Below are 56,009 nucleotides of genomic sequence, written 5' to 3'. Positions count from 1 at the left end.
ATCAGCCGTACTTCACGTTGGTGTTCTGGAGGAACAACATGGCAAGCATCCGTACCGCCCGCGTCATCGCCGCCGTCTCCGCCCTTCCGCTGGCAGCCGCACTCTTCACCGGCGTCGCGGCGGCGGGCAACGGTGCCATCGCGGACAACGGATCGAACGCGGGTGTCGCAAGCGTCGTCGGCGGCGGTGTCGGACACAACAACACCGGCAACTCCTCGACCACGCAGCAGAACGCGGTCGGCTCCGGCGCCTCGAACCAGAGCAACACCGCCCAGGTCAAGGGCTCCGCGTTCACGGCCGTCAACCAGGGGAACAAGAACGTGGCCATCAACTTCACCGAGCTCTGGTGAGCCGAGTGCCCTGACTCAAGCGGGTCGGGGTGTGCTGCATGGGGTGCAAGGGCGTCTGCGCGGCGGTACTTCGGTGCCGCCGCGCAGGCGTTTTCGCTTGCGGACCGCCGACCTTGACAGCCCACTTTATCTGACGGACAGTCAGAAACTCTGACGGGGGACGAGGGAACCCGCTCGGCTGCCGCGGTGTACCAGAAGTGTCAGTGCGATGTGCGATGTGCGATGGGCGATGTGCGACGAGCGACGGGTGATGAGCGATGCAGGAGACGGCAAGGGGGCGACGTTGAGCGAGGACGAGCTGGGGGCACGGCTGAAGGCCTACGAGGGGCGGCGCGCCACCGTTTCCGGCAGAGGCAGGGACCCCGTCAACACGCCCATGATCCGGCACTGGTGCGAGGCGATGGGAGACACCAATCCCGCCTATGCGGGCCCCGACGCCATCGCCCCTCCCACCATGCTCCAGGCATGGACCATGGGCGGCCTCTCCGGCCACGAGGGACGCACGGGGGACTACGACGAACTGCTCACCCTGCTCGACGAGGCGGGCTGCACCTCGGTCGTCGCCACCGACTGCGAGCAGGAGTACGTGCGACCACTGCGCCCCGGGGACGAGATCACCTTCGACACGGTGATCGAGTCGGTGTCCGAGCGGAAGACGACGAAGCTGGGCACGGGGTACTTCGTCACGACACGGACGGACGTCCGGGCTGGCCGGGCCCTCGTGGGCACACACCGCTTCCGCATCCTCAAGTACGCCCCTGTGCGCCGGAGGAAGCCGGAGCAGGCCGCCAGGCGCCCGCGCCCCGTCGTCAACCGTGACAACGCCGGCTTCTGGGAAGGTGTCGAGCGCCACCGACTGCTCATCCAGCGCTGCACCGACTGCGCGACCCTCCGCTTCCCCTGGCTGCCGGGCTGCAACAAGTGCGGTAGCCCGGACTGGGACACGGTCGAGGCGAGCGGCGAGGGGACGGTGTACTCGTACGTCGTCATGCACCACCCGCCCTTCCCGGCCTTCTCCCCTCCCTACGCGGTCGCCCTCATAGAACTCGCCGAAGGCGTGCGGATGATCAGCGATGTGGTCGGAGTGCCGTGCGACAAGGTGCGGATCGGGATGCCCGTTCGGCTCGAATTCCAGGTGTACGACGATGAGTTGGTGCTTCCGGTGTTCCGCGCCCGGGAGGAGGAGACCGTATGAGGGCCGGTGAGAAGCTACCGCCGCTGGAGATCCCGATCACCCGCACCCTGATCGTGGCCGGCGCCATCGCCTCCCGCGACTACCAGGACGTGCACCACGACGCCGAGCTGGCCCGGCAGAAGGGCTCCCCGGACATCTTCATGAACATCCTGACGACGAACGGCCTGGTCGGCCGCTACATCACCGACCACTTCGGCCCGACCGCAGAACTGCGCAAAGTCGCCATACGGCTGGGCGCGCCCAACTATCCGGGGGACACAATGGTGCTGACGGGCACGGTGGAGAAGGTCGTCGAGCAGGCCGACGGCGATACGGCGACGGTCCGGGTCGTGGGCGCGAACGCCATCGGCAGCCATGTCACGGGTACGGTGACGGTCACCGTCCCCGCGGAAGGCCCCGGGGGTGCCGGATGAGCGTCCGCACCCGGGACGGACTCGGCGGGCGGGCCGCGGTCGCCGGCATCGGGGCCACCGAGTTCTCCAAGGATTCCGGGCGCAGCGAGCTGCGGCTGGCCGTGGAAGCGGTACGGGCCGCGCTGGACGACGCCGGTCTGACACCGGGGGACGTGGACGGGCTGGTCACGTTCACGATGGACACCAGCCCGGAGATCACCGTGGCCCAGGCCTGCGGGATCGGTGAACTGTCCTTCTTCTCCCGCATCCACTACGGCGGCGGCGCGGCCTGCGCGACGGTCCAGCAGGCGGCGCTCGCGGTGGCGACGGGGATCGCGGAGGTCGTGGTCTGCTACCGGGCGTTCAACGAGAGGTCGGGCCGCCGCTTCGGCACCGGGGTGCAGCACCGGGAGCCGTCGGCGGAGGGCGCGGCACTCGGCTGGTCGCTGCCGTTCGGGCTGCTGACCCCGGCGTCCTGGGTGGCGATGGCCGCGCAGCGGTATCTGCACACATACGGCCTGACCCCGGAGGCGTTCGGGCATGTGGCGGTGGTCGACCGGAAGTACGCGGCGACGAACCCTGCGGCGTACTTCCACGGCCGCCCGATCACCCTCGCCGATCACGCCGCCTCGCGCTGGATAGTCGAGCCGCTGAGACTCCTGGACTGCTGCCAGGAGACGGACGGCGGCCAGGCGATCGTCGTCACCTCGGTGGAGCGGGCCCGCGATCTGCCCCACCCGCCCGCCGTCATAGCGGCGGCGGCACAGGGCGCGGGCCGGGCGCAGGAACAGATGACGAGCTTCTACCGCGACGACCTGACAGGACTGCCGGAGATGTCGGTGGTCGCCCGCCAGCTGTGGCGCACCTCCGGGCTGACGCCGGCCGACATGGACGTGGCGATCCTGTACGACCACTTCACTCCGTTTGTGCTGATGCAGCTGGAGGAGTTCGGTTTCTGCGGGAAAGGGGAGGCGGCGGACTTCGTGGCAGGGGAGTCGTTGCCGATCAATACGCACGGAGGGCAGCTCGGGGAGGCATACCTCCATGGGATGAACGGGATTGCGGAGGGGGCACGGCAGCTGCGCGGGACGGCCGTGAACCGAATACCGGGGGCCGCACGGGTTCTGGTCACCGCAGGAACCGGCGTGCCCACATCCGGCCTGGTCCTGACCGCGGACGGCTGAGCGGCTGGGCCCGGGAGCCCTGGTGGCAGGGCGGCCCCCAGGGGTCATCCCGCAGTACCCCGGGGCCGCTCGTCCACCTACAGGAGGTGCAGCTACCTCCACCCCTACAACCTGAGGGGGACTCGGCTTCGGGACCTGCGGCCGATGAGCGGGAGGTGCCCCCGCTCATAGCGTGGAGCCATGACCACACCCGTCTGCACCAGCGCGTCGACCGCTGCAGAGCCAGCGGCGCTGACCCTCCCGTATCCGTCGTTCGCGTCGTACGTGAGGGCCCGGCAGCCGGTGCTGCTGCGTACCGCCCGGTCGCTGACCGCGAACCCGAGCGACGCGGAGGACCTGCTGCAGACCGCGCTCACCAAGACGTATGTCGCCTGGGAGCGGATCGAGGACCACCGTGCGCTCGACGGCTATGTGCGCCGTGCGCTGCTGAACACGCGTACCTCGCAGTGGCGCAAGCGCAGGGTCGACGAGTTCGTGTGCGAGGAGCTGCCCGAGCCGGAGCCCGTGCGGGGCGGGAACGACCCGGCCGAGCACCAGGCGCTGCACGACGCGATGTGGCGGGCGATCATGAAGCTGCCGGCCCGGCAGCGGGCGATGGTCGTCCTCAGGTACTACGAGGACCTCAGCGAGGTCCAGACGGCCGAGGTGCTCGGTGTGTCGGTGGGTACGGTGAAGTCGGCGGTGTCGCGTGCGCTGGGCAAGCTGCGCGAGGATCCTGAGCTGGGACTTGTGCGGTAATGCGGCTACCTGGTGCCCGTCGAGGGCCGACCTGGTGGCTATTGGGGGCCGACGTGATGCGATCGATCATCGGCACCTAGTGACATACCAAGCGGTATGTGCGCAGAATCAGCGCAACCCTTGCCGCCGCGTAGGCAATGTCGCCCCGGGAGGACACCGTGCTGAGCACGATGCAGGACGTACCGCTGCTGATCTCGAGGATCCTGACCCACGGGTCGACGGTCCACGGGACATCGCAGGTGACCACCTGGACCGGTGAGGGCGAGCCGCACCGCCGCTCCTTCGCCGAGATCGGAGCCCGCGCGGCCCAGCTCGCGCACGCGCTGCGCGAGGAACTCGGCGTCGCGGACGCCGACCGCGTGGCGACCCTCGCCTGGAACAACGCCGAGCATGTCGAGGCGTACTTCGCGATCCCCTCCATGGGCGCGGTGCTGCACACCCTCAACCTCCGTCTGCCGGCCGAGCAGTTGGTCTGGATCGTCAACCACGCGGACGACAAGGTCGTCATCGTCAACGGCTCGCTGCTCCCGCTGCTCGCCCCGCTGCTGCCGAAGCTGCCCGCGATCGAGCACATCGTCGTCACCGGCCCAGGCGACCGTTCCCTCCTCGACGGTGCCCGCCCCCGGGTGCACGAGTACGAGGAGCTGATCGCGGACAGGCCGACCGCCTACGACTGGCCGGAGCTGGACGAACGCCAGGCCGCCGCCATGTGCTACACCTCCGGCACCACGGGCGACCCCAAGGGCGTGGTGTACAGCCACCGTTCGATCTATCTGCACTCCATGCAGGTCAACATGACCCAGTCGATGGGCCTGACCGACCAGGACACCTCGCTCGTCGTGGTCCCCCAGTTCCACGTCAACGCCTGGGGCCTGCCGCATGCCACCTTCATGACCGGCGTCAACCTGCTGATGCCGGACCGCTTCCTGCAGCCGGCGCCGCTCGCCGAGATGATCGAGTCCGAGCGCCCGACCCATGCGGCGGCCGTCCCCACCATCTGGCAGGGCCTGCTCGCCGAGCTGACCGCCAAGCCGCGGGACGTCTCCTCCCTCACCCAGGTCACCATCGGCGGCTCGGCCTGTCCGCCCTCCCTCATGGAGGCCTTCGACAAGCTGGGCATGCGGGTCTGTCACGCCTGGGGCATGACGGAGACCTCCCCGCTCGGCACGGTGGCCCGCCCGCCGGCCCACGCGGTCGGCACCGAGGAGGAGTTCGCGTATCGCCTGACCCAGGGCCGTTTCCCGGCCGGCGTCGAGGCCCGCCTCAGCGGCCCCGGCGGCGAGCGCCTCCCCTGGGACGGCGAGTCCGCCGGTGAGCTGGAGGTCCGCGGCAACTGGATCGCGGGCGCCTACTACAACGGCCCCGGCGCCGAACCCCTGCGCCCGGCCGACAAGTTCAGCGAGGACGGCTGGCTCAAGACGGGGGACGTCGGGACGATCTCCCCCGAGGGCTTCCTCACCCTCACCGACCGCGCCAAGGACGTGATCAAGTCCGGCGGCGAGTGGATCTCCTCCGTCGATCTCGAGAACGCCCTGATGTCCCACCCGGATGTCGCCGAGGCCGCCGTGGTCGCCGTCCCCGACGAGAAGTGGGGCGAGCGCCCGCTGGCCACGGTCGTGTTGAAGGAGGGCTCCACCGCCGACTTCGAGACCCTGCGCGCCTTCCTTGCCGACGAGGGCCACATCGCCAGATGGCAGCTCCCGGAGCGCTGGACGATCATCGAGTCGGTGCCGAAGACGAGCGTGGGCAAGTTCGACAAGAAGGTCCTGCGCAAGAAGTACGCGGAGGGGGAGCTGGACGTAACCAAGCTCTGAGAGACGGCCCCGGCACCCCTTGCCAGGGGCCGGGGCCACTGTCCCTTGGGCCGTCACCGTCGTACGGCGGCGGTCATCGCCGTGCGTCAGCGGTCACAGTCGTACAGCAGCAGCAGCAGCCGTCACCGCCGTGCGTCAGCGGTCACCGTCGTACAGCAGCAGCCGTCACCGTCGTGCGTCAGCGGTCACCGTCGTACAGCAGCAGCCGTCACCACCGTGCGTCAGCGGTCACCGTCGTACGACAGTGGTCACCGCCGTACGGCGGCAGCAGCCGTCACCGCCGAGCTCAGCCGCGCCGCCGTACGGCGGTGGTCCCCCACCCCAGCACCAGCCACAGCCCCGCCACCGCGCACACTCCGCCCCAGCCCCAGTGGCCGAAGGCGAGGCCGGCCAGGGCCGAGGCGCTGGCGCCGCCTGCGAAACCCGCGACGACGTAGGCGCTGTTGGCGGTGGCCGGGGTCGAGGTCGTGGTGAGGGCGAGGGTCTGGTTGGCGACGTGCGAGGCGACGAGGGCCGCGTGGACCGCGATCGCGGCGGCGAACAGGGCGGCGATCATGTGCCCGCCCAGCCAGAAGAGCGGCACGGACACGGCGGCGAGCAGATACGCGGACCGTACGACCTTGGCGGCGCCGAAGCGGTCGACCAGTTGGCCGGCCAGCGGCGCCACCGCGCTCGCCGTGAGTCCGAAGAGGCCGAACAGACCGGCGGTCGCGGTGGACAGGCCGTAGGACTCGCCGGTCAGCAGCAGGGCGAGCGAGGTCCACAGGGCGCTCCAGGCGCCGTACATCCCCGCCTGGCGTACGCACGCGCGCCACAGGTCGGGCGAGTGGCGCACGACGGACGGCATGGCGGCGAGGCCCGAGAAGAGCGAGCCCTGGCGACGGGGCGTCTCCGCGGGGAGGACGAGCGCCGTCGCGAGCCCCAGTACGGCGGTCAGCGCCGCCGCGCCCACGAAGGCCGTACGCCAGCCGAAGGCCTGGCCGACCAGGCCGCCGAGCACCCGAGCGGCCACGATGCCGGTGAACAGGCCGGAGATGACGGCGGCGACATGGCGGGCGCGGCGGTCGGCGGGGGCGCGGGCGGCGACCAGCGGGACGAGGAGCTGGGGGACCACCGTGGCCGCGGAGGCGACCAGCACGGCGGCCGCGAGCGCGATGGTCCCGGCGGCCGTGGCACCGACGGCCAGGGCCGCCGCGGTGACCAGGGACAGGACGGCGACCAGGCGGCGCCGGTTCACACTGTCGCCGAGCGGGGCGAAGAAGAGCAGCCCGGCGGCGTAGCCGAACTGCGCGACCGAGGCGATCCAGGCGACCGCCGAGGGAGTCGAGCCGAAGTCGTGGGCGATGAGGGGGAGCAGCGGCGCCGCGAGATAGATGTTGGCTGCCGTGACGGCGGTGCACAGGGCGATGAGGGGCAGGAGCAGGCGGGACGCGACTGGCGGCTCCGGGGTGGCGGTCCGGACCGGTTGCGCTGCGGTTGTGGACGGCATGAGCGGACGGACTCCTTCGAATTCCTTCGGGTTCCTTCGAGCCAGCTCTAACAACTAACTGGTTGGTTGGAAGGAGAACACCGTGCATCACCCGCCGATTCCCTGTCAACCAAATAGTTGGTTACCTGACCCGGAGCGGTACCCTGCCCCCATGGCAGTCAGAGACCCCGAGGCCACCAGGGCCCGGATCTTCGAGGCGGCGGTCGCCGAGTTCGCCGCCCACGGCATCGCGGGCGCCCGCATCGACCGCATCGCCGCCGCGGCCAGGGCCAACAAGCAGCTGATCTACGCCTACTTCGGCAACAAGGCGGACCTGTTCACCAAGGTCCTGGGGAAGGTCATGCTCGACCTGGCCGCGGCCGTCCCCGTAGACCCGGACGACATCGAGGGCTGGATCGACCGCCTGATGGACTACCACGAGGCCCACCCGGAGGTGCTGCGCCTGCTCTTCTGGGAGGGCCTGGAGTACGGCACCACCGACCTGCCGGACGAGGCCGAGCGCCAGGAGCACTACCGCCGCAAGGTGGCGACTCTGCAGGACGGCCAGGCCCGCGGTGTCATCTCCGACGCCATCCCGCCCCGCGACCTGCTCCTTCTGCTGACCGCGCTGGCCAACTGGGCCGTCGTCGTCCCGCAGATGCGCCGCATCCTCGCGGGCACCGACGACACCGACCGCGACCGACTGCGCACCTCGATCAAGGAGGCGGCACGCAGACTCGTCGCGAAATAGCCCTCACCGACGGCTAGTTGGTCCCGATCCGCGACAGCAGGTCCACGATCCGGCTCTGCACCTCGTCGTTCGTGGAGCGCTCCGCGAGGAACAGGACGGTCTCGCCGGAGGCCAGCCGCGGCAGGTCGGCCTGGTCGACGGCGGCGGTGTAGACGACGAGCGGGGTGCGGTTGAGCTGCCCGTTCGCCCGCAGCCAGTCGATGATCCCGGCCTGGCGCCGGTGTACCTGCATCAGGTCCATCACCACCAGGTTGGGCCTGAGCTGCCCCGCCAGCGTCACCGCGTCCGCGTCACTCGCGGCCCGCGCCACCTGCATCCCGCGCCGCTCCAGCGTCGCGGTCAGCGCCAGCGCGATCTCCGCGTGCTCCTCGATCAAGAGCACCCGCGGCGGATGCTGCTCGCTGTCCCGCGGCGCGAGCGCCTTCAGGAGTACGGCAGGGTCGGCGCCGTACGCAGCCTCGCGCGTCGCCTGCCCGAGCCCCGCGGTCACCATGATCGGCACCTCGGACGCCACCGCCGCCTGCCGCAGCGACTGCAGCGCAGTCCGCGTGATCGGTCCGGTCAGCGGGTCCACGAACAACGCGGCGGGGAAAGCCGCGATCTGCGCGTCGACCTCCTCGCGCGACTGAACGATCACGGGCCGGTAGCCACGATCGCTCAGCGCCTGCTGGGTCGTCACGTCCGGCGCGGGCCACACCAGCAGCCGCCGCGGGTTGTCGAGCGGCTCCGGCGGCAGCTCGTCGTCCATCGGCTGCGGCCGGGGGGTGTCCGCGATCTCCACGGCCCCACCGGGACCGTCCAGCGGCTCCGGCCCCTCGGCGGCGTTCTCGTCGGGCGCCCCTATGGCGTACGACCGCCCGGAGCCCTCGGTCACCTGCGCCAGCCGCGACTGCCCGGCCATGGACGGTTGCGGCTGCGCCGGTACGGAGGCCTGGTCGGCCGCCGGGTGCGGACGGGCCGCCTGCTCCAGGGCCGGGACGGCGGCGTCGGTCCGCGTACCCAGCTTGCGACGCCGGCCGGAACCGTTCGGGTTGTTCGGCGCGGGCGTGGCCGAAGGCTGCTGCACCTGCGCGGCCTGCCGCGTGAACGGCACTCCCTGCCCCAGGGTCCGCACGCTGATCGCCTGGCTCTGCGTGGAGTTCGGGTCGACGAGGTCGGCCGGAGCGGCGGCTGCTTCCGCGGGCAGAGGCTGGGCGGGACGTGCCGGGGTCTGACCCTGTGCCGCGGAGGCCTCCGGAGGGCGCGGGGTGCCGGGGGCCGGGGTGGACTGACCGGCGCCCGCCTCCACCGGAGCCACGGGAAGCGCCTGAGCGGCGGCGGCCGGTGCGACCTGGCCGGCCCCGTTCTGCGCGGGAGCCGGCTGTGCGGGAGCCGCCTGTGCGGGAACGGGCGCGGGCTGCTGCACCGGCACCCCCTGCCCGGCGGTCTGAACGCCGGCCTCCTGCACACCCGGATGCGCCACGGCACGGCGACGACGGCCCGTGGGCGCGCTCGTGGGGTGCGGCTGCGGCGGAGTGTGATCGCCGGACTGGTCGTGCGGAACGGCGTCATGCCGACCGTCGTCGATCAGGGCGTCCCCGGAAGCATCCTGGCCACCCTGCCCGGGAACCTGCGCCTGTCCGGGAACCTGCGGCTGCCCGGCAAGCTGCGGCTGACCAGGAACCTGGGGCTGGCCGGGAACGTGCGGCTGCGCGGCAACCTGGGGCTGGCCGGGAACCTGCGGCTGCCCAGTAACCTGCGGCTGCCCGGCAACCGGAACCGGGGACTGCCCCTGCGCCGGTACGGGCGCTTGCCCAGGCACCGGTGCTTGCCCAGGCACCGGTGCTTGCCCAGGCACCGGCGTCTGCCCCTGCATACCCGCGGCGGGGGCCCGGTCCGCCTCCGCCGGAGGCAGGGCGAACACGGAACGGGGAGCCGCCTCCTGCGCGGCGGCACGGTCGTTCGCGGCGGCCAGGGCACGGCGACGGCGCCCGGTCGGCTCGGCGTTCTCGGCGTTCTGCGGGTGCGCGGCCCCGTCGGCCGGGACCGGCTCTTCGGCCGACACGGGGCCCGCGGGAAGCGCCGCAGGCAGGGCCCGCTGCTCACCGCCGTCACGTCGCGCGCGCCGCCCGCCGGGCGCGGGCACGCCCTGCGGAGGAACGGTCCCGCCCAGCCCCGTACCGACGGCCGCGGTCCCGGCGCCATGCTCACCGGCCATGACGACGGCACCCTCGGAGACACCGTCACCGGCGCCCTCGGCCGCCCGCCCGCGCCGCCGCCCGGTACCGCCGGAAAGCTCCAGGGCACCCGCGGCCGAGGCCGCGGCGGCCGCCGACTCCTCGACCGCCCGCCTGCGACGCCGCCCGGTGGGCACGCCGCCCTCCGCGTCACCGGCCTCCGCCGGGTCACCGGACTCGCCCGGCACCTCGCTGTCCAGGAACGCGTCGACGGAGGACCGCCGTCCATGCCGCCGTCCGCCACCGGAGGTCTGATCGGAGCCGGCACCCTCGTGGGGCTCGGCACCCGGGATCTCGATCGGGACGTCGGCCGCGACGGCTCCGGCCCCGCCCCCGATGGGCACCTCCAGCACATACGAGCTGCCGCTCATCCCGGGCACTTCGTGCGTCTGCAGCACCCCGCCATGTGCCCGCACGATCCCGCGCACGATCGGCTCGTGCACCGGGTCTCCCCCGGCATACGGCCCGCGCACCTCGATCCGTACGACCTCACCGCGCTGGGCGGCGGCCACGACGACCGTGTTGTCCATGTAACCGCCCGTCGACACGGGCGCGTTGCCGGTCGCGTCGACACCGGCGACGTCCGCGACCAGGTGGGCGAGCGCGCTCGCCAGGCGCTGGGGGTCGACCTCGGCCTCGATGGGCGGCGCGTGCACGGCGAACTGCACCCGGCCTGGCCCGATCAGCTCGACGGCCCCGTCGACACCGGCGGCGACGACGGCGTCGAGCATGACCTTCGTACGAGTGATCTGCTCGCTCCCGGCGTCGATCAGCTGATAGCCGAGGACGTTGTCGATGAGGGTGGTGATCCGTGAGTAGCCCGCCGACAGGTGGTGCAGCACCTGATTGGCCTCGGGCCACAGCTGCCCGGCGTCGTCGGCGGCGAGGGCGGCCAGCTCGCGCCGCAGCTCGTCCAGGGGTCCGCGGAGCGACCGCCCCAGCAGCGTCAGCAGCTGATCGTGCCGCGCGGCAAGCGCCTCGTACCGGTCCTTCTCCCGCTCACCGAGCGCGGCATACCGGTCCTCGCCCGCCGCGAGCTCCTCGTCGTGCTGCTCCCGCAGCTCCTCGACCTCGGTGACGTGCTTCTGGCGCAGAGCGGTGAGCTCGGAGGCATGCTCCTCCTCGATCCGCTCCAATTCCTCCGCCTGCCGCTTCTCGACCGCGGCCTTCTCCTCGGCGAGCGAGTCGTACGGCCGCCGGTCGGCGAAGGTCATCACGGCGCCGACGAGCTGGTCCCCGTCGCGCACCGGCGCGGTGGTCAGATCGACGGAGACCTTGTCCCCGCCCTTGGAGAACAGCACCTGCCCGCGCACCCGGTGCTTGCGCCCGGAGCGCAGGGTGTCGGCGAGCGGCGACTCCTCGTACGGGAACGGGGAACCGTCGGCACGCGAATGCAGCACGAGCCCGTGCAGCTCCTTGCCACCCAGATCACTGGCCCGATAACCCAGTATCTGAGCGGCGGCCGGATTGACGAGCACGATCCGCCCGTCCGTGTCCGTCCCCACCACACCCTCGGACGCGGCCCGAAGGATCATCTCGGTCTGCCGCTGCGAACGCGCCAGCTCGGCCTCGGTGTCCACCGTCCCGGTCAGGTCGCGTACGACGAGCATCAGCAGCTCGTCGCCGCTGTAGCCGTAACCGTCGTAGGCCTGCTGCCCGTTCTCGAGGTTGGCGCTGGTGACCTCGACGGGGAACTCGACCCCGTCGGTCCGCCGCGCGATCATCCGGGTGGGTTTGGTCCGCCCTGCGGGGTCCATGTGATCGGGCCGCCGCATGGACCCCGGGATCAGCTTGGAGTCGAACTGCGGCAGCAGATCGAGGAGCCCCCGACCCACCAGCGCGGTCCCGGGCGCTTCAAAGGCCTCGAGCGCGATCGTGTTCGCGTTGACGACGGTCCCATTGGCGTTGACCAGCACCAACGCATCGGGAAGCGCGTCGAGTATGGCTGCGAGGCGAGCAGCGCCTCGGGATGGCCTGCTGCTCACGAGACGCTTCCTCCCTGTTACCGCACCTTGCCGACCGCTCGGGCCATCTTGCCAACCGGCCCGCGACGTGTCACGCGAGGGAGTCTACGGGCAGTGGTTGCGCTCGCGACGCCGGATGAGAGGGAGGTCGCACGACGAGTTGAAGTAGAACGTGTGCCCGCATCCTCTGGCCTGCGCAGGGCTTCGCGAGACCTTCGCCGGACCCTTACGGAGTTCTGGGTTTCCCCGGGAGAAACCCTGTGCGAGTCCCTACGTCCCTACGGCTGCCCCTGGGGCCGCAGATCGGGCAGCAACGGCACAAGCCGGTCCCACCGGCCGATCTGACACCCGTCACTGCGGTCGTACGACGCGTCGACGGGTCGCCCGGCCCACCTCCCGGTGACATGCGCGGTGGCGGGCCCGCCGTACTGCATGGTGCAGACGCTGCCCTCGGGGACGGGGGCGAAGGTGTCCCTGCCCCACCGGGCGACACGATCGAGCGTCTCGCACGCACCGCTGACATCGGGATGGTCGCCGCCTCCGGGATGGCATTGGAGCTCGAACGTCCCGTCCGTACCGTCGCCCGCGTGCCGGACGGTGACGGTGAGGTGGTCGCCGGCCCGGTCCTCGTCCTGTACGGGCGGCGGGGCAGGGGCGGGGCGGCCGACATCGGCGTGGGCGGCGGCGGGCGCGACGGAGGCGACGGCGGTGGTGGCGACCACGAGAATCCGAGCGAACATGCCCTGTCTAACGCCCCACCCTCCGGCTCGGCACGGACGGGTCGGCACGGACCGAAAGGACTTTGCTCTGCGGCCCGCCTGCCTAGTACCGTGGGAGTCGATTGGTGACACCACGCTCGACTGTGTCATCATCTGCACGCACCACTCGCGCTCGCGCGGGCGGCTGTGCTGGAGGCGTCGCCTAGTCCGGTCTATGGCGCCGCACTGCTAATGCGGTTTGGGACTTCAATCCCATCGAGGGTTCAAATCCCTCCGCCTCCGCTTTCCACTCAGGGAGTCCATGCCGATCGGCATGGACTCCCTGAGTCGTTTTCACGGTGTTACCGGATCTGTGTGTGGCTCGTGGTGAAAACGGGGAAACCGGTTGTCATACAAGGTGATTGATGCAGTCTGGGGCATCACACAGATATGTGACGGATGCGCATGCCGGGGGGAGTGTGCCATGCCGGAGTGGCCCGGGCGGTCCGCCCGAGACCAGGCGATACGCCGCTACGTCGACGAGCAGGTGGACTGGGAACCGGGGCCGCGCCTGGCCACCCCGCCCGCTCTGCTGCTGCTCGGTCCGCACGGCAGCGGGAAGAGCTCCCTGCTGCGCCATCTCGAACACTGGGGACAGCGGCTCCCTCTGGCTTCGGCCGACCTGGCCGCCGCCACGCCCGAGGGCCAGAGCAAGTCCTTCTTCGACGCCCTGACCGAGCTGGTCTTCAAGCTCCAGGAGGTCAAGGACGACTATCCCCCGCTGGTGTTCCCCTCCTTCAGCGTGCTGCTCATGGCCGTCGTCACCGGCGTCAGTACGCAGTCCCGGGAGCGGGCCGTGCAGGAGATGCGCGCGGCCTTCGAGCCCAACGGGCAGCAGGAGTACGCGTACGAGAAACTCCAGCCGCTGATCCAGGGGGTCGCCACGGCGATCGGCGGGGTGCCGGCCTGGGTCACCCAGGTCATCCCGGTCATCCGCGGCGGCCAGCGCATCCGCGCGGCGGTCGAGATCCGCCGCAGGGTCTCCCACGCCGCCCGCGAAGCGGGTCACAACCACGCGGCCATGGACTTCCTGGTGCGGGTCAACCGGCTTTTCAACGGCCCGTCCGTGCAGCGGGACGAGGCGGAGGCGCTGCTGATGCGAGCCTTCCTGGCCGATCTGCGCGCGGCGTACACAGACAGACGTGGCCGAAGACGCCGTACCGCGCACTGCCTGCTGCTGCTCGACAACGTCGATCACGAGGCGGGCAACCGGCTGCTGAGGCTGCTGCTCGAGTCCCGTGCCGCCCGGGAGCACACCGATCCGCTGCTCGTCGTGGCCGGCGCCCGCACCCGGCCGGAGACACTGGCCCGACGGGAGGAGGGGACACAGTCCGCGGTGCTGGACTACCGCACCGGGAGCTGGCCGGATGAAACGGTTTTCCAGCCGGTCCGGGTACGGGGCCTGCACGTCGGCTGGTTGCGGGACCTGAACCGCGACGAGGTGCTGCACCACGCGGGCGCGGTGCTCAAGGCGCTGCCCGAGAGGGCGCGGCAGCCCGAGACACCCGACCAGGCGGAGTGGCTGGGGTGGGTGGTCCACGGGGCCACCCGCGGCCAGCCCGCGGCCACCGGCGTGGTGCTGGAGGCGCTGGGCCGCTTCCCCGCCGACACGGACTGGGAGACCAGGGTCCGGCAGTGCCTGGCCCTGCCGGGGACGGTGCCCGGCCTCGACCTCGCGCTGACCGCCGCGGACCAGGTCCTCGACCGGCTGCTGCCCCACCTCGAGACCGCGCTGTGGCGGGCCCTGCCGAGCACCGCCGCCGCCCTGACACCCGACCAGGCGGAGGCCGCGCCGGGACTGCTGCCGAGCCTCGCGGCGCGCAACTGGTACGAGGCGGTCGCCACGGACGTGGCCCAGCCGGTCGTGCGCTTTCTGCTGCTGCGTCTGCTCGACGCGGCGCCCGGGGACCCCGGGGCGGGGCCGTGGGAGAACGCGTGCCACACCCTCCGGGCCGCGGCCCGCGACGAGCGTACGCGGGCCTATTACGACCTGGCGTGCGAGGACGTCGCCGGCGCGGTCGACTACCTGCGGCGGCGGTTCGGCACCGTACCGGCCGACGAGTGGTGCGCGGACCTGTCCTGGCTGCAGCGCGCGCCCGCGCGCTGGCGGGGCGGCCTGCCCGAGCCGGCCCGGGCGAGATACGAGCGGCTGGTGGGCGGGGCGGTGGGCGACGAGGCCCGCCAGGTGATCACCAGGCTGCTGGTGGCCGGCTGGATCACCACGCATCCGCGCACCGATCCGTGCGTCGAGCTGTACGAGGACCCGTTCGGCGACCCCTACGCCGAGTTGTACGGCGACATCGCCGAGGACTTCAGAGCGCTGCGGAGGCTGGCCCGGGACGCGAACGACCTGTTCGTCTTCCGTGAGCGGGCCAAACAGTACGAGAGGAAACCCTGGTGAGCGGCAGCAACCCGGACGACATCCGCCGGCCGACCCGGCCGCCACGCCGCAAGTGGCCCTGGGGGGCCGGCCTACTGGTGCTCGTCGTGATCGGCGTCTTCGTGTTCCAGAAGGTCACCCACGAGATGGACGAGTGCGGACCGGGAGTGAAAAAAACCGGTCCCCGCGACGAGTGCATCGGGGTGAGCGACGGGTCGTACGCCTTCCGCGACTCGCTGAAGCCCGTCATGGACAAGATCAGGGACGAGAACCGGCGAGTCGCGAAGTCCGGCCGCAAGTGGGTCAGCGTCGCCTACGTCGAACCGCTCTCCTCCGACCCGAGCGACGAGTCGGCCAAGTACCAGGTCCTCGAGGAGCTGAAGGGGGCCTACCTGGCCCAGCGGCAGCTGAACGACAACCAGCTCGGCGGAGTCGGCGACCTCCCCCAGATCCGGCTGCTCGTGGCCAACATCGGGGAGCGCTCGGAGCAGTGGAAGCCGCTGACCGACCAGCTGATCGCCATGGCCCACGGGGGCAAGGACCATCTCGTGGCGGTCGCGGGCTTCGGCACGAGCCGGGGCGGGACGCTGAAGGCGGTGGACGCGCTGCGCCTGGCGAACGTCCCGATGATGGGCGCGACGGTGACGGCGGACGGCCTGAGCTCGTCGAGCAAGGTGGGCTTCTTCCGTGTCTCCGCGCCCAACAGCGACCAGGCGAGCGGGGCGGCGGCCTATCTGGCCGGCCGGCAGAAGGCGAAGCACGGCTACAAGGTGCTGGTCATACGGGACCGCAACGAGGACGACATCTACAACACCTCCCTCTACAAGGACTTCATGACGGCGGCCCGGACGAAAGGGCTCGCTCTCATGGACAGCGAGGTGCAGTACGCCTCCGGGATCGACGGCATCAGCAACGCCTTCTCGGCGGTCGCCCAGCAGGTCTGCTACCAGAAGCCCGACGCGATCTTCTTCGCGGGGCGAGGGGCCAACCTCCGCGGCTTCATCATCGCCATGTCGGCGGCCGGCCGCCGCTGCCCCGTGACGGTCCTGACCGGCGACGACGCGGTGGGCGTGTACTACGGCGCCGAAACCGGCGACGCGACGGTCAAGCAGTTCCAGCGGGACTGGGCGGTGAGCCGGGTGACGGCGTTCTACACGGCTCTCGGACATCCCGAACTGGCCGACAAGCTGTACCGCAAGGCCGACAATCCCTACCCCGGCTTCCTCGACCTCTACCGCCGGACCTTCGGCGGCACCGGCGAGGACGAGCTCCAGGACGGCCAGGCGACCCTCGGCCACGACGCCGTCTGGACCCTCGGCGTCGCCATCCACCAGGCGGCCGGCGACGACGGCTCCGCCACGGTGAACGCCGAGAGCGCCCTGAGCCAGCTGGTCACCGGAGTGACGGCATCCGGAGTCACCGGCCCGATCCAGCTCGATTCCGACGGCAACCCGCACAACAAGCCGATGGCACTCGTCCGACTGCAGCCGGAGGGCCGCTATGACTTCGAGCAGGTGATCAAGCCCTAGCCCTGAAACGTCGTTTCCGCAGGTCACAAGGGGTAGACCAAACGGATTTCACATGGCGGCGGCAGTCATGTAATGTTCTTCCTGTCGCCGCGAGCGGGCCGAAAGGACCAGGACCGGCAGAAAAACAAAACAAGCACTCGTAGCTTAACGGATAGAGCATCTGACTACGGATCAGAAGGTTGCAGGTTCGAATCCTGCCGAGTGCACAGCAGGCCGGAGGCCCCGTCGAGAGATCGACGGGGCCTCTGGTTTTTGGGCTGACGGCAATGTCTGACGGCAACCGCTGCTGGCTTGCGGCGGCCACTCCGGCTGAACCGTCATCGTCGTCACGTTCGTTGCCGTCATTGCCTGCCGAGGCGTCGCCGACCCGATCTAAGGCGGCGCGCTGTGTGCCCAGGCGGACGAACGTGTGGGCCCCACCCGGACCTGGACGCCGGGCGTCTGCTCCATGTCGGCATAGCCCCGCGGTACATGGCGAACCGGACCAGCACTCACAACCTGCGCAAGCGGGTGCGTTACCACTACAGGGGCAACGCGCCCGACTCGACCTCTCGCTGAACCTCGGCCAAAACCCGCCGCAACGCGTTCCACGACAGCCTGAAGGAGCTGCGGGCCCAAGTACGTAGACGAAGCACGTGAGTTGCCCGGCAGCCCCTCGAAAGTCGACGGGCCAGTGGCTGGGGCGTCTCACGAGGGGCTGCCGGGGCGGACGGTGAGATAGGTCCACTGGCTCCATACGCTGCCGGTCTGTGCGCCCTCGGCCGGCGGTGTGCTGTGGCCGCGGATGCGGTAGTGGCCGTTGTCCGCGAAGAGCTTCAGAGCCCGGCTGTAGCCGTACCAGCCGTCGGAGTACAAGGGCACGCAGCTCTGCGAGGTGACGTGGTGCCAGGTTCCGGAGTAGTAGTGCTCGACGTACACCGACATACAGTCGCCGGACTGACGGGGAGTGACCTGCAGGTTGAAGCCCATGTTGACTTCGGACTTGTAGAAGACCTGGTAGGTGGTGGATCCGATGCGGGTGGTCGAGAGCGGCCACTGCACCTGCGTCCGGACCGTCGGCGTGAGTGTCGCACGGGTGGTCACCGTGCGCGGCGCGTAGCGGTAGTCCCCCGCGAAGGCCGCGCTGAGAACGGTGTTGCGGGTGATCTTGTAGTACGCGACGAGGTTCCCGTGCGCGTCGACCGTGCCGCTCTTGAGCGGCGTCCGCGACTTGCCCGCGGGCTGGTCGTACAGCGTCACGGAGCGGGAGTTGTACGTGGTCCCCAGATGTGCCGTGACCTTGACGGTCGCGCCGGAGTGATACGACTTCGCGTCGGTCGCCACACTCAGGGTCGGAGTCGCCCGGGACACCTGCGCCTTCGCCGACGCCGTGACCGGGAGGTAGGAGGTGCCACCGTCGTACGTGAAGGCGTACGTGTTCGCGCCGCCGGCCTGCGGGGTGTCGTGGAAGGCGAAGCTGCCGTCGGCGGCGACGGGCACGGTGCCCACCGAGTAGCCGGAGGGGTGCGCCAGGTCGGTCTTGACGACGTGGACCGCGCCGGTTGTCACATGCGCGTGCGGCCAGGTGAGGTGACCGGTGACGGTCAGCGGTGCGGCACGCTCGGCGGAGGAGGGGGCGGCCAGCGCCACGGTGGGCGCGTACTTGGCCACCGGAATGTCGAAGGTGCGGCCGGCCGGTCCGTAGTGGCCACTTCCGGAGTAGTCGACGCGGAAGCTTAGTTGACCGGTGAGGGGAGCCGTGCCGTCGACGCGGTAGGAGCCGAAGAAGCTGACCGGGATCCTTGCCGGGCTGACTGTCGGGTCCGGGACGAGCACGCCGTCCGGATCGGCGTCGTCGTAGCGCGTGATGTGCACGGTGCCGGGAAGCAGGGATTCTCCGGCGCCGAGGCTGAGGGTCGAATCGGGCGACACCACGAACGAGTAGGCCTCGCCGGGGGCAAGCGGAATGGTCCAGCTTTCGTAGAGCGTGACCGGCGCGATTTCCGGGTTACGAGAGATGTGGAGCGTCGGTGATCCCCCGGAGGCGTCTACGGCCACGCCGTAGACCCGGCTCTCGTCCGGTGCCCAGGCGAGGTCGTGTGCGGCGGAGTTCAGCTCCCGGGCGTAGGAGTACTCGGTGTAGTAGCCCTCCCCCGTTTCTGGAAACGTCACGAATCCGCGGTCGCCACTGGCCATGGTCCCGTCCGGGGCCACGGCGACAGCCTTGCCGTACACCCCCATGGCGAACTGCCCGTCAACCGCCAGATCCGAAGTGCGGTACCGATTGGCGGTCGCGCCCTGAAATGACGGGACCGCCAGATGCAGCCCGTCCGCCGTGACCGCGAAGTCGCTCAGGTCGGGGACGGGCAGCGCCTTCGCGGCCTGCCGGGTCAGCGCACCGCCCTCGGCCCGGTACGTGACGAAGGCGGAGGTGTCGCCCGTCTGCACGGCGGCCGCGAGTACGCCGGAGGGCGTCGGGGTCGTCGCCAGCATGGGCGCTGCCGCCCAACTTCCGGAATCCTGACGCAAAGTGACCGTACCGGCTCCGTCGACGGATCCGATGCCGCCGGCGTCTGCTGTGCCGTAGCCGAACCAGAGGGTGCCCCCGGCGACGGCCAGTGAGTCCGGATGGGTGCCCGCGCCCGTGCCGTAACGGGCCGACTCGGTCAGCTTCTCCGTGTTGATCGCCGCGATCGCGTCCTGGTCCGGGAGGGCCGCGTACAGCGCGGAGCCGTCGTCGGAGAGGGCGAGACCGGTGGCACCCGGCTCACCACTGATCACCGTCGGGTTCCCGCCGTCGAGGTCGGTGACGAGAATGCCGTCCGTGCCGGCGCCGCCGCTGATGAACAGGTGTCCGTGCGGCTCGTCCACGACCATGTGCGCGAAGTGCGCGATCGGCAGCGGTATGTCCGACGCTGCCGCGTACGAGCCGACCGCGCCGGGGCCGATGACAGTCGTCAGTCCCCCGAGCAGCGCTGCAACGATCGGCGGCGAGAATCGCGCCAGCTTCATGAAAGGCCCCCCACACAACCTTCACGATCAAGGGGCGCAACGTAGCACGGGCAAGGCAGGGGCATGACAGCGGGCGGGCCGGATGAACGGCGTCGACACCGACGTCCGGCTGTGGATCCGGAACGCAACAAGGTGTCTTTCCGTCTTGGAGTCAGCCGAACGGTGAGTGATGCCGAGCATGGTGCGTGATGCCGGGCCTCGTTCGACCGTACGCAAGTTCGACAATCAAGGCGGCCGGCATGCTGACCCCGCGGTGCTGTCCGGCACAACGTCAAAAGACAGGACAGGCAGCGGTGATGGACAGATTCCGTACCGCCGCGTGGGCGGCGCTCCCGCTTCTGCTGCCCCTTCTGGCGGCCGGACCGGCTGCGGCCTCGGGCTCAGCCTCGGTCTCGCTCTCGGGCTCAGCCTCGGTCTCGCTCTCGGTCTCAGCCTCGGTCTCGCAGCCCACGGCATCGCTCAGGTACGGAAGCGTCAGGTCGGTGCGGCCCGGGGATTCGCTGTCCGTCGATGCCGAGCGGGGCGAGGCGCAGTACGGCGACACCATGCGCTCGTCCGTGTTCCTCGCGACAGGCAAGTTGCGCATGATGGATCCGCTGCTGACCACCACCGTCACCATCGCCTGCGAGGCCAGGCCCGGCACCTATCCGGTCCTGCGGCGCGGCGCCGGAGACGTGGGCCCGGACGAGCATCCGTTCCGCTGGGCGCGGGTGCGCGTCGAGCCGGCCGACGAGGCCGCCCGCCGGGCCTGCCACGACAAGGTGAAGAAGCTGCCCCGGCCCGGCCTTGAGGAGCGCTGGGCCCCGGACGCCACCTGGCCCCAGTCGGAGTGGGACGTGCGGACCTTCCTGGCCGGCAAGCGCATCACGATCACCGACAACGACGACGAGGGGGCGGACGGGGACATCGGCCTCAGCTCCCGCGCCTTCACCGACCGCCCCGTCCTGCGCGGCGCCAAGGCCGTCCTGACCGCCACCACGACCCTCAGGTGCGACGCCGCGCCCGGCCTCTACGTCGTCTACCGGCACGACGTCGGCCAGAGCGGCCACGACAAGCCATGGGCCCGGCTGCGCATCGCCGGCGCAGCCCGGGGAAAGGCATGCTCCACGGAGCAGGCCTTTCCCTTCGGGTCGTCGCGCCTCAGCGTGGCGGCCTGGACCGTGGGCGGCACGCTCCTCGCCGCGGCGGCGGGGGCGCTGTTCCTGCGGGCCAGGTCCCGCCGGGGGAACTCGGCTTGAAACGACGCCGACGGCGGCAAGGCCGTGCGCCCCGCCCTCGCGGTGCCCTCCGCCGAGGTCATCGGCGCCGCACCCGAGGTCGGCATCCCCGGCGCCGTCGCCGTCGAACGCCGCGCGGTATCTGGAACCGACTGCTGGTCTGCGGTCTGCTGGTCTGCGGTCTTCTGCGCACGGTCTTCTGCGCACGGTCTTCTGCGCACGGTCTTCTGCGCACGGCCTTCTGCGCAAGGCCTTCTGCCCAAGGTCGGTACGGGACTTGAGCCCGCCGGGACCAGGGGCATCTGTTTGACGACAGTCCCGGCGGCGACGACGGCACAAAGGCAAGAGGCCCCGGATCTTTCCGGGGCCTCTTGCGTTTCAGGGGGGCGGTGACCCGTGGGCGGAGAAAGCGCTCGGCGCCCGGAGCTGTGCTCCGGGCGCCGAGACCCAAGTCGGTCAGCTACGTGACGCGATCGGTGGCCACCTATTCGCAGGTACTGGAGCCGACGTGGTTGTTCTGGCCGCCCGCGTTGCCCTCGCCATTGAGCGCATTGCCCAGCAGGCCGTTGAGCAGCCCGACCTGGCCAAGGATGTCGACGTTCAGGTCGTGGGACCTGCATCCGCCGCCTTCATGCATGAGGATCGCGGGCTGGGCGGTGGCGGTGCCGGTGGCTATGAAGGTGAAGCTACCGAGGATGGCGGCCGCGACAGCGGCCTTGTGAAGCTTGCGCATGACTCCTCCTTGGGTGAATGGAGCGCACATCAAAGATCCACTGGGCGCTCATTTGGGAGGCTAATCCGATATGTGCCGCCGCGCTCTTCGGAGCTGGCATACGGGGGCAATGACGCTCAACCGGGGGAACCGGGCATCGTTGCTCCGGCCCGTAGCAGGCCCGAATCCTGTTGATTTCACACGCATTTGAGGCCCCGAAGGATTCCTCCGGGGCCTCGTGCTTTTCGGGATCTGACACCGACACAGATGGCGGACACAGCTGGACGAGTTCAAGCGGCGGCCGCCGGGCAGTGGAACCCCTGGGTGGTGCGGGGGTGGGCGATCTCGTCCAGCAGATGCCGCCACTCGGGGTCGGCGAGGGCCGGGTGTGCAGCAGGGTCTGCCAGGTCCCAGGCGGCGAGCAGCGGGGCGAGGTCGTTCGTCCATGGTGGTGCTCCTCGGCGAGGTTGTTCGTCCGTGGTGGTGCTCGGCTGGGAGGGCAGGAGCGGCTTCATGGCGGTTTCCTTGAGTGTGTCCAGGCGGGCGTAGTACGGCTCGTAGACCTCGTAGACCTCGTAGACCTCGTAGGCGCGGACCTCCGCGTCTGACAGGGCGGTCACGCGGACCCGGCGTCGGTCCGCCGGGTCGGGACGGCGGGTGACGTGGCCGGCGCGTTCCAGGCGGTTGAGGATTCCGGTGACCGCGCCTGTGGTGACGTGGGCGGTATCCCCTTCCCGCCGCGCCAGGCCGTTGTCAGTGCCCCCGCTTACGCTCGTGAGCGATGGCACAGTCATGGAAATGCACGGGACTGCGGTGGTCGGGGGACGGCCCCGTGCTGGTGTGGGACGGCGGGCGGGTGAGCTCGCTGCCGTGGGGGAAACGGGTGGCCTTCGGGGTCGCGGACGGGGGTGTGCGGACGTGTGTGGGAGCGCGGGGACATGCGTGTCCGGTGCGGGCGGTCGTGCCGGGGCGGAGTACGGGGGCGCGGTGCGAGGAGTGTGCGCGGCTGGACCGGGCGCACTCGGTGGCCGCCGACACGATCGCGGACGACCCGCGGCCGTACCACGTGTATCTGGCGTGGTTCGGACCCGGCATGGTCAAGGTCGGGATCACCGCCGAAGAGCGGGGCTCCGCCCGGCTGCTTGAGCAGGGTGCGGTGTGCTTCAGCTGGCTGGGGGTGGGGCCGCTGATGGCGGCGCGGCGCACCGAGGAGTTGCTGCGGGCCGCGCTCCGGGTGCCCGACCGGATTCCGTACGCCGAGAAGCGGGCGGTGCGGTCCGGGTTGCCGGGGGCCGCTGCGGAGCGGGCGGCTGAGGTCGAGGAGTTGCACGGGCGGGCGCTCGCACTGGACGGCTGGCCGGAGTCACTCGCCCGTGAGCCCTGCCAACCGGTCGATCACGCGGGTGTTTTCGGGCTCACGAATGTCCCGGTCGCCGTGGGGGAGGTGACCGAGCTTGTCGCAGGTGGGACGGTGAGCGGGCGGTTGGTTGCGGCGGCCGGGCCGGATCTGCATCTGGTGGCCGGGCGTGGGGTCGTTGTGCTGGATACGCGATTGATGCGGGGGTGGGAGCTGCTTCCTGTCGAGGGACCTGCAGGAGAGGGCGAACTCACCCTTCCGATAAAGGAGTTCAAGCGTGGACCCAGCGCGCAGGACGGCTTGTTCTGAGTTGTCGGTCGAATCTCGACGGGCCGGCGCGCGGCGCCTCGGCCATGGGGTTCAGGTTGGGAGCCGGTCAGTAAGGCGGAGGAAGGCTGTCCAGACCCCGGCTGCGGCGGCACCGTCGGCGCCACCCCCCTGGCGCGACCTGGAGTATTGGCCCGTCCGCGTCCTTCGGGTCTCGGACGGCGACGGTGCCGGGGGTGTTGCGGGCGACCCCGCTGACGCGGCGATCGGCGCCCCCAAACGGGCTCTGCTGGAGATGGCCCGCAAGCAGGGCCGGATCGTGCACCTGGTGCAGCCGGCCCACACCACCATGGACTGCGCGCTCCCCACTGCTCTTAAGGGCGCGGGGGGACCCCCAGCGGAGCGAGAGCGAGAGCCAAGCACGCCCTGCCGCTGTCCGAACGAACGTATACCTGCACCGCCTGCGGAACGGCGTCCCCCCGGGACAAGAACTCCGCCCGCGTGATGCTCGTCCGGGCTGGTCTCAGCCGGCCGGTGCCGACAGCGTAAGGCCCCCGGGAGCGCCGCTCCCGGAGGCTGTCTGAGCCAGGTATCCCCCTCGTTTGCGAGGGGGAGGAGTCAAGATGCACGCTGCCCAGTGCTACGACGTGCGATCGCCGGGCGTGCCGCCGCGGTCGCCCTGTCTGGTTGGCCACTGGGAAACAGCGCCCGACCCCAACGGGGCCGCTAGGGCCATGGTGAGGGCTCGGCCCGCGCGTTGGTGCTCGGCTCGGTCATCCATGTCCCGCCAAGCCGGGCCGGCCGCGGGGTCGTTGAATCAGGCAACTTCGAAGGACGCTGGCCATGAGCGGCGACCAAACGTTTCAATAACCAAGATGTGCAGTGAATTGGCAAACCGACTGACCTCTGGGCTGCTCCGGCTGTAGCAGGCCGGCTCCTGGATCCGGGGCTATGGCGAGGCCGACACCGACCACGGCATATTCGTAGAGTGTGAGTGTCGCGCGTTAGGGAGGCAGAGGAGGAAATGACAGGCATAAAGCCCTCCTCCTCTGCCTGCCCCTATCTCACGCGGGGATAGGTGTCATGCGCACTGGTTGCCGACGCCGTCGCAGTCGCCATCATCATCGTGGTGATAGGCGAGCGGGCTGGACTGGACCGTTGTGGCCTTTGTGGCGGTGTGAAGGGCTGACGGCGCGGCCATCGCGGATCCGGCCGTGGCAGACGCGGTTGCGAGAGCGATGCCAAGGACGGCGCCGATCGCGAGTATTCGTGACATGGATATCTCCAGGCGTGTTGGTTGTGTTGCCCCCGTGTCCATCACTCTGCCTACTCCTGCGGCAGGCTTCATCTCGGGCGCGGCCAATCGTGTGACCTCGCGGAATCGTCCCGCCATGTCTCTGGCGAGCGGGAATACCTGCGTTTCTGCTCCCGATATCCCCGATAGTCGCTTTCTGGCAGGGCGCGATGCAGTAGAGATGTGCGGCGAACCCAAATCCGCCGGGACACGGATTCGGCTCGTCAGTTCGCCCCAGGCGAGCGGTGATCCGCTCCAGGTGCCCGACCGGATTCCGTACGCCGAGAAGCGTGCGGTGCGGTCAGCATTGCCCGGAGGTGGCCGCGGCGCGGGCGGCCGGGGTCGAGGCGCTGCACGGGCGGGCTGTGGGGTTGGCCGACTGGCCCGAGTCATTGGTGAGGGAGCCCTGCCAAGTCGTCGATCACGTGGAGGTGTTCGGGCTCGCCGGGTTGCTGTCAGCGGTCGGTGAGGTGCGCGAGCTGGTCGCCGGCGGATCAGTCGGCGGCGAACTGGGGGCGGCCGCCGGTCCGGACCTGCATCTCGCGACCGGACGCGGGGTCGTGGTGCTCGACACCCGGCTGATGACCGGGTGGGAGGTCGTGCCGGTTGCAGGTGAGAGTGGATTCACGGTTCCTGTACGGGAGTTCAAGGAGGCTGCGGGAGTGCGGGGCGGGTTGTTCTGACGGCATGACGAGAACGTGGGGCGGTGCGGCGCGGAAGGCGCGGTGTGGAACGGTCAAGAGCCGGATCCCTTGTGGATCCCTTTCGGCAAGGAGGGTGGACGGGGGGCGGGCCGGGGGCGATCGTGAAGGACATGATCGATCAACGCGTTGTCCCTGTCCCCGCCCATGAGCCGCCCTATTACGCCGTTGTCTTCACCTCCGTGCACGTCGAGGAGGACGGCGGGTACGGCGAGACCGCCGAGCGCCTGAGCGAGCTGGTGAAGGAGATTCCGGGGTTCCTCGGTGAGGATTACGCCGGCACGCCCGGCGGGCTCTCCGTCACCGTCGCCTACTTCCGGGATCTGGCCGGGATCGAGGCATGGCGCAACCACACCGAGCACCGGGTCGCCAAGGCATACGGGCGGGAGCACTGGTACGAGCGTTACTCCCTGCACATCGCCAAGGTCGAGCACAGCCACGGGTTCGAGCGGACCGGCGCATGACCGAGGGAAGCGAGGCGGACGAGGTCCGGCGGTTCTGGAAGCGGCTCGGGCTGCCCGGGCTGGTCGACGTGCACACCCACTTCATGCCCGAGCGGGTGCTGCACAAGGTGTGGAGCTACTTCGACTCGCTGGGGCCGCTGACCGGCGGCGTCGAATGGCCGATCACCTACCGGAAGGAGGAAGCGGAACGGGTCGCGCTGATAAGGGAGTTGGGCGTGCGCCGCTTCACCGCCATGCTCTACCCGCACAAGCCCGGCATGGCGCAGTGGCTCAACAGCTGGGCTGTGGACTTCGCCGCCCGCACCCCCGACTGTCTGCACACCTCAACCCTCTTTCCGGAGGCCGGCGTCGAGGCCTACGTCCAGGAAGCCCTCGACGCGGGGGCGCGGGTCTTCAAGGCGCACGTTCAGGTGGGGGCGTACGACCCGGCGAGTGAACTCCTGGACCCTGCCTGGGGGTTGCTGGCCGAGGCGGGAGTTCCGGTGGTGATGCACTGCGGTTCGGGTCCCGCGCCCGGCAAGCACACCGGGCCCGAGCCGGTCGGGCGGGTGCTCGCCCGGCATCCCGGGCTGCGGCTGGTCGTCGCGCACATGGGGATGCCGGAGTACGAGGACTTCCTCGACCTTGCCGAGCGGTACCGGGAGGTGCGGCTGGACACGACGATGGCGTTCACGGACTTCGGCGAGCGGTTCGCGCCGTTCCCGCGGCGGGCGCTGCCACGGCTCGCCGGCCTCGGCGACCGGATCCTGCTGGGCAGCGACTTTCCCAACCTCCCGTATCCGTACGTCCATCAGCTGCACGCGCTGGAGCGGCTGGGCATGGGGGAGGAGTGGCTGCGGGCCGTGTGCCATGACAACGGGGCACGGCTGTTCGGGCTGTGAGAGTCCACAGGCAGGCTTTACGCCCTGATCAACACCGTCCCACCGTTGATGGAGCCCGGGCCACGCGCAGCGCCGCAGGTCAGGGGCTTCCCAGGAGTTGCCTGAGAGGCGCCTGTGCGTTTCTCAGGGAAATCACAGGTTGCCGAAAGGGTGCTCTCAGAGGATCCAGACAGTGTGTCCACCATGACCACGACCTCGCCCCAGGGGCGCACCGAACTGCTGAGGCCGGACGGGAGCCCCGTCCGAGTGCTTGTGGTGGACGACGAGCTGTCGATCACCGAGCTGCTGTCCATGGCCCTTCGCTATGAGGGATGGCAGATCCGGAGTGCGGGGGATGGCACGGGTGCCCTCCAGACCGCGCGGGAGTTCCGGCCCGACGCCGTCGTCCTCGACATGATGCTGCCGGACATGGACGGGCTGACCGTCCTGGGGCGTCTGCGCCGTGAACTGCCGGACGTTCCCGTCCTCTTCCTCACCGCAAAGGACGCGGTGGAGGACCGGATCGCGGGTCTCACCGCCGGTGGCGACGACTACGTCACCAAGCCGTTCAGCCTGGAAGAGGTCGTTGCTCGGCTGCGGGGGCTGATCCGGCGCTCCGGTGCGGCAGACCGGCGCTCGGACTCCGTGCTCGTCGTGGGTGACCTGACGCTGGACGAGGACAGTCACGAGGTCAGCCGGGCGGGCGAGGGCATACACCTCACCGCCACCGAGTTCGAGCTGCTGCGCTTCCTGATGCGCAACCCGCGGCGCGTACTCAGCAAGGCGCAGATACTCGACCGGGTGTGGTCGTACGACTTCGGCGGGCAGGCCAATGTGGTCGAGCTCTACATCTCCTATCTGCGGCGCAAGATCGACGCCGGTCGTGAGCCGATGATCCACACCCGGCGTGGGGCCGGTTATCTGATCAAGCCTGCCGTGTCATGAGCGGACGACGACGACCGCCTACGCAGAAGCGACGAGCGGGACAGCCGCGCACCCTGCGGGCGCGGCTCGTCGTCGCGTCGGTGGTGCTGATCGCCGTTGTGTGTGCGGTGATCGGGACGGTAACGACCCTTGCTCTCAGATCCCACCTGTACCAGCAGCTCGACCTTAAGGTGAAGGATGTCGCCATGCGCGCGGTCGGCGGCCGCATGGACGGCAAGCAGCCGCCCGTCGGCCGGGGCGAGAACCCGAACGGCCCTGCCAACTCGGACGACAAGGCGCCCTGGAATGACAACACGCCGGCGAGCGCCAAGGCCGCGAAATTCGTCAAGCTTCCCCCGACGCAGCCCAAGACCATCGCCGCGTACCTCCAGAATGGCAAGATCGCGAGTGCCGCCATCGCCGAGCAGACGAAGGACAGCAACGGTGCGTTCAAGGACATGAGCGCGGGCGGCCTCGATTCGGCGCAGAAGGCGGCCATCTCCTCCGTCGCGAAGGACTACAAGGCGCACTCCGTGAACGTTCCGGGGCTTGGGGAATACCGCGTCCAGTACGTCACGAGCGAGGACGGCAGCGACTCGTACTACGTCGCCCTCCCCACCGCCGAGGACGACGGCACCATCAACACCCTCATCCTCGTCGAGGTATGCGTCACCGCCGCCGGTCTCGGTGCCGCCGTAATCGCCGGCTACGTCCTCGTAGGCGTAGCCACCCGCCCTCTGCGCCGCGTCGCCGCCACCGCCACCCGGGTCTCCGAACTCCCCCTCCACACCGGCGAGGTGAACCTCAGCGAGCGTGTCGCCGAGTCCGAGACCGATCCGCGCACCGAGGTGGGGCAGGTCGGGGCCGCGCTCAACCGGATGCTGGACCACGTTCACGGTGCGCTGCACTCGCGGCAGCAGAGTGAGATGCGGGTGCGGCAGTTCGTCGCCGACGCCAGCCACGAACTGCGTACTCCCCTCGCCTCCATCCGCGGCTACGCCGAGCTGACCAGACGCGGCAGAGAGCAGGTCGGCCCCGACACCCGGCACGCCCTCGGCCGTATCGAGTCCGAGGCGGGCCGGATGACACTGCTCGTGGAAGACCTCCTCCTCCTGGCCCGACTCGACGCCGGACGGCCGCTGCAGTTCGAGCAGACCGACCTGATCCCGCTGGTCGTCGACACGGTCAGCGACTCCCGCGCGGCGGGCATGGACCACAACTGGCGGCTCGACCTGCCGGACGAGCCCGCCCTGGTGTCCGCGGACGCCGCCAGGATCCAGCAGGTGCTCGTCAACCTCCTCGGCAACGCCCGCAAGCACACCCCGCCCGGTACGACGGTCACCGCACGCGTGCAACGCCGCGGCCCGTGGATGTGCGTGGACGTCGAGGACAACGGGCAGGGGATTCCGGCGGAGTTGCTGCCGCACGTCTTCGAGCGGTTCGCGCGCGGTGATTCGTCGCGCTCCCGCGCCTCCGGGTCGACCGGCCTCGGTCTGGCGATCGTGCAGGCCGTGGCGACCGCGCACGGCGGTGCCGTGACCGTGGACAGCGTTCCGGGGCGCACGGTGTTCACCGTGCATCTGCCGGCCCTTGCCCCGGTGCTGCCCCGACCGGCCCCCGAAACGAACTGGCAATCGCACTCACAGGCAGACCACAGTGCCACCACATGGGTGCAACAGGGCACTTGACCAGAGTCGTTCCCATGCGAACCGACTCTTCTCCCGGCACTCTGCCGGCGCGGGAGCACCTCCCGGCCGGCGACGCCGGTACGCCTGTCCTGGACGTAGTGATCCCCGTCTACAACGAGGAGAAGGACCTCCAGCCGTGTGTGCAGAGACTGCACGACCACCTCAAGCGCACGTTCCCGTACGCGTTCCGCATCACGATCGCGGACAACGCGTCCACGGACACCACCCCGCTGGTGGCGGCGCGGCTGGAGGCGGAGATCGCCGAGGTCTCCAACTTCCGACTGGAGCAGAAGGGCCGGGGTCGCGCCCTGCGGACGGTGTGGTCCGCTTCCGAGGCGCCGATCCTCGCCTACATGGACGTGGACCTCTCCACCGACCTCAACGCCCTGCTGCCGCTGGTGGCGCCGCTGATCTCCGGTCACTCGGACCTGGCGATCGGCTCCCGGCTGGCCCGCTCCTCCCGCGTGGTGCGCGGTCCCAAGCGGGAGTTCATCAGCCGGGCGTACAACCTGATCCTGCGTGGCTCGCTGCAGGCCCGCTTCTCCGACGCGCAGTGCGGCTTCAAGGCGATCCGGCGTGACGTCGCGCAGGTGCTGCTGCCGATGGTCGAGGACACCGGCTGGTTCTTCGACACGGAGATGCTGGTGCTCGCCGAACGCGCCGGCCTGCGGATCCACGAAGTTCCCGTCGACTGGGTCGACGACCCGGACTCGACCGTCCACATCGTGAAGACGGCGACCGAGGACCTCAAGGGGGTGTGGCGCGTGGGCAAGGCCCTGGCCACCGGGTCGCTGCCGCTGGACCGGATCACCCGGCCCTTCGGCGACGACCCGCGCGACCGCGACATCCAGGACGTACCGAAGGGGCTGGCCCGCCAGCTCGTCGGGTTCTGTGTCGTCGGCGGACTGTCGACCCTGTTCTATCTCGTCCTCTACAGCCTCTTCCGCCAGTTCGGCGGCTCGCAGGTCGCCAACGCGCTGGCTCTGCTGGTCTCCGCGGTCGCCAACACGGCGGCCAACCGGCGCCTCACCTTCGGAGTGCGCGGCAGCGGCGGCGCCGTCCGTCACCAGGCGCAGGGCCTGGTCGTCTTCGGCATCGGCCTCGCCCTGACCAGCGGTTCGCTCGCCGCCCTGAACGCGGCGACGTCCGAACCCGGGCACTCCACCGAGCTGGCGGTGCTGGTCGCCGCCAACCTCGCGGCGACCGTGCTGCGCTTCCTGCTCTTCCGCGCGTGGGTCTTCCCCGACAAGGGCGACAGCGGGCACTCCACGGTGGTGGCCTCGCACACCCCGTCCTCGCCGACCGATGCGACGGCCCCGCACCCGCAGCAGTACCAGCAGCAGGCGTACCAGCCGCTGCCCCCGCTGCCGCAGCGCCCGGGTCCGCACCCGGGCGTGCCGTCCCCGAACGTGCCGTCCCCGAACGTGCCGTCCCAGAACGTGCGCAACCAGAACGTGCGCAACCAGAACCATCACACGACCCAGTTCCGCGCCGGTGAAGTCGCGGACCAGCGCTGGGAGGACGCCACCATGCATCTGCAGCCGGTGCGTCCGACCGACACCGATCGTAGGGACTGACGACGATGACCACCCACTACGACCAGACGACCCAGCCGGGTCCCTCCGCGTGGGGGCCGCCGCAGACGGCGACGACGGACCTGCCGGAGCCCGTTGCTCCGCCGGCCGCCCCGGCTCCGGAATCCGGTGAACCCCAGCAGCCCTTCGTCCGCAGACTCTGGCGCGGCCGGCCGGAGGATCCCCGCTGGGTACGCCCGGCCTTCCTCGGCCTGCTGCTCGCCACCGGCCTGCTCTACCTCTACAACCTGAGCGCCTCCGGCTACGCCAACTCGTTCTACTCGGCGGCCGCCCAGGCCGGCAGCAAGAGCTGGAAGGCGTTCTTCTTCGGCTCGCTGGACGCGGGCAACGCCATCACCGTCGACAAGCCCCCCGCCTCCCTGTGGCCGATGGAGCTGGCGGTCCGGATCTTCGGCCTCAACTCGTGGGCGATCCTCGTCCCCGAGGTCCTGATGGGCCTCGCGACGGTCGCCGTCGTCTACGCGTCCGTGCGCCGCCGGTTCAGCCCCGCGGCCGGACTGATCGCGGGCGCGGTGCTCGCGCTCACTCCCGTCGCGGCGCTGATGTTCCGGTTCAACAACCCGGACGCCATGCTGGCGCTGCTGATGTCGGCCGCCTGCTACTTCGTGGTCCGCGCCCTGGAGGACGGCCGTACGAAGTGGCTGGTGTGGGCCGGTGTCGCGATCGGTTTCGCGTTCCTCGGCAAGACGCTGCAGGCCTTCCTGATCCTGCCGGCGCTCGCGATCGTCTACGCGGTCTGCGCGCCCGTGTCGCTGAAGAAGCGCTTCGGGCAGCTGGCCGCGGCGACGGGCGCGCTGGTGGTGGCCGGCGGCTGGTGGGTCGCGATCGTCGAGCTGTGGCCCGCCTCCTCCCGCCCGTACATCGGCGGTTCGCAGGACAACAGCTTCCTTTCGCTGACCTTCGGCTACAACGGCTTCGGCCGTCTCAGCGGCAACGAGACCGGCAGCGTCGGCGGCGGTGGCGGAGGCGGCGGCACCGGCATGTGGGGGGCGACCGGCTGGAACCGGATGTTCAACTCCGAGGTCGGCAGCCAGATCTCCTGGCTGCTGCCGGCCGCGCTGATCCTGTTCGTCGCGGGCCTGGTGGCCACGCGCAAGTACCGGCGGACGTCCGTGACCCGCGGTTCGTTCCTGGTCTGGGGCGGCTCGCTGCTCCTGACCATGGTCGTCTTCAGCTACATGGCGGGCATCTTCCACCAGTACTACACGGTGGCCCTCGCCCCCTACCTCGCCGCCGTGGTCGGCATGGGTTCCGCGCTCCTGTGGGAGAAGCGGCGCGAGACCTGGGCCTCTCTCACCCTCGCGGCCGCGGTGGTGGCGAGCGCCGCCTGGGGCTACGTACTCCTCAACCGCACCTCGGACTATCTGCCCTGGCTGAAGTACCTGGTCCTGGTCGGCGGACTGGTCGCCGCCCTCGGCCTGATCTTCGCGGGCCGGATCAACCGGCAGCTCGCCCTCGGGGCGGCGGCCGTGGGCATCGTCGCCTCGCTGGCCGGGCCGACCGCGTACACCCTGTCCACCGTGAACAGCGCGCACACCGGCTCCATCGTCACGGCCGGTCCGGCCGGCGCGAGCATGATGGGCGGCGGCCGGGGCGGTCCCGGCGGCGGCATGCGGGGCGGCTTCGGCGGCGGTGGCATGCCGGGCCAGCAGAACGGGAACGGGAACACGCAGAACGGGAACGGGAACACGCAGAACGGGAACGGGAACACGCAGAACGGGAACGGGAACACGCAGAACGGGAACGGGAACACGCAGAACGGCAACGGCTTCCCGGGTGGCGGCATGCCAGGTCAGCAGAACGGCAACGGCACCACCCGGAACCAGCAGGGCGGTATGCCCGGCGGCCGGACGGGCGGCGGCATGGGCGGCGGCGGTGGCGTCGGCGGCCTGCTGAACGGCGCGTCCGTCAGCTCCGAGGCCAAGAAGCTGCTGGAGACCGACTCCTCCCAGTACACCTGGGTCGCGGCGGCCATCGGCGCCCAGAACGCGGCGAGCTACCAGCTCTCCACCGGCGACCCGGTGATGGCGATCGGCGGCTTCAACGGCACCGACCCGTCCCCGACCCTCGCACAGTTCAAGAAGTACGTGGCGGACGGCAGGGTCCACTACTTCATCTCGTCCGGCACCGGCGGCGGCATGATGCGCGGCAGCAGCAGCGGCACGTCCTCGCAGATCACGTCATGGGTCGAGAAGAACTTCAAGAAGGTGACGGTCGGTTCGTCGACCTTCTACGACCTGACCCAGAAGGCGAGCAGCTGACCCACAAGGCGAGCAGCTGACGCCGAAGGCAAGTACCTGACGGAAAACTCGTTATACACCGTATAGCAGCTAGCTATACGGTGTATGGCATGTCTACGTCCCCTCAGAGCCGGCCTCAGGGCCACCCCCGGCGCTGGCCGATCCTCGGTGTCATCTGTCTCGCCCAGCTCACCGTGCTGCTCGACAACACCGTCCTGAACGTGGCGATCCCCTCCCTCACCAGGGAGTTGGGCGCGGCCACCTCCGACATCCAGTGGATGATCAACGCGTACTCGCTCGTCCAGTCCGGGCTGCTGCTCACGGCGGGCAGCGCGGCCGACCGCTACGGCCGCAAGAAGATGCTGATCGCGGGCCTGGCTCTGTTCGGCGTCGGTTCGCTGACGGCCGGGCTGGCGGGCAGCACAGGTCAGTTGATCGCGGCGCGGGCCGGTATGGGCGTGGGCGGCGCACTGCTGCTGACCACCACCCTCGCGGTGGCGATGCAGATCTTCACGCCCGAGGAGCAGCCGAAGGCCATCGGCGTCTGGGCGGCGGTCAACGCGCTGGGTTTCGCGGCAGGTCCGCTGCTCGGCGGGTTCATGCTGAACCACTTCTGGTGGGGAGCGATCTTCCTGGTCAACCTGCCGGTGGTGGCGCTGGGGCTGGTGGCCGTCGCGGCCCTGGTCCCGGAGTCGAAAAACCCGCGCGGTGACCGCCCCGACCTCTTCGGCGCACTGCTCTCCACGATCGGCATGGCCTCGCTGGTGTTCGCGATCATCTCCGGGCCGGAGCACGGGTGGACGTCGGGGCGGGTGCTCGGGACGGCGGCGGTCGCCGTACTGGTCCTGGGCGCTTTCGCGTACTGGGAGACCCGGATCCCGTACCCCATGCTCGACCTGCACTTCTTCAGGGACCGCCGGTTCACCGGGGCGGTTGCCGGTGCGGTGCTGATCACCTTCGGCATGGGCGGGGCGCTGTTCCTGCTCACCCAGCATCTGCAACTCGTGCTCCGTTACGGCCCCTTGGAGGCCGGTCTGAGGACGGCGCCGCTCGCGTTGACGGTCGTCGTGCTGAACTTCTCGGGGCTGTCGGCGAAGTGGGCGGCCAGGCTCGGTACGCCGGTGTCCATCGCGCTCGGGATGGTGCTGATGTCGGGCGGGCTGGTGTCCATAGCGCTGCTGGACGCCGGGGGTTATGCCGGGACGCTGGTCGGGCTGTTGCTGATCGGCGGGGGGTGTGCGATCGCCAACCCGGCGATGGCGCACGCCATCATGAGCGCGATTCCCCCGGAGAAGGCCGGGGTCGGCGCAGGGATCAACGGGACGCTCGCGGAGTTCGGGAACGGGTTGGGGGTCGCCGTACTGGGAGCGGTACTCAGCTCTCGGGTGCCGTCGGCCGGATTGGCCGCGGGGTTGGAGACGGGGCAGTTGGTGGGGGCGGTGGCCGTACTGCTCGGTGGGTTCGTGGCCGCGGCGTTGCTGCGGAGGGCTGAGCGGGCAGACTCGGGGGTGGTGGTCGCCTAGGAGCTCGGGTGGCCCGGTTGTCGGGCGGCTGCGGATTGTCTGTGGTTGTTCGCGCAGTTCCCCGCGCTCCTTCAGGGCGCTGCCGTCTGGCATCGTGATCAGTGAAACGTGGGTCGAGGAAGGTGCGCCAATGGTGAGGGCAGCCGAGCGGGCGGCGCGGACCAGTGTGTGGCTGGGCGGCAAGCCACGGCGGGGCGGGCGCGGCGGCGGACAGCCGTCCGGCCTGGACCGTGACCGGATCACCGAGGTGACCGTCCGCCTCCTGGACGCGGAGGGGCTGGCCAAGTTCTCCATGCGCCGGCTGGCCGCCGAGCTGAACGTCACCGCGATGTCCGTCTACTGGTACGTCGACACCAAGGACGACCTCCTCGAACTGGCCCTGGACGCGGCCTTCGGCGAGATCGGCCTGCCGGACCCGGACGCCGACGAGGACTGGCGCGACCAACTGCGCGCGCTGGCCAGGGAGTACCGCTCCCTGCTGGTCCGCCATCCCTGGCTCTCCCCGCTGGGCGGCACCTTCCTCAACATCGGTCCGAACAACCTGGCCTTCGCCCGCGTCGTGCAACGGGTCATCCGCCGTACCGGCCTGCCGACGCACGGCCTGTCGGCCGCCATCTCCTCGGTCTTCCAGTTCGTGTACGGCTTCGGCACGATCGAGGGCCACTTCAACGCCCGCAGCGCCGACTTCGGCATGACCGCGGACGAGTACTTCGAGCACGCCATGACCGCGGTGACGCAGGACCCGCAGGCCGCCGAGGTCGTCAGGGAGTCCGAGGACATCATGGCGGCCCGTGGCGGCGACACCGTGCACGAGATGTGGGAGCGGGACTTCGACTTCGCCCTGGACCTGCTGGTGGCGGGCATCGAGACGATGGTGGCCCGGGGCTGAGACGGGGCCTGCCCCTGCACTCCGGAGAGCCGGCCGCCTACTCCCCGGGGGCCAGCCGTGCGGGGAAGCCGCCGGTGGCCACCGGTCCCCACTTCTCCGGCGTCACCCGGATGATCGACTTGCCCTGCTTCACCATCGCCGCCCTGGCCCCTTCCTTTTGCGCCCCTCGCGCTGCTTCGCAGGCTTCGGAGCGCTGTGCCGGACTCCGTCCGGCGGGTGGTGCTGGGTTGGCGGTGCCTACTCCCCGGGGGCCAGCCGTGCGGGGAAGCCGCCGGTGGCCACCGGTCCCCACTTCTCCGGCGTCACCCGGATGATCGACTTGCCCTGCTTCACCATCGCCGCCCTGTACTCGTCCCAGTCCGGGTGCTCGCCCGCGATGTTCCGGTAGTACTCCACGAGCGGTTCCACGGACTCCGGGGAGTCGATGACCTCCGCCGTGCCGTCCACCTGCACCCACGGCCCGTTCCAGTCGTCGCTCAGGACGACGAGGCTGACGTGCTCGTCCCGCTTGGCGTTGCGGGTCTTGGCGCGGTCGGGGTAGGTGGAGACGACGATCCGCCCGGAGTCGTCGACCCCGCAGGTCAGCGGCGAGGCCTGCGGGCCGCCGTCGGCACGGCGCGTGAGCAGGATGGCGCGATGACGAGGTCGTACGAAGTCCAGCAGTTCGTCGAGGGAGACGCGGGTGTTGGTCGCGATGTTCGGTGCCATGGCGCCAGCCTAGGCGCTGGGGCGCTGCTCGGCCCGTCCCTGCTGGGCCTGTGCCCGGCCCGGCGGTACGGCTTCTAGCAGTACGCCCCGCAGGCCCCGCGGTCGTAGATGTGCGTCATGCTGCCCAAGCCGTTGTGGCTGCTCTTGTAGCCCGGCGGTATGGAGGCGTCGTACTCCAGGTCGTGGTTCCACGTGATCTCTATGACGTGGGTGGTCTTGCAGGTGTTGTGGAAGTACACCGTCGTACTGTCCCACCCGTCCGCCCATGACCAGTTGAAGCAGCCTGCCGTGCCGGTGTGCTTGCTCATGGGCTGCATCTCCGCCGCGGACGCCGGACCCGCGGTCGCGCTGACTGCGAGCAGTGCGGCAGCGCTTGCCAGCGCAGCACGGAACTTCCTGTTCATGAACATCAACCCCCTGGCAGGGCGGAGCCATGTGATGACCAGGCTCCGCGTCGGCTTCTGAGAAGCGGGGAAGAGGCGGATCGAGCCGAGAGGCGGATCGAGCCGTCCACCAACCCGGCGGGCCCGAGTCCCGTTCCCCCGCTGGTCACCGTTCTCGAACCTGTCGGCAGGGGGGTCAGCCCGGCACGATCAGCGGCACTGTCCGATGACCGCCTGTACTATCCCGACGAAATCGCGCCCCTGTCAACGACTTGATCAAGGTTTGACCTGGGAGTTCGTTCATTTCCCGGCGTCTTTACGCCTGAGGCAGCGCCTCTCCCTGCACCGCCTGGATGTCCAGCTCCACCTTCAGCGTCGTACCGATCGCGGCGATACCCGCCTGGAGCACCTGGTTGTAGTTCATGGCGAAGTCCTCGCGGCGGAGTTCGGTCGTCGCGCGGAAGGCGGCGCGTGTGCCGCCCCACGGGTCGGCGCCCGTCCCGAGGTACGCGAGGTCCAGGTCCACCTGCCGTACGACGCCGTGCAGTGTCAGCTCGCCGTGCACCGTCCAGCGGTCCGCCCCGGCCGCCGTGAGACCGGTGGACCGGTACGTGATCTCCGGGTACTTCTCGGCGTCCAGGAAGTCGGGCGAACGCAGATGGTCGTCGCGCATGCCGTTGCCCGTGTCGATGGACGCGGCCCGGATCACCGCGTCCACCCGCGACTTCTCGACCTCGTCCGGTGCGATCTCGACGCGTCCGGCGAACTCCGTGAACCGCCCGTGCACGCTGGAGATCCCCAGGTGCTGGGCGACCGCGCCCACGGAGGAGTGCGCGGGGTCGATGGTCCACGGCCCGGGCGGCGGCAGCTCGGTGCCGCCCTGCCGGGCCAGCGTCACCGCGCCCAGCTCGGCCCGTCCGCTCGCCGTGACGAGCGCGCTCGAGGCCACGGGCGCGTACCCGACGGCCGTGACGATGACGGTGTACGGCCCCGGGGCGAGCTCGGTGGTGTCCCGTACGGCCCCCTCGGCGTCCGCCTCCGCGCGCAGCACCTGAGTGCCGGCCATGTCGGTCACCGTGACGACCGCGTGCGACACGGCCCATCCGTCCCGCGTACGGATCTTCGCGGTCAGTCCCATCCCGTTTCTCCCTGCAGTGAAACCGGTCGTAAAGCTGGTCGTGGTAGGTGGTCGTAAAGCTGGTCGTAGTAGCTGGTCGTAAGTGGTCGTAAAGCTGGTCGTAAAGAGACCGGCCCGTGGCACCGGGCGTGCGCCTCCGCTCAGAGCGCGCGCGCCGTCCGCCACGGGCCGGAGTATCGGACTACTCGCCCGGATGGGCCAGTTCGATGTCGTGGCCGTCGACTCCGCGGCCGTTCACCGTGAGGGCGGTCGCCACCGGCGGGTAGCCCGTCGCGATGACCGTGTAGTCGCCGCCGTTCAGGTCGGTGAAGGCGTACGCCCCGTCCGCGCCGGTGGTGGCCGTCCCGACCACGTTGCCCGCCGCGTCGACCAGGGTGACCCGTGCGTCGGCCAGCGGACCGTGCGGGGCGCGTATGACGCCCTGCAGCTCGGCGCCCGAGTCGAGGTCGATCTCGATACGGGTGAGTCCGGCGCCGCCCACCTCGACGGGCAGGGCACGCGGCCGGTACCCGGCGGCGTTCACCGCGACGGTCACGGCACCCGGCACCAGCTCCGCGAAGGAGAACTCGCCCTGCTCACCGGTGGCGGCGGTGGCCAGCAGCTCCCCGCGCACATCGGTCACGATGACCATGGCGTCCTTGACGGGCAGCGTGGTCTCGGCGGCCCGCACCACACCGCTCAGGCCGCTGGTGCCGCTGAGGAGGATGTCGTACGAGACAGGCTCACCGTTCACCACGACGGTGGACGCCTGCGGCTGGAACCCGTCGGCGGCGGCGATCAGGACGTAGGAGCCCACGCTCGGCGCCTCGACGCCGTACGAGCCGTCGGCCTGCGCGACTGACCGGCCCAGCTGCCGTCCCGCCAGCGAGATCAGCGTGACGGCGGCCTGCGGCACGGGCGCGCCCTCGTTGCCGCGGACGAAGCCGCGCACCGGGATCCCGCCGGAACCGGCCGACTCCTCGGGCCGGGCGAGGGTCGCCACGGCGGCGAGCCGCTGCGTGCCGTCGACGGCGGTCTCCGTGTCCGAGACGGCCCAGCTCGGGACGTTCTCGGCGATCGGAGCCGAGGTCGGGACCGTGGCCTCGACGGTGGCCGGAGCGGCTTCCGACCCGGCCGGGGGCTCCTCCGCGGCAGCGGCCTGTGCCAGCGCGCCCTTGGTCTTCAGCGGGACCTCCTTGATGAACAGGGTGATCAGGAACGCGAGGGCCGCGAGGGCGCCGGCGATCAGGAAGACATCGGCGATGCCGTGGCCGTAGGCGCTCTCCATGAGGGTGCGCAGCGGCGCCGGGAGCTTGCTCAGGTCCGGGATGCTGTCGGTGGAGGAGCTGGAACCGGCCAGCGCCGCCCGGTACTGCGGGTCGAGGGCGGCGATGCCGTCCTTGACGTAGTGCGTGATCCGGTGGGCCATGACCGCGCCGAGCGCGGAGACGCCGACCGCACCACCGAGGGACCGGAAGAAGGTGACCGTGGAGCTGGCGGAGCCGAGGTCGCTCGGGTCGACCTGGTTCTGCGTGCACAGCACGAGGTTCTGCATCATCATGCCGATGCCGAGACCCAGCAGCGCCATGAAGATCGACATCTTCCAGTACGCCGTGTCGTAGCGGATGGTGCCGAGCAGGCCGAGGCCCGCCGTCACCAGCACGCCACCGCTGACCAGCCAGGCCTTCCAGCGGCCGGTGCGGGTGATGAACTGCCCGGAGACGGTGGAGGAGATGAAGAGCCCGCCGATCATCGGGATCGTCATCACACCGGACATCGTGGGGGACTTGTCGCGGGCCAGCTGGAAGTACTGGCTGAAGAAGACCGTGCCGGTGAACATCGCGACACCGACGAACAGCGAGGCCAGCGACGCGAGCGTGATGGTGCGGTTGCGGAACAGCCGCAGCGGGATGATCGGCTCGCGCACCTTGGACTCGACCAGCACGAAGATCAGACCGAGCACGATCGAACCGCCGACCATGCTGTACGTCTGCCAGGACAGCCAGTCGTACTTGTCACCGGCGAAGGTGACCCAGACCAGCAGCAGCGAGACGGCGGCGGCGATGAAGAACGCACCGCCCCAGTCGACCTTCACGTCCCGCTTCACGGTGGGCAGGTGCAGGGTCTTCTGCAGCACGATCAGTGCGATGACGGCGAAGGGGACACCGACATAGAAGCACCAGCGCCAGCCGAGCCACGACGTGTCGGTGATGACACCGCCGAGCAGCGGGCCGCCGACGGTGGCGACGGCGAAGGTCGCGCCGAGGTAGCCGGAGTAACGGCCGCGCTCGCGCGGCGAGATCATCGCGGCCATGACGATCTGGGCGAGGGCGGACAGACCGCCGACGCCGATGCCCTGGACGACACGGCAGGCGATCAGCATGCCGGCGTTCTGCGAGAGACCCGCGGCCGCGGACCCCAGGACGTAGATGACCAGGGCTATCTGGACGAGCGCCTTCTTGCTGTACAGGTCGGCGAGCTTGCCCCACAGGGGGGTGGCCGCGGTCATCGACAGCAGGGCGGCGGTGACGACCCAGGTGTAGGCGGACTGGCCGCCGCCGAGGTCGCTGATGATGTGCGGCAGGGCGTTGGTGACGATCGTGGAGGACAGGATCGCCACGAACATGCCGAGCAGCAGACCGGAGATCGCCTCCATGATCTGCCGGTGCGTCATCGGGGCGTACTCGGAGGAGCCTCCCCCGTGCTTGGCATGAGCCCGCACACCGGCTGGTGTGGTCGTTGCCATGGGCTTCCTTCTCTTAAGTGCTTGCGGGTGTACGGGTGGTCGGTTCGAGTTCGAATGCGGGGGGCGGGAGCCGGGGCGGCAGGGCGCGGCAGTCGTCGAAGCTGGCCCGCAGGCGTTCCATGAGCCGGCTGAGCTGGGCGACCTCCTCGTCGCTCCAGTCGGCGAGCCGCTCGGCCAGCAGCTGGGTGGTCCGCTCGGACAGCGCCTCCAGCTGGGCCAGGCCCGTGGGTGTGAGGTGGAGGATCCGCGACCGTTTGTCCGCCGGGTCGGGGGACCGGTCGATCCAGCCGCGCTCGGCGAGGTGCGTGACATGGCGGCTGGTGACCGACATGTCCACGGCGAGCAGCTCCGCGAGCCTGCTCATGCGCATGTCGCCGTAGCGTCCGAGAAGGATCAGCACCGCGGCGCTGCCGCTCGTGCAGTCGGACGGCATGATCCGTCCGAGCTCCCGCTTCACGGCGCCGAAGGCGCTGAACTGCCGGAGCAGCTCCTCGTACTGTGCCCGCTCGGCCATCACACACCTCCCACATTCGTTGCTTGGGGCAACCATAGAAGTCATTGGTTGCTACAGGCAAACAAAATGACCCGGATGCGGGACAAAAACTTGGCAAAGGCAAGTATTGCGAGAGTAAACATGCAGGTGAGGTGGGTTGCGGCTGCGAACCGCCCCCCACTTGGGCCACAACCACTGATTCGCTAGGGTCTCGGGCTATGGCTAACCCCCAGGGCCCCCAGGGCAACCACGACCCCGCAGGCAACACCCAGATGTTCCGCGCTTTCGTCGACGAGGGCCCGCAGGGCCGCCGTCAGCAGCAGGCGCCCGCGTCGGCCGGTCCGCGCGTCGGCCTGATCGTCGGCATCGTCGTGGCCGTGGCGGTCGTGGCGGCCGTCGCCTGGCTGGCACTCAAGTAGGGCGTACCGCTACTTCCACTGGACGGTGACGTCCCGCGTCTCGATGTGCATGCCCAGCGGCACCCGCCACGCGTCGACGCACACCGTCCAGGTCTTCTCCTTCCGCGCTCCGGCACCGATCGGCGCCGGAAGGCCGACGGTCGACACGACCGTCCCCCAGTCGATGCCGAGCGCCCCGATGATGTGCGTCCCGAAGGTCACACTGCCGGAACGCACCGCGGTGCCCCCGGAGTTGCTGAAGCCGAGGCCCACGTCCTCGCACCAGCGCTTGTCCGTGGCCTTGCGGACCGGGTCGCCCCAGGTCAGGGCGGCGGGGCCGGTGGGCGCCGTACGACTGGGAGTTGACGTCGGGAGCGGTGAATCTGGTGCCGTACGACCGGACTTGGTTCCGCCGACGGACGGCACCGCGTCGGGCGGTGTCGGTACGGCCGTCTCCGGTACGCCGTCCGAACTGCCGCCCGGTGCAGGGGAGCCGCCCTTCGCCGGGCTGCCGTCCAGCGGTACGAGCGTCACGCCGCCCGTCGGAGCCGCCGCCGTACCGGAGGCCTGAGGTGCGCCGCCGATCACCCCGGTCGCCACATACCCCTCGCCCCGGCCACCGCCCCCGCACGCGGCCAGTGCGGCGCCCAGGCAGACGACGGCCGCCGACGCGCCGATCACGGCGCCTCGACGGCCATGTGTCCATGTCGTCCGGGGAATCCCACGCAGCATCGCGCCATGGTGGCTGACGCTCCGTCAAATAGGAACCCTCAGGATGCTCTGAGGAGGATCAGTCGGAGATGAGCCCCTCCCGCAGCTGCGCCAGCGTCCGGGTCAGCAGCCGGGAGACGTGCATCTGGGAGATGCCGACCTCCTCGCCGATCTGCGACTGGGTCATGTTGGCGAAGAAGCGGAGCATGATGATCTGCCGCTCGCGGGGCGGGAGTTTGGCCAGCAGGGGCTTGAGGGACTCGCGGTACTCGACGCCCTCCAGCGCGGTGTCCTCGTAGCCGAGGCGGTCCGCGAGGGAGCCCTCGCCGCCGTCGTCCTCGGGCGCCGGGGAGTCGAGCGAGGAGGCCGTGTACGCGTTGCCGACCGCGAGGCCGTCGACCACGTCCTCCTCGGAGACGCCGAGCACGGCGGCGAGCTCGGGGACGGTCGGGGAGCGGTCCAGCTTCTGGGAGAGCTCGTCGCTGGCCTTGGTGAGGGCCAGGCGCAGCTCCTGCAGCCGGCGCGGGACCCGTACCGACCACGAGGTGTCGCGGAAGAACCGCTTGATCTCGCCGACGACGGTCGGCATCGCGAAGGTCGGGAACTCCACGCCCCGTTCGCAGTCGAAGCGGTCGATCGCCTTGATCAGGCCGATGGTGCCGACCTGGACGATGTCCTCCATCGGCTCGTTGCGCGAGCGGAAGCGGGCCGCCGCGTACCGCACCAGCGGGAGGTTGAGTTCGATGAGGGTGTCCCGGACGTACGCACGCTCGGGGCTGTTCTCGTCGAGTGCGGCGAGCCGCAGGAAAAGGGAGCGGGACAGGGTGCGTGTGTCGATGGCATCCGAGGCCGGCGGGGCCGGGATGTCAGCGGCTGTAAGGGCCGGGGCCGGTGCGGTGTCGACGGCCGCCATCTCGTCGATGGAGCCGAGCACGGCGTCGGCGGGCGCGGACTCGCTCTTCGTGAGCGTGAGCACCTTCGAGCTGCCCTGGTCTGCGGACATGCCACCCCCTCTGGGTCGCGGGACGGTCGTGGCCGGAGCTCCCCTGGCGAGGAGTTCAGCCTTCACCTGAATACCGGAGCCGAAGCCACGGCAAACGCGCTTGGGGAAGAATGTCACATGTCGGCAACACGCTGTAGTGACATGTCGACATGCGAGACACGAATAGGCCCTGGAAAAAGGGGGTCTGAGGCTTTTTCAGCGCAGAACTGTCGGGAACGGCCCTGGTGAGCGATTCGCTCGTGCCGGTTACGTCTCGATCCTGCTTGCGGTTATGCCTCGATCCGATTCGCGGACCGCAGCCGCTGGAAGCTACGCGCGAGTAGCCGTGAGACATGCATCTGGGAGACGCCGAGTTCCGCACTGATCTGCGACTGGGTGAGGTTGCTGTAGTAGCGCAGGAGAAGGATTCTCTGTTCCCGCTCCGGAAGTTGTACGAGGAGATGGCGGACGAGGTCGCGGTGCTCGACGCCGTCCAGGGCCGGGTCCTCGTAGCCGAGCCGGTCGAGGAGCCCCGGCAGTCCGTCGCCCTCCTGGGCGGCCTCCAGGGAGGTCGCGTGGTACGACCGGCCGGCCTCGATGCAGGAGAGCACCTCCTCCTCGGTGATGCGCAGCCGTTCGGCGATCTCGGTGGTCGTGGGGGTGCGCCCGAAGGCGGTCGTCAGGTCCTCGGTCGCGCTGTTGACCTGCACCCACAGCTCGTGCAGGCGGCGCGGGACATGGACCGTGCGGACGTTGTCCCGGAAGTAGCGCTTGATCTCGCCGACGACGGTCGGCATCGCGAAGGTCGGGAACTGCACGCCCCGGTCCGGGTCGAAGCGGTCGATCGCGTTGATCAGCCCGATGGTGCCGACCTGGATCACGTCCTCCATCGGCTCGTTGCGGGAGCGGAACCGGGCGGCCGCGTAGCGCACGAGCGGGAGGTTGGCCTCGATGAGCGCCCCGCGCACCCGGTCGTGCTCCGGCGTGCCCGGCCCGAGCCCCTTGAGTTCGCCGAAGAGCACCTGGGTGAGGGCCCGGGTGTCGGCGCCGCGGCTGCGCGGCGGTGCGGGCTCGGTCGGGGCCTCGGGGGCCTCCAGGGGCGGTGCTTGAGGCGCAGTACTGGCCGGCACGGTCAACTCCACCTCGCAATCGATCAACGTATTCGGCAAAAGCGGTCATAGCATCACAAGAGATGTGCACTGTGTGCAAGCACCGCATAACTCCGTGTTGAGGGCAAGTTGGGATCAAATGGGTCTCAATACGCATAAAGGCCCTGCGCCTTTCCGGCGCAGGGCCCAGCTGGGTCCGGCTCAGTACTCGTAGTCGGCGATCACCCAGGTGGAGAACTCCTTCCACAGCGTCACTCCCGCCTGGTGCTCCGGGTGCTCCAGATAGCGGCGCAGCGCGTCCGCGTCGTCGAAGCCGGAGTTGATGGCGAAGTCGTACGCGATGGGGCGGTCGCTGAAGTTCCAGCCCAGCTCCCAGAAGCGGATCTCGGGGATCTTCCCGTCCAGCGACCGGAAGGCGTCCACACCCTCCAGGACACGCGGGTCGTCGCGCTCGACGCCCTCGCCGAGCTTGAAGAGGACGAGATGGCGGATCATGTGCGCTCCTAGCTGCGGGCCTAGTGGGCGCCGTTGGCGAGCCAGGTGAAGAAGTCGCCTATGGCCTTGGCGGCGTCCGATATGCCCTCGAACCCTATCTGGACGTAGTCGGCCGCCTTGGCCGGGTCCGTGATGATGACGTACAGCGCGAAGACCACGAGCACATAGACGGCGATCTTCTTGGCATTCACCGCCATTGCGGCCTCCCCAGTCACTGTTGCCCCACGACCGCACATGATCGCACGAAGGGCCCCGTCTCTCGACGGGGCCCTTCCCAAAGCGGTAGCGGAGGGATTTGAACCCTCGGTGACTTGCGCCACACTCGCTTTCGAGGCGAGCTCCTTCGGCCGCTCGGACACGCTACCGAGGGAGACCTTACAGCACGCCGGGCAGTGCTCAGAAATCGGTATTCGGGGACGGTGTTCAGGGGGCGGGGGGCTTCAGCGGGAGCGGAAGAATTCGGTGAGGATTCGTGCGCAGTCGTCGGCGAGCACGCCCTCGATCACCTCGGGGCGGTGGTTGAGCCGTCGGTCGCGTACGACGTCCCACAGGGAGCCGGCCGCGCCGGCCTTCTCGTCGCGGGCGCCGTAGACGACACGGTCCACGCGGGACTGCACGAGCGCCCCCGCGCACATCGTGCAGGGCTCCAGCGTCACGACGAGCGTGCAGCCGGACAGCCGCCACTCCCCGAGGTCGGCCGCGGCCCGGCGGATCGCGAGGACCTCGGCGTGCGCCGTCGGATCACCGGTCGCCTCGCGCTCGTTGTGTCCGGCCCCGAGCACGGTCGTACCGTCCGAGGCGAGGACGACTGCGCCCACGGGCACATCGGCGCCGGCCCGCCCGGCCTCGTCCAGGGCGAGCCGCATCGCGGCCCGCCAGCGGTCGCGTACCGGGTCGGGGGTGCCTTCAGCGGTCAGCGGACGGTCTCCAGGACCTCCGAGGCGCCCAGGGCCTCGGCGATCGTGTTCAGGGCGTCCTCGTCCAGGGTGCGCAGCTCCTTGGCGCTGACACCGAGGTCGTCGAGGATCTCGGCGTCGCCGACGGGGCTGTGCGGCACGGACTCGGCGGACGGCGGCGCTTCCTCGTCGCCGTCGTCCTCGTCCTCACCGTCCTCGGTGCCGTCGAGGTCGAGGGAGTCCAGGTCGGCGTCGTCGTCGCCGGGCTCCCTTCCGAGCAGTTCGTCGGTGAGCAGGATCTCGCCGTAGCTGCTGCGGGCAGCGGCGGCGGCGTCCGAGACGTAGATACGCGGGTCGTCCTCGCCGTCGATACGGACGACGCCGAACCACGTTTCTTCCTGCTCGATCAGGATGAGCACCGTGTCGTCCTCGGTCGAGGCTTCCCGGGCGAGGTCGGCCAGATCCGACAGGGTCTCCACATCGTCGAGCTCTGTGTCGCTCGCTTCCCACCCGTCTTCGGTGCGCGCGAGCAGTGCGGCGAAGTACACCGTGACTCTCCCACTGGTCTTAGGCGTGCCGGTTGGAGGTCCCCCCGGCGGGGCTCAGGGCGGGGAGAGCTGTGCTCCGAGCCCCACCCACTCGGAATCGTGGCAGAAACAAGGCGTTCAGGGGACGTCTTCGGCCCCCTGTGTCCGCCGACTTTGATCGACCACGAGCGGGATCGTACGCGGCGATCGGCGTGTGCACGCAACGGGTTGCTCCCAGGCGCGTCCCGAGTCGGACCGGACCTACCAGCGGAAGGTGCGCATGCGCATGGCGTGGCGCAGGCGTGCGGTCTTGGCGCGCCTGGGCTGGACACGGTCACGCAGCTCACGGGCTTCGGCGAGGTCACGCAGGAACTGGGCCCTGCGGCGCCGGCGCTCGGCGTCGGTCTCGACCGACGGCGAGTCCTTTCGGGCTTCACGCTCAGGCAGGTCAGGCATGGGCACACCACCCCCCGGTCCGTCCCTCCCACTTTCCCTCTGATGGGCGGTTTGATGCCAGCGCAAGGGCTGCGGGGGCGCGGTTACTGTTAGGTCATGCGTCTCCACGTCGTCGACCACCCCTTGGTCGCCCACAAGCTCACCACGCTGCGCGACCAGCGCACCGACTCCGCGACCTTCCGCCGTCTCGCCGACGAGCTGGTCACCCTGCTCGCCTACGAGGCCACGCGCGACGTGCGCACCGAGCAGGTCGACATCACGACGCCGGTCTCCTCGACCACCGGCGTCAAGCTCGCCCGCCCGCGCCCCCTGGTCGTCCCGATCCTGCGGGCCGGCCTCGGCATGCTGGACGGCATGGTGCGGCTGCTGCCGACCGCCGAGGTGGGTTTCCTCGGCATGATCCGCGACGAGGAGACGCTCCAGGCGTCCACGTACGCCTCCCGCATGCCCGAGGACCTCTCCGGCCGCCAGGTGTACGTCCTGGACCCGATGCTGGCCACCGGCGGCACGCTGGTCGCGGCGATCCAGGAGCTGATCAAGCGCGGTGCGGACGATGTGACCGCGGTGGTGCTTCTTGCGGCCCCCGAGGGGGTCGAGCTCATGGAGCGGGAGCTGGCGGGTACGCCGGTGACCGTGGTGACGGCGGCCGTCGACGAGCGGCTCAACGAGCACGGGTACATCGTGCCGGGGCTTGGGGACGCGGGGGATCGCCTCTACGGGGCGGCTGAGTAGGGCTTCGCCTCTTCGCCGCAGGGGTGCGGGTGTTCGGCGGCCGCGGGTTGTCTGTGGCCGGTCGCGCAGTTCCCCGCGCCCCTGTCGGGGCGCTTCTCAGCAGCCCTTCGTGGAAGACGCGGGCGTCGGCTGCGGGTTCGCCAGCGCCGCCAGGGCCTTGTCCGCGGCCGCCTTCTGCGTGAGGTCCTTGTAGCCCGTGCCGATGATCAGGTCGACGTCCGTGCCCTTGCGGGTGTCGGCGCGCTTCTCGGCGCCGCCGAGCTGCGTGGCGAGGACGGGCAGCGAGCTGTTCAGGGCGGACGGGGCGCCGAGCAGTATGGCGGTGCCCTTGACCTTCTTGTCGAACTCCTTCGACGCGTTGCCCACATCGCCGATCTTGAAGCCGCGCCTCTTCAGCTCGTCCGCGGTGGTCTTGGCCAGACCACTGCGGGGCGTGGCGTTGTAGACGTTGACGGTGATCGCGCCGGGCTTGGGCAGGGCGGCCTTCCTGGTGCCGGCCGACGGGCTCGCCTTGGTCCTGCAGTCCGCCTTGGGGCCGGCCGCGGAGGCCTTGTCGCCGCCGCCGGTGAAGAGGTCGATGAGCTGCAGCGTGCCCCAGCCGACCAGGCCGAGTGCGGCGACGGAGGCCACCAGGGCGACTCCGAGCCTGCCGCGCCGGCGCCTGCGCATCCGTGGGTATTTGTCCCCCGTGATCCGGTACTTGCCGCCCATGCCCGGGGGGGTCAGCATGCTCATGAGCGCAGCGTAGTGCGCCCGGACGGCGATGCCTACTAGATGATCATTCGAGGCCGCACAGGTGAACCCGAAAGGGCCAAGCCTTTACCGGCAGGCCCCCGGGAGTGTGCGTCAGTCGAGTTCGAGCACGCGTGCGTGCAGCACCTGGCGCTGCTGCAGCGCGGCCCGCACCGCGCGGTGGAGGCCGTCCTCGAGATACAGGTCGCCCTGCCACTTGACGACGTGTGCGAACAGGTCGCCGTAGAAGGTCGAGTCCTCGGCCAGGAGGGTCTCCAGGTCGAGCTGTCCCTTGGTGGTGACGAGCTGATCGAGGCGGACCGGGCGCGGCGCGACGTCCGCCCACTGCCGGGTGCTTTCCCGGCCGTGGTCGGGGTACGGCCGGCCGTTTCCGATGCGCTTGAAGATCACACGGAAAGCCTACCGGTCAAGACCTTCCGGGCGCAGCCATGGCGACGCAGTGCGGCGCCGGAAAAGAAGTTTCAAATCGGGGCAAAGGTGAGCAGTGGCCCGATATGCCCTCGCCGCTGTCCGGGCGTTGCGCACAGGCTGTGGACAGAGAGTCGGCGGGGGCGGCGGTCCAGGGGGAACGCCGCCCCCGCCGGCGCAATCAGCGGTCCCGTTCCTTCGCGGGCTGCTTCGGTTCCTGCTTCTTCAGGTTCTTCGGCGCGTTGCGTGCCGCTTCCGCGCGCAGCAGGGCGCGCAGGACCGCGTACGGGTCGGTGGGCATGGCTGTGTTCCTTGGGTCCTCGCGGGGTGAATGACTGACTTTTCCGGGGAGCCGGGTCTGTCAGCAGCGCAGGACCACGGAGCGCAGCGCGTGCAGGGCGTGCGGCGGCCGGGGCGGGGCGGGCAGGGGGCGGTCCGCCGGGTTGCCGGGTGCCGGGGCCGCCAGAGGGGAGGGGCGCAGGGCCACGACGGTTCGGTGCAGGGCGTCGGCCGGTGGCCGCACGGCCGCGTCCACGGCGTCGTACTCGACGATCTCCGTGGCCGCGGACGGTGGTGCCTGCACCTCAGCGTGGGCGCCCGGTACCAGCAGGGCGAGCAGCAGGACGAGCGTCCGCAGGCAGGCGTGGCCGCGTGGGAGGCTTCGTACGGTGCTCACGGGAGGCCATCTGCCCATGAGGCCGACGGCGCTCAGCATGTCGGGCGCGAGAACCGCCCGTTCGGGGGAACCGGTGCGGCTCAAAGGGTGCGTGGCAGTTGCCGGGCCCTGCCCCGGATGCGGATCGCGGTGACGATCTCGACCGCGCCGACCGCGACCAGCCAGATGCCACCGACCAGGGTGAGCACGGCGACCGACGCGAACGGCGAGTCGATCAGCACGATTCCGCCGATGAGGGTGACGATCCCGAGGAAGATCTGCCAGCCGCGGGCCGGCATGGTGCTGTCGGAGGCGGCGGCCAGGGTCTGGGTGATGCCCCGGATGAGCCGGCCGATGCCGATCCACAGGGCCAGCAGCAGGATCGACCGCATCGGGCCGCGCGGACAGAACAGGCCCAGCAGGATCGACAGGGACCCGCTGATGAAGGCCAGGACGCGCAGGGCCGTGGTCTTGTGCGTGCCGAACGCGGCGACCAGCTGGAAGACGCCGCTGATCAGGAGGTGGACGCCGAACAGGACACCGGCCGCGAGCAGGGAGGCTGGGAGCCGGTCGGCTGACGGCTGTTTCCCGGCCGCCCTCCGCTGTTTCCCGGCGCCCTCCGCTATTTCCCGGTGGCCTTCGCGGCCTTGGCGGCCGCCTTCATCTCCTGCTTGTGAGCCCGGACCTTGGCCAGTGACTCGGGTCCCTCGATGTCGGCGACGGAGCGGTGGCAGTGCGCCTCGCCGTAGCCGCCCGCGGCCTCCCGCCAGCCCTCGGGCCGTACGCCGAGCTGCTTGCCCAGCAGGGCGAGGAAGATCCGCGCCTTCTGCTTGCCGAAGCCGGGCAGCTCCTGCAGCCGCTTCAGCAGCTCACGCCCGTCGGTCACGTCCTTCCAGACGAGCTCGGCGTCGCCGTCGTGGTGCTCGACCAGGTACTGGCACAGCTGCTGCACGCGCTTGGCCATGGACCCCGGGTAGCGGTGCACGGCCGGCTTCTCGGACAGGAGCGCGGCGAAGGCGTCCGGATCCATGACGGCGATCTCGTGCGCGTCCAGGTCGTCGGCGCCGAGCCGGTCCGCGATCGTGCGGGGGCCCTTGAACGCCCACTCCATGGGGACCTGCTGGTCCAGCAGCATCCCGACGAGCGCGGCGAGCGGGGAGCGTCCGAGGAGCTCGTCGGCCTTGGGGTCCTGGGCGAGGTGCAGGGTGACGTCCATGTCCCCGATCATCCCTCTTCCACGGCTCGCGTACGATTCCGGCCCGAGTCACTGAGGCGAGGCTGCCTTGTCTCGCCGGGTCTGTCCGGCGACCGCGACCGCGTGCGGTGGGTCGTCCCGTTCGGCGCGGCCGGGGTCCCGGACCCGCCCCACCACGACGACCAACTCCCCTTGTGGCTCAGAGGGCGCACTGCTCCATACGTACGAGCCGGACGCAGACCGCGTCAGTGAGTGCTGCCCGCTGCGGGGCGGCGACATGGGTATCCACGTCCTGCTCGCGCCCGCCGGCCGGAACGAGAAGGCGACCGTCCGTTTCCCGCGGCAGGGCTTCGAGGCCGGTCCGATGGTGGTGCTGCCCGAGACCGACCTCCCGGACGTGTATCGCCCGAGACCGACCTCCCGGACGTGTATTAGCCCGAGAAGAAGGCCCAACTGGCCTTTCTGCGGTGGGAGGTAGCCTTCCCGAATGAGCCCTGAGGACCTCATCGCCCACTACGGACTGGAACCCATCCCGCGCGAGGGCGGCCTGTTCCGCCAGACCTGGGCGGGCCCCGAGCGCGCCGACGGACGGCCGGAGGGCACCGCGATCGTCGCCCTGCTGACGGCGGACGACTACTCGGCCCTGCACCGCCTGCCCACCGACGAGATCTGGCACTTCTACCTGGGCGACCCGCTGGAGCTGCTGCTCCTCGCCCCGGACGGGACGTCCAGGACGGTGGTGCTCGGGCCGGACGTACCGAGCGGCCAGCAGCCCCAGACGACCGTGCCGGCCGGCACCTGGATGGGCGGGCGGGTCGTCGCGGGCGGGGCATGGACGTTCTTCGGCTGCACGATGGCCCCCGGGTTCACCTTCGAGGGCTACGAGCACGGGGACCCGGCCGAGCTGACGGCGCGGTACCCGGCAGAGTCCGACCGGATCGCCGGACTCTGCCGTCCCTGAGGCTGCCGGAGGGACAGACCGCCGCCGGCCTCGCGGTCGCCGTCCTGGTGGCCGGGTGAGTGCTTGGCGGCTTGTGTGCGTACCCCTGGTCGGAAGGCGGCGAGGTCCGGGACGGAGTGTGGCGTGGAGCGTGCGGGTGAGGGCAGGGGACGGCAGCGCTGTCGCGGGCGCCGGGGGGTTCGGGGGCCGGTGCTGCTGGGCGCCCTGCTGGTCCTGCTCGTCCTCGGCGGTGCGGGGCCGGCGTCGGCCCACGCGGCCCTCAAGTCCACCGATCCCGAGGACGGAACCGTCCTCAAGTCGGCCCCCCGCTCCATCACGCTGACGTTCACCGAGTCCGTCGGTCTGCTCGACGACTCCTTCCGCGTCCTGGATCCCGACAACCGGCGTGTGGACATCGGCGAGGCCCAGCACGCGAAGGGCCGCTCCGACACGGCGAGCGTGACCCTGCCGAAGAAGCTCGCGAAGGGCACGTACGTCGTGGCCTGGCGGGTCGTCTCGGCGGACAGTCACCCGGTGGGCGGCGCGTTCACCTTCTCCGTCGGCAAAGCCTCCGCGACGGTCGCCACGGTGGGCACCGAACCGGTCGAGAATCCGGCGACCGCCAGTCTGTACAACATCGCCCGCTACCTCGCGTACCTGGCGGCGGCGCTGCTGATCGGCACGGCCGCCTTCGTGGCCCTGTGCCGCCCGGCGGACCGCGGACCGCTACGGAAACCTCTGGTCACGGGCTGGTGGGCGCTGCTGGGGGCCACCCTGGCGCTGCTGACGCTGCGCGCCCCGTACGAGACCGGCACCAGCCCCGCGACCGCCTTCGACGCCTCCGCCTTCACCCGCGCCCTGACGGGCCGCCCGGGGCTGGCGCTGCTGGCCCGGCTCTCCCTGCTGCTGATCGCCGCCGTGTTCGCCGTACGACTCCGCAAACGTGTCGCACGGCCGCGTCCGCTGCTCGCCGCCGGCACCGCACTCGCGGTGGCCCTCGCGCTCACCTGGGCCGCCTCGGACCACGCCTCGGCGGGCATCCAGGTGCCCCTGGCGATGGCGTCCTCCGTGCTGCACCTGCTGGCCATGGCGGTCTGGCTGGGGGGCCTCACGGCGCTGCTGATCCTGCTCCACCGCACCGAACTCGCCCCGGCCGTCGTGGCCCGCTTCTCCCGGATCGCCTTCGCCTCCGTGACCGTCCTGGTCGTCACCGGCGTCTACCAGTCCTGGCGCGGCCTGGGCTCCTGGAGCGCGCTCACGGGGACGACGTACGGGCGCCTGCTGCTCGTCAAGCTGGCCGCGGTGGTGCTGCTGCTGACGGCGGCCGGGCTCTCGCGGCACTGGACCGCGCGGCTGGTGACGGCGGACGCGGAGACGGCCGTACGGGAACGGGTCCCGGAGCCCGTGGGCGGGCCGCCCGTGACCGCGGCGGAGGAACCGGTCGCCCCGGCCGCCGGGGACACGAGCCGCCGCAGTCTGCGCCGCAGTGTGCTCGCCGAGGTCGCCGTCGGTGTCGTGGTGCTGGTGCTCACGACCGTGCTCAGCAGCACGCTGCCGGGTCGCGCGGCCGCCGAGGCGGCCCAGGCGCCCGCGACGGCCGGCGGGCCGGCAGCCGCGTCGGTCACGACGATCCCGTTCGAGGTCGGCCGCGCGCGCGGCAAGGTGCAGATCACCCTCGACCCGGGCCGGGTCGGCGACAACACCGTGCAGGCGGTCGTCTTCGGGCCCGACGGCGGCATCGTCACCGTCCCCGAGCTGCGGCTCTCCCTCAGCCTCCCCGCGCAGCAGATCGGCCCGCTGGACGCCAGGGTCACCGACCAGGGCGGCTACTGGGGGACGAACTCGGTCACCGTGCCCATCGCCGGAACCTGGACCATGAAGGTCACGGTCCGGACGTCCGAGATCGACCAGGTCAGTGTGACGAAGTCGGTCCGGATCGACTCCTAGCAGGCCCTGGTCTCGACGCGAATCCGGCATTTACTCTCATCTTCGGGCGGGGCCGTTCGATCACTCGGACGGAAACGATCACGAACATGTCGGTCACATTTCCACAAAGGTCCCTGTCGGCTCTTGACGCATGACCGGACATAGGGCTGATATAAGCGCCACGATGTTCGGTCGAGTTGATTTATGGTCGGTTTCGACTTTTTTTCGACGTGGCGTAGTTGTGGCCGAACCCCTGCCTCCAGGAGCCGTACATGGACCTCTCCCCCTCGGGTCTCTCTCTGCCCTCTCCCAGCCGTCGTGGTCTGCTGCGTGGTGTGGGGGGTGCTGCCCTGCTTGCGGGTGCGGGCATACCCCTGCTGTCCGCGTGTGGCGGCAGTGGTTCGTCGTCGGACCCGAAGACCGTCAGTCTGGGTTCCAACTCCTCGGATGCGGTGCCGAAAAAGGCGTTCGCGGAGATCTACGCGGCGTTCACGAAGCAGTCCGGCGTCAAGGTCGCGGTGAACACGAAGGACCACAACACCTTCCAGGAGCAGATCAACTCCTACCTGCAGGCCACGCCGGACGATGTGTTCACGTGGTTCGCGGGGTACCGGATGCAGTTCTTCGCGGCGAAGAAGCTGGCGACGCCGGTCGACGACGTGTGGGCGAAGATCGGGGGGAACTTCCCCGACGCGATGAAGCAGCTGTCCAAGGGTGAGGACGGCAAGTACTACTTCGTGCCGCTGTACACGTATCCGTGGGCGCTGTTCTACCGCAAGAGTGTCTTCAAGCAGCACGGCTACCAGGTGCCCACGACGTGGGACCAGCTGGTGGCGCTGTGCAAGCAGATGAAGAAGGACGGTCTGGTGCCGATCGCGTTCGGTGACAAGGACGCGTGGCCGGCGATGGGTACCTTCGACCAGATCAACTTCCGGCTCAACGGCTATGACTTCCACAAGTCGCTGATGGCGGGCAAGGAGGCGTGGACGGATCCGAAGGTCAAGGCGGTCTTCGATCACTGGTCGGAGCTTTTGCCGTATCACCAGGACGGTTTCATGGGCCGTACCTGGCAGGACGCGGCGCAGAGCCTGGTGTCGAAGAAGGCGGGCATGTACGTGCTGGGTTCGTTCGTGGCGCAGCAGTTCACGAACAAGGCCGACCTGGACGACCTGGACTTCTTCGCCTTCCCGGAGATCAACTCGCAGTTCGGGCAGGACACGGTGGAGGCGCCCACGGATGGTTTCATGGTGTCCAAGGCGCCCAAGAACCACGACGGTGTGGTGAAGCTGATGGAGTATCTGGGCACTCCGGAGGCCGAGCAGATCTACCTCAAGGCGGACTCCAGTGTGGTGGCCGCCTCCAGCAAGGCCGACACGTCGTCGTACACGCCGCTGCAGAAGAAGGCGTACGACATGATCTCCAATGCCAAGAGCCTGACGCAGTTCATGGACCGTGACTCGCGGCCGGACTTCACCTCGACGGTGATGCAGCCGGGTCTGCAGAAGTTCCTGCAGAACCCCAAGGGCGTCGACGGTCTGCTGTCGTCGATCGAGCGCCAGAAGAAGACGATCTTCGCGTCCTCATGAGCTCCGAGACCTCCACGAAGACCCCGGAGGCGGCCGCCGTGCCGCCTCCGGGGCCCGCGCCTGTCCGCACGCGGGTCGCGCAGGGCCACAAGCGCCTGCTGACCCGCCGTGACCGCATCACGCTCGGCTTCATGGCCGGCGTGCCCACTGTCCTGCACGTGGCCCTGGTGTGGGTGACCGCGCTGGCCTCGATCGCGCTGGCCTTCACCACCTGGGACGGCATCGGCTTCGATTCGATCAAGTGGGTCGGGCTGGACAACTTCAAGCAGTTGTTCACCGACAACCCGCAGTTCTGGCCGGCCGTCGAGCACAACATCATCTGGTTCGTGGTGCTCATCGCCGTCCCGACCCCGCTGGGGCTGTTCCTGGCGGTGCAGCTGGACAAGAAGATCCGTTTCTCCCGGGTGTACCAGACCGCGTTCTTCCTGCCGGTCGTGGTCTCGCTGGCGGTGACCGGTTTCGTGTGGCAGCTCATCTACAACCCCGACACCGGGCTGATCAACAGTCTGATCGGGGCGAACAAGCCGGGCCACTACATCGACTGGATCGGCGACCCGCACCTGAACCTGTGGGCGGTGCTGATCGCCGCGTCGTGGCGGCACACCGGCTACATGATGATCCTGTACCTGGCGGGCCTCAAGGGCGTCGACCCCTCCCTGCGGGAGGCGTCCTCGCTGGACGGCGCGAACGAGTGGCAGACGTTCAAGAACGTCATCTTCCCCACCCTGCGCCCCACCAACACCGTCGTCCTGGTCGTCACGATCATCGAGGCGCTGCGCGCGTTCGACCTGGTGTTCGTCTTCAACAAGGGCGCCCAGGGCACCGAACTGCTGTCGATCCTGATCACCAACAACATCATCGGCGAGTCCAGCCGGATCGGCTACGGCTCCGCGATCGCGGTGGTGCTGCTGGTCATCTCCCTCGCGGTCATCATCCCCTACCTGATCGCGACCTTCCGGAAGGAGCGGCAAGCGTGAGCACGGCTGTCATCACCAAGCAGCGCACTCCCGTCCGGCCCGCCCGGATCCTGCTGCACACGTTCCTCACCGTGACCGCGCTGGCCTGGCTGGCCCCGCTGCTGTGGGCCGTCTTCGCGGCCCTGCGCCCCTACAGCGAGACCAGCAACCGGGGTTATGTGTCCTGGCCGCACAAGCTGAGCCTGGACAACTTCACCAACGCCTTCCAGCAGTCGGACATGCTCCACTACTTCGGCAACACGCTGATCATCGCCGTGCCCGCGGTGCTGATCACGCTGCTGCTGTCGTCGATGGTCGCGTTCTACGTCTCCCGTTTCGACTTCCGCCTCAACGTCTTCCTGCTGCTGGTGTTCAC

50 protein-coding genes, 3 tRNA genes and 4 pseudogenes are annotated in these 56,009 nt (G+C 70.0%); 32 read left to right on the top strand and 25 right to left on the bottom strand.

Features of this window, described 5'->3' with window-relative positions:
* Window positions 1–38: 38 nt before the first annotated feature.
* The 6 genes from LJ657_RS42665 to LJ657_RS42640 all read left to right on the top strand — a co-directional run bounded on the left by LJ657_RS42665 (window position 39) and on the right by LJ657_RS42640 (window position 5,673).
* Window positions 39–350, top strand: coding sequence for a hypothetical protein (locus LJ657_RS42665; RefSeq protein ID WP_232655089.1), 312 nt, complete (start codon window positions 39–41; stop codon window positions 348–350).
* A gap of 250 nt (window positions 351–600) precedes the next feature.
* Entirely contained in the window at window positions 601–1,545 is a 945-nt protein-coding gene (locus LJ657_RS42660) for a bifunctional MaoC family dehydratase N-terminal/OB-fold nucleic acid binding domain-containing protein (RefSeq protein ID WP_232655088.1), read from the top strand.
* The gene (locus LJ657_RS42655; protein ID WP_232655087.1) at window positions 1,542–1,958 is read left to right on the top strand and encodes a MaoC family dehydratase; all 417 of its coding nucleotides are present in this window, start codon (window positions 1,542–1,544) and stop codon (window positions 1,956–1,958) included. Before LJ657_RS42660 ends, LJ657_RS42655 begins: the two co-directional genes overlap by 4 nt.
* Window positions 1,955–3,121 (top strand): lipid-transfer protein, encoded by a 1,167-nt coding sequence (locus tag LJ657_RS42650; RefSeq protein WP_232655086.1) that lies wholly within the window; start codon window positions 1,955–1,957, stop codon window positions 3,119–3,121. The genes LJ657_RS42655 and LJ657_RS42650 overlap by 4 nt, the downstream gene beginning before the upstream one ends.
* Window positions 3,122–3,301: 180 nt before the next feature.
* Window positions 3,302–3,859 (top strand): SigE family RNA polymerase sigma factor, encoded by a 558-nt coding sequence (locus tag LJ657_RS42645; RefSeq protein WP_232655085.1) that lies wholly within the window; start codon window positions 3,302–3,304, stop codon window positions 3,857–3,859.
* A 137-nt stretch (window positions 3,860–3,996) separates the two neighbouring features.
* Window positions 3,997–5,673 carry a long-chain fatty acid--CoA ligase gene (locus LJ657_RS42640; protein WP_232655084.1) on the top strand — a complete coding sequence of 559 codons (1,677 nt, stop codon included), beginning with the start codon at window positions 3,997–3,999 and terminating at the stop codon, window positions 5,671–5,673.
* A 286-nt stretch (window positions 5,674–5,959) separates the two neighbouring features.
* Here the strand turns inward: LJ657_RS42640 and LJ657_RS42635 are convergent, their stop codons facing one another.
* Complete coding sequence (locus LJ657_RS42635) at window positions 5,960–7,162, bottom strand: MFS transporter (protein ID WP_232655083.1); 1,203 nt, start codon at window positions 7,160–7,162, stop codon at window positions 5,960–5,962.
* Between the two features lie 151 nt (window positions 7,163–7,313).
* Here LJ657_RS42635 and LJ657_RS42630 point away from each other — a divergent pair, with 151 nt between their 5' ends.
* On the top strand, window positions 7,314–7,892 hold the full coding sequence (locus LJ657_RS42630) for a TetR/AcrR family transcriptional regulator (protein WP_232655082.1): 579 nt from the start codon (window positions 7,314–7,316) through the stop codon (window positions 7,890–7,892).
* A gap of 13 nt (window positions 7,893–7,905) precedes the next feature.
* Here LJ657_RS42630 and LJ657_RS42625 read toward each other — a convergent pair whose 3' ends face one another.
* Window positions 7,906–12,093 (bottom strand): PAS domain-containing protein, encoded by a 4,188-nt coding sequence (locus tag LJ657_RS42625; RefSeq protein WP_232655081.1) that lies wholly within the window; start codon window positions 12,091–12,093, stop codon window positions 7,906–7,908.
* Between the two features lie 257 nt (window positions 12,094–12,350).
* Window positions 12,351–12,812 carry an SSI family serine proteinase inhibitor gene (locus LJ657_RS42620; RefSeq protein ID WP_232655080.1) on the bottom strand — a complete coding sequence of 154 codons (462 nt, stop codon included), beginning with the start codon at window positions 12,810–12,812 and terminating at the stop codon, window positions 12,351–12,353.
* Between the two features lie 170 nt (window positions 12,813–12,982).
* Between LJ657_RS42620 and LJ657_RS42615 the strand changes: the two genes are divergently transcribed.
* The 4 genes from LJ657_RS42615 to LJ657_RS42600 all read left to right on the top strand — a co-directional run bounded on the left by LJ657_RS42615 (window position 12,983) and on the right by LJ657_RS42600 (window position 16,945).
* Window positions 12,983–13,073, top strand: a tRNA-Ser gene (locus LJ657_RS42615).
* 181 nt (window positions 13,074–13,254) lie between these two features.
* On the top strand, window positions 13,255–15,231 hold the full coding sequence (locus tag LJ657_RS42610; protein ID WP_232655079.1) for a hypothetical protein: 1,977 nt from the start codon (window positions 13,255–13,257) through the stop codon (window positions 15,229–15,231).
* On the top strand, window positions 15,228–16,739 hold the full coding sequence (locus LJ657_RS42605; protein WP_232655078.1) for an ABC transporter substrate-binding protein: 1,512 nt from the start codon (window positions 15,228–15,230) through the stop codon (window positions 16,737–16,739). Before LJ657_RS42610 ends, LJ657_RS42605 begins: the two co-directional genes overlap by 4 nt.
* A 133-nt stretch (window positions 16,740–16,872) precedes the next feature.
* Window positions 16,873–16,945 (top strand) — tRNA-Arg (locus LJ657_RS42600).
* A gap of 481 nt (window positions 16,946–17,426) precedes the next feature.
* Here the strand turns inward: LJ657_RS42600 and LJ657_RS42595 are convergent.
* A complete protein-coding gene (locus LJ657_RS42595; RefSeq protein ID WP_232655077.1) occupies window positions 17,427–19,730 on the bottom strand; it encodes a YncE family protein in 2,304 nt (767 codons plus the stop codon).
* A gap of 482 nt (window positions 19,731–20,212) precedes the next feature.
* Between LJ657_RS42595 and LJ657_RS42590 the strand changes: the two genes are divergently transcribed.
* Together LJ657_RS42590 and LJ657_RS42585 are read left to right on the top strand one after the other, a co-directional pair.
* The gene (locus LJ657_RS42590) at window positions 20,213–20,968 is read left to right on the top strand and encodes a hypothetical protein (protein ID WP_232655076.1); all 756 of its coding nucleotides are present in this window, start codon (window positions 20,213–20,215) and stop codon (window positions 20,966–20,968) included.
* A gap of 3 nt (window positions 20,969–20,971) precedes the next feature.
* Window positions 20,972–21,076 (top strand): annotated as a pseudogene (locus LJ657_RS42585) (polyprenyl synthetase family protein); the annotation flags it as partial.
* Window positions 21,077–21,431: 355 nt separating this feature from the next.
* On the opposite strand, the gene LJ657_RS42580 reads toward LJ657_RS42585, so the two are convergent.
* Window positions 21,432–21,680, bottom strand: coding sequence for a hypothetical protein (locus LJ657_RS42580; RefSeq protein ID WP_232655075.1), 249 nt, complete (start codon window positions 21,678–21,680; stop codon window positions 21,432–21,434).
* Between the two features lie 269 nt (window positions 21,681–21,949).
* On the bottom strand, window positions 21,950–22,453 hold the full coding sequence (locus tag LJ657_RS49230) for a MarR family transcriptional regulator (RefSeq protein WP_372488051.1): 504 nt from the start codon (window positions 22,451–22,453) through the stop codon (window positions 21,950–21,952).
* Here LJ657_RS49230 and LJ657_RS42565 point away from each other — a divergent pair.
* From LJ657_RS42565 to LJ657_RS42515, 11 genes and pseudogenes are all read left to right on the top strand, one after another.
* Window positions 22,441–23,325 carry a DUF2797 domain-containing protein gene (locus LJ657_RS42565; protein ID WP_232655074.1) on the top strand — a complete coding sequence of 295 codons (885 nt, stop codon included), beginning with the start codon at window positions 22,441–22,443 and terminating at the stop codon, window positions 23,323–23,325. The genes LJ657_RS49230 and LJ657_RS42565 overlap by 13 nt on opposite strands.
* Window positions 23,326–23,521: 196 nt before the next feature.
* Window positions 23,522–23,867: pseudogene (locus LJ657_RS42560) on the top strand (zinc ribbon domain-containing protein); the annotation flags it as partial.
* 963 nt (window positions 23,868–24,830) lie between these two features.
* Window positions 24,831–25,260 (top strand): annotated as a pseudogene (locus tag LJ657_RS42555) (DUF2797 domain-containing protein); the annotation flags it as partial.
* A 131-nt stretch (window positions 25,261–25,391) separates the two neighbouring features.
* Entirely contained in the window at window positions 25,392–25,742 is a 351-nt protein-coding gene (locus LJ657_RS42550; RefSeq protein ID WP_232655073.1) for an antibiotic biosynthesis monooxygenase family protein, read from the top strand.
* Window positions 25,739–26,623, top strand: coding sequence for an amidohydrolase family protein (locus LJ657_RS42545; RefSeq protein WP_232655072.1), 885 nt, complete (start codon window positions 25,739–25,741; stop codon window positions 26,621–26,623). The genes LJ657_RS42550 and LJ657_RS42545 overlap by 4 nt, the downstream gene beginning before the upstream one ends.
* 183 nt (window positions 26,624–26,806) lie before the next feature.
* Window positions 26,807–27,547: a response regulator transcription factor gene (locus LJ657_RS42540; protein ID WP_232655071.1), complete on the top strand. Its 741-nt coding sequence runs from the start codon at window positions 26,807–26,809 to the stop codon at window positions 27,545–27,547.
* The gene (locus tag LJ657_RS42535; RefSeq protein WP_232655070.1) at window positions 27,544–29,214 is read left to right on the top strand and encodes a sensor histidine kinase; all 1,671 of its coding nucleotides are present in this window, start codon (window positions 27,544–27,546) and stop codon (window positions 29,212–29,214) included. Before LJ657_RS42540 ends, LJ657_RS42535 begins: the two co-directional genes overlap by 4 nt.
* Window positions 29,215–29,228: 14 nt before the next feature.
* Window positions 29,229–30,791, top strand: coding sequence for a bifunctional glycosyltransferase family 2/GtrA family protein (locus LJ657_RS42530; protein WP_232655069.1), 1,563 nt, complete (start codon window positions 29,229–29,231; stop codon window positions 30,789–30,791).
* A 5-nt stretch (window positions 30,792–30,796) separates the two neighbouring features.
* Entirely contained in the window at window positions 30,797–33,070 is a 2,274-nt protein-coding gene (locus LJ657_RS42525; protein WP_232655068.1) for a glycosyltransferase family 39 protein, read from the top strand.
* An 89-nt stretch (window positions 33,071–33,159) separates the two neighbouring features.
* Window positions 33,160–34,572 carry an MFS transporter gene (locus tag LJ657_RS42520; protein ID WP_232655067.1) on the top strand — a complete coding sequence of 471 codons (1,413 nt, stop codon included), beginning with the start codon at window positions 33,160–33,162 and terminating at the stop codon, window positions 34,570–34,572.
* Between the two features lie 130 nt (window positions 34,573–34,702).
* Window positions 34,703–35,461 (top strand): TetR/AcrR family transcriptional regulator, encoded by a 759-nt coding sequence (locus tag LJ657_RS42515; protein ID WP_232655066.1) that lies wholly within the window; start codon window positions 34,703–34,705, stop codon window positions 35,459–35,461.
* Between the two features lie 237 nt (window positions 35,462–35,698).
* Here LJ657_RS42515 and LJ657_RS42505 read toward each other — a convergent pair whose 3' ends face one another.
* The 5 genes from LJ657_RS42505 to LJ657_RS42485 form a co-directional block, all read right to left on the bottom strand.
* Complete coding sequence (locus tag LJ657_RS42505) at window positions 35,699–36,169, bottom strand: PPOX class F420-dependent oxidoreductase (RefSeq protein ID WP_232655065.1); 471 nt, start codon at window positions 36,167–36,169, stop codon at window positions 35,699–35,701.
* Between the two features lie 74 nt (window positions 36,170–36,243).
* A complete protein-coding gene (locus LJ657_RS42500) occupies window positions 36,244–36,573 on the bottom strand; it encodes a hypothetical protein (RefSeq protein ID WP_232655064.1) in 330 nt (109 codons plus the stop codon).
* Between the two features lie 295 nt (window positions 36,574–36,868).
* The gene (locus LJ657_RS42495) at window positions 36,869–37,690 is read right to left on the bottom strand and encodes a YceI family protein (RefSeq protein ID WP_232655063.1); all 822 of its coding nucleotides are present in this window, start codon (window positions 37,688–37,690) and stop codon (window positions 36,869–36,871) included.
* Between the two features lie 181 nt (window positions 37,691–37,871).
* A complete protein-coding gene (locus LJ657_RS42490) occupies window positions 37,872–40,343 on the bottom strand; it encodes an MFS transporter (protein ID WP_505016531.1) in 2,472 nt (823 codons plus the stop codon).
* A gap of 85 nt (window positions 40,344–40,428) precedes the next feature.
* On the bottom strand, window positions 40,429–40,929 hold the full coding sequence (locus LJ657_RS42485) for a MarR family winged helix-turn-helix transcriptional regulator (RefSeq protein WP_232655061.1): 501 nt from the start codon (window positions 40,927–40,929) through the stop codon (window positions 40,429–40,431).
* A 197-nt stretch (window positions 40,930–41,126) separates the two neighbouring features.
* Here LJ657_RS42485 and LJ657_RS42480 point away from each other — a divergent pair, with 197 nt between their 5' ends.
* Window positions 41,127–41,327: a hypothetical protein gene (locus LJ657_RS42480; RefSeq protein ID WP_232655060.1), complete on the top strand. Its 201-nt coding sequence runs from the start codon at window positions 41,127–41,129 to the stop codon at window positions 41,325–41,327.
* Between the two features lie 9 nt (window positions 41,328–41,336).
* On the opposite strand, the gene LJ657_RS42475 is transcribed toward LJ657_RS42480, so the two are convergent.
* From LJ657_RS42475 to LJ657_RS42435, 9 genes are all read right to left on the bottom strand, one after another.
* Window positions 41,337–41,987 carry a hypothetical protein gene (locus LJ657_RS42475; RefSeq protein ID WP_308117133.1) on the bottom strand — a complete coding sequence of 217 codons (651 nt, stop codon included), beginning with the start codon at window positions 41,985–41,987 and terminating at the stop codon, window positions 41,337–41,339.
* Between the two features lie 109 nt (window positions 41,988–42,096).
* Complete coding sequence (locus LJ657_RS42470) at window positions 42,097–43,020, bottom strand: RNA polymerase sigma factor SigF (protein WP_232655058.1); 924 nt, start codon at window positions 43,018–43,020, stop codon at window positions 42,097–42,099.
* 269 nt (window positions 43,021–43,289) lie between these two features.
* Entirely contained in the window at window positions 43,290–44,129 is an 840-nt protein-coding gene (locus tag LJ657_RS42465; protein WP_232655057.1) for an RNA polymerase sigma factor SigF, read from the bottom strand.
* A 180-nt stretch (window positions 44,130–44,309) separates the two neighbouring features.
* Window positions 44,310–44,603, bottom strand: coding sequence for a Dabb family protein (locus tag LJ657_RS42460; protein ID WP_232655056.1), 294 nt, complete (start codon window positions 44,601–44,603; stop codon window positions 44,310–44,312).
* Window positions 44,604–44,623: 20 nt separating this feature from the next.
* Complete coding sequence (locus LJ657_RS42455) at window positions 44,624–44,800, bottom strand: hypothetical protein (RefSeq protein ID WP_232655055.1); 177 nt, start codon at window positions 44,798–44,800, stop codon at window positions 44,624–44,626.
* An 83-nt stretch (window positions 44,801–44,883) separates the two neighbouring features.
* Window positions 44,884–44,968: transfer RNA gene (locus tag LJ657_RS42450), tRNA-Ser, on the bottom strand.
* A 75-nt stretch (window positions 44,969–45,043) separates the two neighbouring features.
* On the bottom strand, window positions 45,044–45,469 hold the full coding sequence (gene tadA, locus LJ657_RS42445) for a tRNA adenosine(34) deaminase TadA (RefSeq protein WP_232655054.1): 426 nt from the start codon (window positions 45,467–45,469) through the stop codon (window positions 45,044–45,046).
* 47 nt (window positions 45,470–45,516) lie between these two features.
* Window positions 45,517–46,047, bottom strand: a complete 531-nt coding sequence (locus tag LJ657_RS42440) for a tRNA adenosine deaminase-associated protein (protein WP_232655053.1) — start codon at window positions 46,045–46,047, stop codon at window positions 45,517–45,519.
* Between the two features lie 240 nt (window positions 46,048–46,287).
* A complete protein-coding gene (locus LJ657_RS42435; RefSeq protein WP_232655052.1) occupies window positions 46,288–46,482 on the bottom strand; it encodes a hypothetical protein in 195 nt (64 codons plus the stop codon).
* Window positions 46,483–46,578: 96 nt separating this feature from the next.
* On the opposite strand from LJ657_RS42435, the gene upp reads away from it, so the two are divergent.
* Window positions 46,579–47,214 carry a uracil phosphoribosyltransferase gene (upp, locus tag LJ657_RS42430; protein WP_232655051.1) on the top strand — a complete coding sequence of 212 codons (636 nt, stop codon included), beginning with the start codon at window positions 46,579–46,581 and terminating at the stop codon, window positions 47,212–47,214.
* Between the two features lie 96 nt (window positions 47,215–47,310).
* On the opposite strand, the gene LJ657_RS42425 is transcribed toward upp, so the two are convergent.
* The 5 genes and pseudogenes from LJ657_RS42425 to LJ657_RS42405 form a co-directional block, all read right to left on the bottom strand.
* Window positions 47,311–47,949 (bottom strand): LytR C-terminal domain-containing protein, encoded by a 639-nt coding sequence (locus tag LJ657_RS42425; protein WP_232655050.1) that lies wholly within the window; start codon window positions 47,947–47,949, stop codon window positions 47,311–47,313.
* A gap of 111 nt (window positions 47,950–48,060) precedes the next feature.
* Window positions 48,061–48,357: a type II toxin-antitoxin system VapB family antitoxin gene (locus LJ657_RS42420; protein WP_003999914.1), complete on the bottom strand. Its 297-nt coding sequence runs from the start codon at window positions 48,355–48,357 to the stop codon at window positions 48,061–48,063.
* A gap of 379 nt (window positions 48,358–48,736) precedes the next feature.
* Window positions 48,737–49,051 (bottom strand): hypothetical protein, encoded by a 315-nt coding sequence (locus tag LJ657_RS42415; RefSeq protein ID WP_232655049.1) that lies wholly within the window; start codon window positions 49,049–49,051, stop codon window positions 48,737–48,739.
* 80 nt (window positions 49,052–49,131) lie between these two features.
* Window positions 49,132–49,590 (bottom strand): annotated as a pseudogene (locus LJ657_RS42410) (HdeD family acid-resistance protein); the annotation flags it as partial.
* A gap of 62 nt (window positions 49,591–49,652) precedes the next feature.
* Window positions 49,653–50,246 (bottom strand): HhH-GPD-type base excision DNA repair protein, encoded by a 594-nt coding sequence (locus LJ657_RS42405; protein ID WP_232655048.1) that lies wholly within the window; start codon window positions 50,244–50,246, stop codon window positions 49,653–49,655.
* On the opposite strand from LJ657_RS42405, the gene LJ657_RS49225 reads away from it, so the two are divergent.
* The 6 genes from LJ657_RS49225 to LJ657_RS42370 form a co-directional block, all read left to right on the top strand.
* Window positions 50,229–50,477 (top strand): penicillin acylase family protein, encoded by a 249-nt coding sequence (locus tag LJ657_RS49225; protein WP_372488050.1) that lies wholly within the window; start codon window positions 50,229–50,231, stop codon window positions 50,475–50,477. The two genes, LJ657_RS42405 and LJ657_RS49225, sit on opposite strands and share 18 nt — an antisense overlap.
* Before the next feature lie 235 nt (window positions 50,478–50,712).
* Window positions 50,713–51,186: a cupin domain-containing protein gene (locus LJ657_RS42390; protein ID WP_232655047.1), complete on the top strand. Its 474-nt coding sequence runs from the start codon at window positions 50,713–50,715 to the stop codon at window positions 51,184–51,186.
* 189 nt (window positions 51,187–51,375) lie between these two features.
* Entirely contained in the window at window positions 51,376–53,112 is a 1,737-nt protein-coding gene (locus tag LJ657_RS42385; RefSeq protein ID WP_232655116.1) for a copper resistance CopC/CopD family protein, read from the top strand.
* Between the two features lie 251 nt (window positions 53,113–53,363).
* The gene (locus tag LJ657_RS42380; RefSeq protein ID WP_232655046.1) at window positions 53,364–54,677 is read left to right on the top strand and encodes an ABC transporter substrate-binding protein; all 1,314 of its coding nucleotides are present in this window, start codon (window positions 53,364–53,366) and stop codon (window positions 54,675–54,677) included.
* Entirely contained in the window at window positions 54,674–55,654 is a 981-nt protein-coding gene (locus LJ657_RS42375) for a carbohydrate ABC transporter permease (protein WP_232655045.1), read from the top strand. The genes LJ657_RS42380 and LJ657_RS42375 overlap by 4 nt, the downstream gene beginning before the upstream one ends.
* A partial coding sequence (locus tag LJ657_RS42370) for an ABC transporter permease family protein (protein ID WP_505016530.1) occupies window positions 55,651–56,009 on the top strand: 359 nt, incomplete at its 3' end. The genes LJ657_RS42375 and LJ657_RS42370, both read left to right, overlap by 4 nt.

The organism is Streptomyces guryensis, from assembly GCF_021261325.1.
Lineage (GTDB): Bacteria > Actinomycetota > Actinomycetes > Streptomycetales > Streptomycetaceae > Streptomyces > Streptomyces guryensis.
Note: the sequence above shows the minus strand (reverse complement) of the source record. Positions and strands in the feature narration are given on the sequence as shown.

What these genes read in the sequence shown, in the direction of transcription:
- LJ657_RS42665 (WP_232655089.1), top strand. Translation starts at nt 39, where the DNA reads ATGGCAAGCATCCGTACCGCCCGCGTCATCGCCGCCGTCTCCGCCCTT.
- LJ657_RS42660 (WP_232655088.1), top strand. Translation starts at nt 601, where the DNA reads ATGAGCGATGCAGGAGACGGCAAGGGGGCGACGTTGAGCGAGGACGAG.
- LJ657_RS42655 (WP_232655087.1), top strand. Translation starts at nt 1,542, where the DNA reads ATGAGGGCCGGTGAGAAGCTACCGCCGCTGGAGATCCCGATCACCCGC.
- LJ657_RS42650 (WP_232655086.1), top strand. Translation starts at nt 1,955, where the DNA reads ATGAGCGTCCGCACCCGGGACGGACTCGGCGGGCGGGCCGCGGTCGCC.
- LJ657_RS42645 (WP_232655085.1), top strand. Translation starts at nt 3,302, where the DNA reads ATGACCACACCCGTCTGCACCAGCGCGTCGACCGCTGCAGAGCCAGCG.
- LJ657_RS42640 (WP_232655084.1), top strand. Translation starts at nt 3,997, where the DNA reads ATGTCGCCCCGGGAGGACACCGTGCTGAGCACGATGCAGGACGTACCG.
- LJ657_RS42635 (WP_232655083.1), bottom strand. Translation starts at nt 7,162, where the DNA reads ATGCCGTCCACAACCGCAGCGCAACCGGTCCGGACCGCCACCCCGGAG.
- LJ657_RS42630 (WP_232655082.1), top strand. Translation starts at nt 7,314, where the DNA reads ATGGCAGTCAGAGACCCCGAGGCCACCAGGGCCCGGATCTTCGAGGCG.
- LJ657_RS42620 (WP_232655080.1), bottom strand. Translation starts at nt 12,812, where the DNA reads ATGTTCGCTCGGATTCTCGTGGTCGCCACCACCGCCGTCGCCTCCGTC.
- LJ657_RS42610 (WP_232655079.1), top strand. Translation starts at nt 13,255, where the DNA reads ATGCCGGAGTGGCCCGGGCGGTCCGCCCGAGACCAGGCGATACGCCGC.
- LJ657_RS42595 (WP_232655077.1), bottom strand. Translation starts at nt 19,730, where the DNA reads ATGAAGCTGGCGCGATTCTCGCCGCCGATCGTTGCAGCGCTGCTCGGG.
- LJ657_RS42580 (WP_232655075.1), bottom strand. Translation starts at nt 21,680, where the DNA reads ATGCGCAAGCTTCACAAGGCCGCTGTCGCGGCCGCCATCCTCGGTAGC.
- LJ657_RS42565 (WP_232655074.1), top strand. Translation starts at nt 22,441, where the DNA reads ATGGCACAGTCATGGAAATGCACGGGACTGCGGTGGTCGGGGGACGGC.
- LJ657_RS49230 (WP_372488051.1), bottom strand. Translation starts at nt 22,453, where the DNA reads ATGACTGTGCCATCGCTCACGAGCGTAAGCGGGGGCACTGACAACGGC.
- LJ657_RS42550 (WP_232655073.1), top strand. Translation starts at nt 25,392, where the DNA reads ATGATCGATCAACGCGTTGTCCCTGTCCCCGCCCATGAGCCGCCCTAT.
- LJ657_RS42545 (WP_232655072.1), top strand. Translation starts at nt 25,739, where the DNA reads ATGACCGAGGGAAGCGAGGCGGACGAGGTCCGGCGGTTCTGGAAGCGG.
- LJ657_RS42540 (WP_232655071.1), top strand. Translation starts at nt 26,807, where the DNA reads ATGACCACGACCTCGCCCCAGGGGCGCACCGAACTGCTGAGGCCGGAC.
- LJ657_RS42535 (WP_232655070.1), top strand. Translation starts at nt 27,544, where the DNA reads ATGAGCGGACGACGACGACCGCCTACGCAGAAGCGACGAGCGGGACAG.
- LJ657_RS42530 (WP_232655069.1), top strand. Translation starts at nt 29,229, where the DNA reads ATGCGAACCGACTCTTCTCCCGGCACTCTGCCGGCGCGGGAGCACCTC.
- LJ657_RS42525 (WP_232655068.1), top strand. Translation starts at nt 30,797, where the DNA reads ATGACCACCCACTACGACCAGACGACCCAGCCGGGTCCCTCCGCGTGG.
- LJ657_RS42520 (WP_232655067.1), top strand. Translation starts at nt 33,160, where the DNA reads ATGTCTACGTCCCCTCAGAGCCGGCCTCAGGGCCACCCCCGGCGCTGG.
- LJ657_RS42515 (WP_232655066.1), top strand. Translation starts at nt 34,703, where the DNA reads ATGGTGAGGGCAGCCGAGCGGGCGGCGCGGACCAGTGTGTGGCTGGGC.
- LJ657_RS42505 (WP_232655065.1), bottom strand. Translation starts at nt 36,169, where the DNA reads ATGGCACCGAACATCGCGACCAACACCCGCGTCTCCCTCGACGAACTG.
- LJ657_RS42500 (WP_232655064.1), bottom strand. Translation starts at nt 36,573, where the DNA reads ATGAACAGGAAGTTCCGTGCTGCGCTGGCAAGCGCTGCCGCACTGCTC.
- LJ657_RS42495 (WP_232655063.1), bottom strand. Translation starts at nt 37,690, where the DNA reads ATGGGACTGACCGCGAAGATCCGTACGCGGGACGGATGGGCCGTGTCG.
- LJ657_RS42490 (WP_505016531.1), bottom strand. Translation starts at nt 40,343, where the DNA reads ATGACGCACCGGCAGATCATGGAGGCGATCTCCGGTCTGCTGCTCGGC.
- LJ657_RS42485 (WP_232655061.1), bottom strand. Translation starts at nt 40,929, where the DNA reads ATGGCCGAGCGGGCACAGTACGAGGAGCTGCTCCGGCAGTTCAGCGCC.
- LJ657_RS42480 (WP_232655060.1), top strand. Translation starts at nt 41,127, where the DNA reads ATGGCTAACCCCCAGGGCCCCCAGGGCAACCACGACCCCGCAGGCAAC.
- LJ657_RS42470 (WP_232655058.1), bottom strand. Translation starts at nt 43,020, where the DNA reads ATGTCCGCAGACCAGGGCAGCTCGAAGGTGCTCACGCTCACGAAGAGC.
- LJ657_RS42460 (WP_232655056.1), bottom strand. Translation starts at nt 44,603, where the DNA reads ATGATCCGCCATCTCGTCCTCTTCAAGCTCGGCGAGGGCGTCGAGCGC.
- LJ657_RS42455 (WP_232655055.1), bottom strand. Translation starts at nt 44,800, where the DNA reads ATGGCGGTGAATGCCAAGAAGATCGCCGTCTATGTGCTCGTGGTCTTC.
- tadA (WP_232655054.1), bottom strand. Translation starts at nt 45,469, where the DNA reads ATGCGGCTCGCCCTGGACGAGGCCGGGCGGGCCGGCGCCGATGTGCCC.
- LJ657_RS42435 (WP_232655052.1), bottom strand. Translation starts at nt 46,482, where the DNA reads ATGCCTGACCTGCCTGAGCGTGAAGCCCGAAAGGACTCGCCGTCGGTC.
- upp (WP_232655051.1), top strand. Translation starts at nt 46,579, where the DNA reads ATGCGTCTCCACGTCGTCGACCACCCCTTGGTCGCCCACAAGCTCACC.
- LJ657_RS42425 (WP_232655050.1), bottom strand. Translation starts at nt 47,949, where the DNA reads ATGAGCATGCTGACCCCCCCGGGCATGGGCGGCAAGTACCGGATCACG.
- LJ657_RS42405 (WP_232655048.1), bottom strand. Translation starts at nt 50,246, where the DNA reads ATGGACGTCACCCTGCACCTCGCCCAGGACCCCAAGGCCGACGAGCTC.
- LJ657_RS42390 (WP_232655047.1), top strand. Translation starts at nt 50,713, where the DNA reads ATGAGCCCTGAGGACCTCATCGCCCACTACGGACTGGAACCCATCCCG.
- LJ657_RS42380 (WP_232655046.1), top strand. Translation starts at nt 53,364, where the DNA reads ATGGACCTCTCCCCCTCGGGTCTCTCTCTGCCCTCTCCCAGCCGTCGT.
- LJ657_RS42375 (WP_232655045.1), top strand. Translation starts at nt 54,674, where the DNA reads ATGAGCTCCGAGACCTCCACGAAGACCCCGGAGGCGGCCGCCGTGCCG.